General features: G+C 48.2%; 43 protein-coding genes, 1 pseudogene and 1 riboswitch (1 of these 45 running past the window's edge). Of the genes and pseudogenes, 32 read left to right on the top strand and 12 right to left on the bottom strand.

All coding sequences use genetic code 11. The features are described 5' to 3' along the window. Positions 1-169 precede the first annotated feature (169 nt). Positions 170-1,462, bottom strand: a complete 1,293-nt coding sequence (gene pepB / locus SHD_RS08990) for an aminopeptidase PepB (protein WP_023266811.1) — start codon at positions 1,460-1,462, stop codon at positions 170-172. Positions 1,463-1,693: 231 nt separating this feature from the next. Here pepB and sfsA point away from each other — a divergent pair, with 231 nt between their 5' ends. From sfsA to SHD_RS09030, 8 genes are all read left to right on the top strand, one after another. Next, positions 1,694-2,398: a DNA/RNA nuclease SfsA gene (sfsA, locus tag SHD_RS08995; RefSeq protein ID WP_023266812.1), complete on the top strand. Its 705-nt coding sequence runs from the start codon at positions 1,694-1,696 to the stop codon at positions 2,396-2,398. A 162-nt stretch (positions 2,399-2,560) separates the two neighbouring features. After that, positions 2,561-3,004, top strand: coding sequence for an RNA polymerase-binding protein DksA (gene dksA, locus SHD_RS09000; protein ID WP_011718198.1), 444 nt, complete (start codon positions 2,561-2,563; stop codon positions 3,002-3,004). Positions 3,005-3,142: 138 nt separating this feature from the next. After that, entirely contained in the window at positions 3,143-4,039 is an 897-nt protein-coding gene (gene gluQRS, locus SHD_RS09005; RefSeq protein WP_039978007.1) for a tRNA glutamyl-Q(34) synthetase GluQRS, read from the top strand. A gap of 282 nt (positions 4,040-4,321) precedes the next feature. Then, positions 4,322-5,629: a polynucleotide adenylyltransferase PcnB gene (locus SHD_RS09010; protein ID WP_023266814.1), complete on the top strand. Its 1,308-nt coding sequence runs from the start codon at positions 4,322-4,324 to the stop codon at positions 5,627-5,629. Beyond that, positions 5,629-6,117 (top strand): 2-amino-4-hydroxy-6-hydroxymethyldihydropteridine diphosphokinase, encoded by a 489-nt coding sequence (folK, locus tag SHD_RS09015; protein WP_023266815.1) that lies wholly within the window; start codon positions 5,629-5,631, stop codon positions 6,115-6,117. The genes SHD_RS09010 and folK overlap by 1 nt, the downstream gene beginning before the upstream one ends. Before the next feature lie 56 nt (positions 6,118-6,173). Beyond that, positions 6,174-6,968, top strand: coding sequence for a 3-methyl-2-oxobutanoate hydroxymethyltransferase (gene panB / locus SHD_RS09020; RefSeq protein WP_023266816.1), 795 nt, complete (start codon positions 6,174-6,176; stop codon positions 6,966-6,968). Positions 6,969-7,044: 76 nt separating this feature from the next. Then, complete coding sequence (panC, locus tag SHD_RS09025; RefSeq protein WP_023266817.1) at positions 7,045-7,890, top strand: pantoate--beta-alanine ligase; 846 nt, start codon at positions 7,045-7,047, stop codon at positions 7,888-7,890. 294 nt (positions 7,891-8,184) lie between these two features. Next, on the top strand, positions 8,185-8,712 hold the full coding sequence (locus tag SHD_RS09030; protein ID WP_023266818.1) for a hypothetical protein: 528 nt from the start codon (positions 8,185-8,187) through the stop codon (positions 8,710-8,712). A 100-nt stretch (positions 8,713-8,812) separates the two neighbouring features. Here SHD_RS09030 and SHD_RS09035 read toward each other — a convergent pair whose 3' ends face one another. Next, positions 8,813-11,320: a S8 family serine peptidase gene (locus SHD_RS09035; protein ID WP_023266819.1), complete on the bottom strand. Its 2,508-nt coding sequence runs from the start codon at positions 11,318-11,320 to the stop codon at positions 8,813-8,815. A gap of 399 nt (positions 11,321-11,719) precedes the next feature. Between SHD_RS09035 and SHD_RS09040 the strand changes: the two genes are divergently transcribed. Both SHD_RS09040 and SHD_RS09045 read left to right on the top strand, forming a co-directional pair. Continuing rightward, complete coding sequence (locus SHD_RS09040; RefSeq protein WP_023266820.1) at positions 11,720-12,139, top strand: curlin associated repeat-containing protein; 420 nt, start codon at positions 11,720-11,722, stop codon at positions 12,137-12,139. Between the two features lie 14 nt (positions 12,140-12,153). Then, complete coding sequence (locus tag SHD_RS09045) at positions 12,154-13,662, top strand: curlin-associated protein (RefSeq protein WP_023266821.1); 1,509 nt, start codon at positions 12,154-12,156, stop codon at positions 13,660-13,662. Positions 13,663-14,099: 437 nt separating this feature from the next. Here the strand turns inward: SHD_RS09045 and SHD_RS09050 are convergent, their stop codons facing one another. Together SHD_RS09050 and SHD_RS09055 are read right to left on the bottom strand one after the other, a co-directional pair. Continuing rightward, the gene (locus SHD_RS09050) at positions 14,100-14,771 is read right to left on the bottom strand and encodes a helix-turn-helix transcriptional regulator (protein ID WP_023266822.1); all 672 of its coding nucleotides are present in this window, start codon (positions 14,769-14,771) and stop codon (positions 14,100-14,102) included. Positions 14,772-15,135: 364 nt separating this feature from the next. Then, positions 15,136-15,744, bottom strand: a complete 609-nt coding sequence (locus SHD_RS09055) for a DUF2238 domain-containing protein (protein ID WP_039977982.1) — start codon at positions 15,742-15,744, stop codon at positions 15,136-15,138. A 155-nt stretch (positions 15,745-15,899) separates the two neighbouring features. Between SHD_RS09055 and serA the strand changes: the two genes are divergently transcribed. Continuing rightward, positions 15,900-17,129, top strand: a complete 1,230-nt coding sequence (gene serA / locus SHD_RS09060) for a phosphoglycerate dehydrogenase (protein ID WP_023266825.1) — start codon at positions 15,900-15,902, stop codon at positions 17,127-17,129. Between the two features lie 137 nt (positions 17,130-17,266). Next, positions 17,267-18,223, top strand: coding sequence for a tRNA-modifying protein YgfZ (ygfZ, locus tag SHD_RS09065; protein ID WP_023266826.1), 957 nt, complete (start codon positions 17,267-17,269; stop codon positions 18,221-18,223). A 48-nt stretch (positions 18,224-18,271) separates the two neighbouring features. On the opposite strand, the gene SHD_RS09070 is transcribed toward ygfZ, so the two are convergent. The 3 genes from SHD_RS09070 to SHD_RS09080 all read right to left on the bottom strand — a co-directional run bounded on the left by SHD_RS09070 (position 18,272) and on the right by SHD_RS09080 (position 26,142). Next, complete coding sequence (locus SHD_RS09070; protein ID WP_023266827.1) at positions 18,272-19,288, bottom strand: response regulator; 1,017 nt, start codon at positions 19,286-19,288, stop codon at positions 18,272-18,274. A gap of 62 nt (positions 19,289-19,350) precedes the next feature. Next, positions 19,351-24,654, bottom strand: coding sequence for a PAS domain S-box protein (locus SHD_RS09075; RefSeq protein ID WP_023266828.1), 5,304 nt, complete (start codon positions 24,652-24,654; stop codon positions 19,351-19,353). A 129-nt stretch (positions 24,655-24,783) separates the two neighbouring features. Next, positions 24,784-26,142, bottom strand: a complete 1,359-nt coding sequence (locus tag SHD_RS09080) for an alanine/glycine:cation symporter family protein (RefSeq protein WP_023266829.1) — start codon at positions 26,140-26,142, stop codon at positions 24,784-24,786. A gap of 150 nt (positions 26,143-26,292) precedes the next feature. Next, positions 26,293-26,418: riboswitch (glycine riboswitch) on the bottom strand. Positions 26,419-26,786: 368 nt separating this feature from the next. On the opposite strand from SHD_RS09080, the pseudogene SHD_RS09085 reads away from it, so the two are divergent. The 13 genes and pseudogenes from SHD_RS09085 to napB form a co-directional block, all read left to right on the top strand. Beyond that, positions 26,787-27,308 (top strand): annotated as a pseudogene (locus tag SHD_RS09085) (ABC transporter ATP-binding protein); the annotation flags it as partial. 157 nt (positions 27,309-27,465) lie between these two features. Next, positions 27,466-30,132, top strand: coding sequence for an ABC transporter permease (locus SHD_RS09090; RefSeq protein ID WP_052031004.1), 2,667 nt, complete (start codon positions 27,466-27,468; stop codon positions 30,130-30,132). Continuing rightward, a complete protein-coding gene (locus SHD_RS09095; protein ID WP_023266832.1) occupies positions 30,129-31,385 on the top strand; it encodes a lipocalin-like domain-containing protein in 1,257 nt (418 codons plus the stop codon). Before SHD_RS09090 ends, SHD_RS09095 begins: the two co-directional genes overlap by 4 nt. 221 nt (positions 31,386-31,606) lie before the next feature. After that, the gene (locus tag SHD_RS09100; RefSeq protein ID WP_023266833.1) at positions 31,607-31,978 is read left to right on the top strand and encodes a type IV pilin protein; all 372 of its coding nucleotides are present in this window, start codon (positions 31,607-31,609) and stop codon (positions 31,976-31,978) included. A gap of 1 nt (position 31,979) precedes the next feature. Next, on the top strand, positions 31,980-32,411 hold the full coding sequence (locus tag SHD_RS09105; protein WP_023266834.1) for a GspH/FimT family pseudopilin: 432 nt from the start codon (positions 31,980-31,982) through the stop codon (positions 32,409-32,411). Then, positions 32,402-32,809, top strand: coding sequence for a type IV pilus modification PilV family protein (locus SHD_RS09110; protein ID WP_023266835.1), 408 nt, complete (start codon positions 32,402-32,404; stop codon positions 32,807-32,809). Before SHD_RS09105 ends, SHD_RS09110 begins: the two co-directional genes overlap by 10 nt. 17 nt (positions 32,810-32,826) lie before the next feature. Beyond that, a complete protein-coding gene (locus SHD_RS09115; RefSeq protein WP_039978010.1) occupies positions 32,827-33,369 on the top strand; it encodes a PilW family protein in 543 nt (180 codons plus the stop codon). A 15-nt stretch (positions 33,370-33,384) separates the two neighbouring features. Continuing rightward, on the top strand, positions 33,385-35,010 hold the full coding sequence (locus tag SHD_RS09120) for a DUF7305 domain-containing protein (RefSeq protein ID WP_023266837.1): 1,626 nt from the start codon (positions 33,385-33,387) through the stop codon (positions 35,008-35,010). A 242-nt stretch (positions 35,011-35,252) separates the two neighbouring features. Further along, positions 35,253-35,537: a chaperone NapD gene (locus SHD_RS09125; protein ID WP_023266838.1), complete on the top strand. Its 285-nt coding sequence runs from the start codon at positions 35,253-35,255 to the stop codon at positions 35,535-35,537. Beyond that, positions 35,534-38,014: a nitrate reductase catalytic subunit NapA gene (gene napA / locus SHD_RS09130; protein ID WP_023266839.1), complete on the top strand. Its 2,481-nt coding sequence runs from the start codon at positions 35,534-35,536 to the stop codon at positions 38,012-38,014. The genes SHD_RS09125 and napA overlap by 4 nt, the downstream gene beginning before the upstream one ends. 52 nt (positions 38,015-38,066) lie before the next feature. Further along, on the top strand, positions 38,067-38,801 hold the full coding sequence (gene napG / locus SHD_RS09135) for a ferredoxin-type protein NapG (protein WP_023266840.1): 735 nt from the start codon (positions 38,067-38,069) through the stop codon (positions 38,799-38,801). Beyond that, positions 38,798-39,787, top strand: a complete 990-nt coding sequence (gene napH / locus SHD_RS09140) for a quinol dehydrogenase ferredoxin subunit NapH (protein WP_023266841.1) — start codon at positions 38,798-38,800, stop codon at positions 39,785-39,787. Before napG ends, napH begins: the two co-directional genes overlap by 4 nt. After that, entirely contained in the window at positions 39,784-40,215 is a 432-nt protein-coding gene (napB, locus tag SHD_RS09145; RefSeq protein WP_023266842.1) for a nitrate reductase cytochrome c-type subunit NapB, read from the top strand. The genes napH and napB overlap by 4 nt, the downstream gene beginning before the upstream one ends. Positions 40,216-40,469: 254 nt before the next feature. Here napB and SHD_RS22045 read toward each other — a convergent pair whose 3' ends face one another. Beyond that, positions 40,470-40,622 (bottom strand): hypothetical protein, encoded by a 153-nt coding sequence (locus SHD_RS22045; RefSeq protein WP_011621497.1) that lies wholly within the window; start codon positions 40,620-40,622, stop codon positions 40,470-40,472. Between the two features lie 94 nt (positions 40,623-40,716). On the opposite strand from SHD_RS22045, the gene SHD_RS09155 reads away from it, so the two are divergent. After that, entirely contained in the window at positions 40,717-41,598 is an 882-nt protein-coding gene (locus SHD_RS09155) for a LysR family transcriptional regulator (protein WP_023266843.1), read from the top strand. A 262-nt stretch (positions 41,599-41,860) separates the two neighbouring features. Here SHD_RS09155 and fusA read toward each other — a convergent pair whose 3' ends face one another. The 3 genes from fusA to SHD_RS09170 all read right to left on the bottom strand — a co-directional run bounded on the left by fusA (position 41,861) and on the right by SHD_RS09170 (position 50,594). Beyond that, positions 41,861-43,954: an elongation factor G gene (fusA, locus tag SHD_RS09160; RefSeq protein ID WP_023266844.1), complete on the bottom strand. Its 2,094-nt coding sequence runs from the start codon at positions 43,952-43,954 to the stop codon at positions 41,861-41,863. A gap of 450 nt (positions 43,955-44,404) precedes the next feature. Beyond that, the gene (locus tag SHD_RS09165; protein WP_039978001.1) at positions 44,405-45,853 is read right to left on the bottom strand and encodes a diguanylate cyclase; all 1,449 of its coding nucleotides are present in this window, start codon (positions 45,851-45,853) and stop codon (positions 44,405-44,407) included. 187 nt (positions 45,854-46,040) lie between these two features. Continuing rightward, entirely contained in the window at positions 46,041-50,594 is a 4,554-nt protein-coding gene (locus tag SHD_RS09170; RefSeq protein WP_023266847.1) for an ATP-binding protein, read from the bottom strand. Between the two features lie 122 nt (positions 50,595-50,716). Between SHD_RS09170 and SHD_RS09175 the strand changes: the two genes are divergently transcribed. Then, positions 50,717-51,628: a LysR family transcriptional regulator gene (locus SHD_RS09175; RefSeq protein ID WP_023266848.1), complete on the top strand. Its 912-nt coding sequence runs from the start codon at positions 50,717-50,719 to the stop codon at positions 51,626-51,628. 277 nt (positions 51,629-51,905) lie between these two features. Here the strand turns inward: SHD_RS09175 and blaOXA are convergent, their stop codons facing one another. Continuing rightward, positions 51,906-52,703, bottom strand: coding sequence for an OXA-48 family class D beta-lactamase (gene blaOXA / locus SHD_RS09180; protein ID WP_023266849.1), 798 nt, complete (start codon positions 52,701-52,703; stop codon positions 51,906-51,908). Positions 52,704-53,073: 370 nt separating this feature from the next. Between blaOXA and SHD_RS09185 the strand changes: the two genes are divergently transcribed. The 5 genes from SHD_RS09185 to gshB all read left to right on the top strand — a co-directional run. Further along, the gene (locus SHD_RS09185) at positions 53,074-54,231 is read left to right on the top strand and encodes a periplasmic peptidase c15 superfamily (RefSeq protein WP_023266850.1); all 1,158 of its coding nucleotides are present in this window, start codon (positions 53,074-53,076) and stop codon (positions 54,229-54,231) included. A gap of 166 nt (positions 54,232-54,397) precedes the next feature. Next, positions 54,398-55,009, top strand: coding sequence for a SprT family zinc-dependent metalloprotease (locus tag SHD_RS09190; protein WP_023266851.1), 612 nt, complete (start codon positions 54,398-54,400; stop codon positions 55,007-55,009). Between the two features lie 126 nt (positions 55,010-55,135). Beyond that, positions 55,136-55,912 (top strand): endonuclease EndA, encoded by a 777-nt coding sequence (endA, locus tag SHD_RS09195; protein ID WP_084294864.1) that lies wholly within the window; start codon positions 55,136-55,138, stop codon positions 55,910-55,912. A gap of 8 nt (positions 55,913-55,920) precedes the next feature. Beyond that, on the top strand, positions 55,921-56,652 hold the full coding sequence (rsmE, locus tag SHD_RS09200; RefSeq protein WP_023266853.1) for a 16S rRNA (uracil(1498)-N(3))-methyltransferase: 732 nt from the start codon (positions 55,921-55,923) through the stop codon (positions 56,650-56,652). Positions 56,653-56,738: 86 nt separating this feature from the next. Next, on the top strand, positions 56,739-57,671 hold the 5' portion of the coding sequence (gshB, locus tag SHD_RS09205; RefSeq protein WP_023266854.1) for a glutathione synthase. The gene runs 15 nt beyond the window's last position; the window shows 933 of its 948 coding nt (coding positions 1-933); the start codon lies at positions 56,739-56,741; the stop codon falls past the right edge of the window.

A 57,671-nucleotide genomic window follows, 5' to 3' on the forward strand; every position in this document is an offset into this window, starting at 1 on the left:
CATTTAACATGGGTAGGTATACAGGCAAAGCCTCAAATGATGATAACCACCTACTGAAGTAGGTGGTTTTGGGCTAAAAATAAAAAACCGCCCGTAGGCGGTTTTAATACAATAAGAAGCGTAACTCGTAAGCTTAGCCGCAAAGGCAAACTCAGTCGCGAAGGCAAACTTAGCCTTTAATCAGCTCACTGATGGTCAGCACGCCATGGGTGGTCGCGCCAGCGCCCCATAGTGCAGAAGCCGAATCTTCGAAGGCCGCCGCTAAATCCACGTGTAACCACTTGGCTTCAGGTGAAACGAAACGCCACAGGAAGCCAGCCGCATTCGAAGCACCACCTGCACCACCGCCTTTCACTGGACGGCTGTTTGCGGTGTCAGCATAGGCAGATGGACACATGTCTTTGTGCCAAGGATCCAGTGGCAATGGCCATACACGCTCAGCTACAGTCGAGGCCTTTTGCTGCGCCAGTTGTAACACTTCAGTCTGTGGCGAGAAAATCGCGTTGTAGTTAGAGCCTACCGCCATCACAGCTGCGCCAGTTAAGGTTGCCGCATCGATAATAAACGGAGCACCCGTCGCAGAAGCCGCTTGCAGACCATCGGCCAGCACTAAGCGCCCTTCGGCATCGGTGTTGACCACTTCAACTGTCACACCATTTTTGTAGGTGAGGATATCACCCAACTTATAGGCACGGCCGCTGATCAGGTTTTCAGCGCAGCAGAGGAATAACTTAACGCGTTTGTTCAGACCCGATTTAATCGCTAAACCTAAAGCGGCAGTCACAGTGGCGGCGCCGCCCATATCGCACTTCATGCCCAGCATGCCTTCAGAGGCTTTAATGCTATAACCACCTGAGTCGAAGGTAATCCCTTTACCCACTAAGGCAACTGATACTGGGGCATCGGCTGACAGCGGGTTAAAGTCCAGCTCTAACATTGCCGGTGGACGCTCACTACCACGGCCTACGGCATGGATCCCAATCCACTGCTCTTCTAATAACGCTTCACCTTCAATAATACGGTAGCTCACCTTAGCGCCACCGAGTTCGGCTAACCATTTGGCTGCTTGCTGCGCCAATTTCACTGGCGACAGATTTTCAGGGGTGTCGTTGATCAGTTGACGGGCAAATGTCGCCACTTCTAAGCGACGTTGTAATTCGGCTTGTACTGCGTCATCGCCGCACCATTGGATCTTATAGCCGGGTTTAGCGGTAGCAAAACCTTGGGCGAAGACCCATTGGCTATTCAGATCCCAAAGAGATCCCACTAAGGCAACAGTGCTAATCCCTTGATTGCGTAACTTACGCGCCGCCATTTGAATTTGGCGCAGCTCATCACCGCCACCTAAGTGAACTAATGCACCTTCGGCATTGAAGGTCACATCAGCTTTGCCCCAGTGGGCGGCGGGGGTATCTTTGGTTAACTCAACTCTCATCACTTCAGTCACTTTAAGTTCACTCATGAGGGGTCCTTATTTTAATTTGTTCTTGTGCTTATACCCATGCAAGTTGAGGTGAGAAGTCCTGCATCCTCAGGCTTTTGGGGTATACAAAGTACAACGGGGTTGGCGGCAGTTTACTGCTAGCAAGCAAGGACTGAAAGCCGTCGGCCTAAGTTACCAAGGTAAAATCTGTAAACATTTGCGAAATTTGTTAGTCTTAGGCGCCCAAATCACCTCGCTACAGGTTATAGCATGCACTTTAGTCCAGCACTGAAATCGGGAAAGCTACTTAAACGCTACAAACGTTTTCTCGCCGATGTTCAACTCGACGACGGCACTGAAATCACCCTGCATTGCCCCAATACCGGTTCAATGCGTAACTGCCTGTTCCCCGGTGAAACCGTGTGGTTTTCGACTTCTACTAATCCTAAACGTAAATATGCCCATACATGGGAGTTAATGACTACGCCAACGGGTGGCCTTATCGGCATTCATTCGGGCAATGCCAACGCCTTGGTCGAGGAAGCGCTTAATAAAGGTGTCATCACCGAACTCGCAGGCTACGACAACTTAAGCCGCGAAGTGAAGTACGGCGATGAAAACAGCCGCATCGATATCTTGCTTGAGGCTGCTCAAAAACCCGCCTGTTATATTGAAGTCAAAAGTTGTACTTTGCTCGAGGATGGCCAAGGTTATTTCCCCGATGCGGTGAGTCTTCGCGGCCAAAAACACCTGCGAGAATTAATGCATATGGCCAGCCTTGGCCATAGAGCCGTCTTGCTATTTGTGGTGCAACACACGGACATCCACAGCGTGGCTCCCGCGGCACATATCGACCCTGAATATGCTAACTTGTTGAAAAAAGCAGTTTTATCAGGAGTAGAAGTCTTAGCTTATCGCTGTGAGATTTCTGCGAGTGAGATACATCTAGCCCATTCATGTCCAGTCCGAGTATGATGTTAAGATTCAGTAAAATGCATTTTCATTCCAATTAGCGAAGGCAATCAAAAAATTCTGCCAAGGTGAAATGAAAAATTTGCCTCAATGTGAAGATTCTGATATAGATAGCGGCCGTTCTTAAGGACGCCCTACAACGCAAATGATGACAGGAGATGCGTTATGCCTGAAGGCACCAAAAAACTTGGCGTACTCGCTATCGCAGGTGTAAGTCCCTACCAGGAAAAGCCGGGTGAGGAGTATATGAACGCTAAGCAACTGGGTCACTTCAAGATCATTCTTGAAGCTTGGCGCAATCAGTTGCGTGAGGAAGTCGACCGTACTCTGAGTCACATGCAGGACGAAGCAGCAAACTTTCCTGATCCTGTAGACCGTGCAGCGCAAGAAGAAGAGTTCAGTCTCGAACTGCGTGCCCGTGACAGAGAACGTAAACTGATCAAGAAGATCGAGAAAACCCTGCAAAAAATCGAAGAAGACGATTTTGGCTTCTGTGAAACCTGCGGTATCGAAATCGGTATTCGCCGTCTCGAAGCGCGTCCAACGGCCGATCAATGTATCGACTGTAAAACGCTCGCAGAGATCAAAGAGAAGCAAATGGCGGGTTAATCGGCCATCTCGGGCGGGGATTTCCCCGCCTACTTGTTTGTGCGTCTCGCATAAACATCCTTCGTTTCACTTCGCTTTTTTGTTCGTATCCCCCTAAAATACAGCCACTTTGACTGGTTATTCCTACACATTCCTATGATGGCTACTCACTCTTCCAACACTTCCGCTTTACATCCCTATGTTGGCCGTTTTGCCCCTTCGCCCTCCGGCGCACTGCACTTTGGCTCACTGATCGCCGCCCTTGGCAGTTATCTGCGGGCACGCTCATTGGGGGGCAAGTGGTTAATTCGCGTTGAAGATATTGATCCTCCGAGGGAAGTCCCGGGCGCAGCTGATGATATTTTACGTACCTTAGAAGCCTACGGTTTCGAATGGGATGACACTGTGCTGTACCAAAGTGCCCGCACCGAGGCCTATCAAGCCAAGCTCGATGAGTTACTCGCCGAGGATAACGCCTACTTTTGCCAGTGTAGTCGTAAACAGATCCAAGCCATGGGCGGGATTTACGATGGTCGCTGCCATCAGTTAGCCACGCCGTATCAATCGGGCGCAATTCGCATTGTAAATCGACCACAAGTAGCCGAATTTAGCGATAATCTGATGGGAAAAGTCGTAGTGGACCATGCCTTTGCCGCCGAAGATTTTATTATCAAACGCAGCGATGGCCTGTACGCCTATCAACTCGCAGTAGTGCTGGATGATGCCTACCAAGGCATTACCGAAGTAGTGCGCGGTTACGATTTAATCGAAGCCAGTTGTCGCCAATTAAGCCTGTATCAAACCTTTGGCCTAAGCGCGCCGCAGTGGTTGCACTTACCCTTAGCCTGTTTGACGCCAGGATTTAAACTGTCGAAACAAAACCATGCACAGGCTATCGATAAACAGCATCCGCAGGCGAGCCTTAATGCCGCCCTCAGCTTTTTAGGCCAAGCGCCAGTGGAGCCGACAGCGGCGCCGCAAATGCTGGCCCAAGCGGTGGCGCAGTTTCAACTATCGGCCATTCCTAAGCAGCGGGAAATCTTGATAACACCTTAATCCCCTAGGGGCGAGTTGCGGCCAAAAAGCATCGTTTTAGCTGTGCTAAGTCGTGGCATAGCTCAAAAATCGCGATATACCCATCGGTGCGCAATTGGTATATCATAGCCGCCAGATTTTTAATCACATAACAGATACATTCCGAGGTGTCCCATTTTTCGCCGTATCAGCCAATTCTGCAAGCAGCTATTTGAAGACGCGCCTAAAACGACCGCTCCGACTCCAGCTCAGATTGAACCCCAAACGCCAGAACTCACTTCTGGCGGCCTAAGCTTGTCGCTCGTGCCTCGGGATGCGCATTCGATTTCCCGTAAGCAGATCAGCGAAAACGCACTTAAAGTATTATATCGATTGAATAAATCAGGTTTTCAGGCCTATTTAGTCGGTGGGGGCGTACGGGATTTACTCCTCGGACTCGAACCGAAAGACTTCGACGTGGTGACTAATGCGACGCCAGAAGAGATTAAAAAGCTGTTTCGCAATTGCCGCGTAGTCGGACGCCGCTTCCGCCTCGCCCATATTGTGTTTGGCCGCGATGTGATTGAAGTTGCCACCTTCCGTGGCCACCACGGCGACAGCAATGAAAAGATTTCTAAAGCCAATGCCGAAGGGCGTTTGCTCAGGGATAACGTGTATGGCGAAATCGATGAAGACGCAGAGCGCCGCGATTTTACCGTCAACGCCCTTTACTACGATATTAGCGACTACTCTATCCGCAGCTATGGCGGCGGTATGGAAGATCTTAAAGCCGGTACCTTAAGGCTGATTGGCGATCCCGAAACCCGTTACCGTGAAGATCCAGTGCGTATGCTCAGGGCTGTGCGTTTTGCCACTAAGCTCAGCATGACAATCGACGAAGTAACTGCTAAACCAATTAAGCAGTTAGCGCCACTGCTCAAGGACATTCCGGCCGCCCGAATGTATGAAGAAGTGCTCAAACTCTTCTTCGCTGGTAAAGCCATGGCCAACTTTGAAATGATGCAGGAATATAAGCTGTTCGCGCCGCTCTTCCCGCAAGTCGACGCCCAATTAAAAGATGCGCCAAAAGGCCCGGCGATGAAGATGGTGCAAGCCATTATGAAGAGCACGGATGCGCGCGTGAACGAAGATAAGCCTGTCACCCCGTCCTTCTTCTATGCGGCGATCCTCTGGTATCCATTGCGCCAACGCGCCGAAGATATCGCGGTCGAGAGCGGCCTGACTTTATACGATGCGTTTTTTGCCGCCATGGGTGATGTGATTGAGCAGCAATGTCAAACCATCAGCATTCCGCGCCGTTTTAGCACGCCCGCCAAAGACATTTGGCAATTGCAATTACGTTTCGATCGCAGCCAAGGCACTCGCGCCTTTAAACTGTTAGAGCACCCTAAATTCAGGGCGGCCTATGACTTGCTGTTACTACGCGGCGAAGTAGAAGGTGGCAATGTCGCCAAGAGTGCTGCCTGGTGGCAACAATTTGTTGAAGCGGATGAAACCGAGCGTATGAATATCGCCCGCAGTGGTAACAAAGCGGCGGGTAACCGTAACCGCAATTCACCACAGCGCCGTCGCCGTCGCCCGAGTGCCGCTAAAGCCAAAGCAGCCGAATAATGACTCAGGTTTTTGTCGCCCTCGGGGCTAATCTTGAAGATCCTAAAACCCAGTTGGACAATGCCGTTGCGGCCTTGTCCACCTTGGCTGAACATCAGAGTCTCAAGGTATCGCCCTATTACGGCTCAGCCCCCATGGGGAACGTAGTGCAACCCGACTATATCAATGCCGTTGCCAGCTTTGAGACCTCTCTGGCGCCCATCGCCCTGTTAGATGCACTACAAGAGATTGAAAACACTCAGGGCCGTGTTCGTAAAGAACGTTGGGGCCCCAGAACCTTAGATCTCGACTTACTCTTATATGGCGATGCCATTATCGATGAGCCCAGACTTAAAGTGCCACACTACGGCATGAAGGAGCGTAGTTTTGTGCTCGTGCCCTTGGCGGCCATAGCACCGGATCTGGTGTTACCCTGTAAAACGCCGCTACGCAGCCTTATCAGTGAAAAATTCTTGGCCGAGTTACAACTACTGGGCAATGATCATTGAAGTCAGCCCCCAGTTAGCTTATAACACCACTTCTATTTGGTTTGAAGATCACCCATATGTCTAAAGTTACTAGCTCAACCCTGTTGAAATACAAACAGGAAGGTAGAAAATTCACCGCTCTGACAGCCTATGATGCCAGCTTTGCCAGTGCGTTCGACGGCGAAGGCATCGATGTGCTACTGGTCGGCGATTCTTTGGGAATGGTTCTGCAAGGCCACGATGATACTCTGCCCGTCACGACTGCCGACATCGCCTATCACACTCGTTGTGTGCGTCGCGGTATCGAGCGTTCACTGCTGATCGCCGACATGCCATTTATGAGTTACGCCACGCCAGAACAAGCCATGGAAAACGCCACTGCATTGATGCAGGCGGGTGCCAATATGGTCAAGCTGGAAGGCGGTCACTGGTTGCTCGAAACCGTGACTAAACTGACCGAACGCGGTATTCCTGTCTGCGCCCACTTGGGCCTCACCCCGCAATCGGTACACGTTTTTGGTGGCTTTAAAGTACAAGGCCGCGATGCTGAAAATGCCCAGCGCATTCTCGATGAAGCCAAGGCCTTAGAAGCCGCTGGCGCGCAGCTATTGGTAGTTGAATGTATTCCGGCATCACTCGCCACCGCCATCACTCAAGCATTAACTATCCCAGTGATCGGCATTGGCGCTGGCGCCACGACAGATGGCCAGATCCTAGTAATGCACGACGTGCTCGGTATTTCGAGTGGTTATATCCCACGTTTTTCAAAGAACTACCTTAAGCAAACCGGTGAAATCCGCTCGGCGGTACGCGCTTATATTGAAGAAGTGGCCAATGGCAGCTTCCCAAGTGCTGATCACACATTTAACTAAGCGTGCTAGCACTCATTAAGCTAAATAGTGCTAAGCACACAGACGACTATTTCAAGTTTTAGCAAGGTAAGAGTTAATGATCACTAGCGCCCATATCGATGATATTCGCAACCAAGTGCGAGCATGGCGTGCCAAGGGCGAGACCGTCGCCTTTGTGCCTACCATGGGCAATCTCCATCAGGGACATATCACCTTAGTGAAAGAAGCAGCGAAGAAATGCGACCATGTGGTTGTGTCAATCTTTGTTAATCCTATGCAGTTTGGGCAGAACGAAGATCTTGATGCCTACCCGCGCACCCTAGAGGCCGATAGCCAAGCGCTGACGGCCGCGGGCGCCGAGCTGCTGTTTACCCCAACGCCTGCGATTATTTATCCTAAAGGCTTGGCGCAGCAAACCTATGTTGAAGTACCAGGAATTTCCGATGTACTCTGCGGTGCCAGTCGTCCCGGTCATTTCCGTGGTGTTGCGACTGTCGTCTGCAAACTGTTCAACATAGTGCAGCCCGATGTGGCGTTCTTTGGCAACAAGGATTATCAACAACTGTTAGTGATCCGCACTATGGTTGAAGACTTGTCACTGCCGATTGAAATTATCGGTGTGGATACCATTCGTGAAGCCTCGGGCTTAGCCATGAGTTCACGCAATGGCTACCTGACGGCGGAAGAAAAAGCCGCGGCGCCGGCGCTGAAAAAAGCTATCGATGCCATGGCGCAAGGGATCAAGCAAGGCGTGAGCATCGAACAAGTCACTGCAGAAGCTAAAGCTAGCCTTATCGCCGCAGGCTTTACGCCGGATTATTTAGAAGTTCGCCATGCCACCACGCTGGCCCATGCGGAAACTACGGACCAAGCACTGGTGATTTTGGCAGCCGCTTACCTAGGTAAGGCGCGCCTGATCGATAACCTGCGCTTCGACCGCTAAACATTGATTTTCGCGAGAGAGAAAGGAGCTTAGGCTCCTTTTTTGTTTGAATATTCCAGCCCGAATTTACGCCATTCCATCACGCGTCAAAAAAATTCCATCGTCAAAAAACTGGTATTTTTCTTAAAGTTACGCCATAGTAGTCGCGGATGTTAAATTTGAGTAACAAGTATTCCTGCCCCTCAATCTGATAACTGCTAGAGTTAAATAAGACTTAAGTACCAGCCTTAGTCTGACTGTGCATCAATACTGAAGTGTTATTCTTTATCGCGTATACAAAGGATTTGTCACCGAATGGCAAGACTCATAGTGACTCTGATTTGCGTAGCTCTGCCAACAACGGCGCTTGCAAATACCGTCTATAAATGTCGCAAGGACGATAAAGTCGTCTTTAGCCAAACCGCCTGCCCACAGGAATATAGCCAACATAAAATCGAATATCAGTTGGGTATCACCACGGAAATTGATTCGGATAAACGCGAAACCAAGGTCGACCCTCTGCAAGCCTTGCTAAATAGCCAAACCTTATCCAAGGAAAAACTACTGCAATTGCTGGATGGCGAACTTTATCGCTTAAAACAAGAAAATACTTACTTCGAAATACTGAGAGCCAGTGAGTTACAAAAACTCGAGCGCCAAAGGTATTGGCAAAGTAAAGAAAAGAGTGACCCCGATTATTTAAAGCAACTGACTAAGATTAATGATCATTTTGATGAACTCACCACAATCAATCGCCAACTTATACAACAATTATCGGATAGAAAAACCCAAATAAATGCCGATGTAGAACACGAAGCTCCCAAAAAGAATGACACGCATTAGTTAAGCAACAAACGTAAATGTTAACTATCGACTAAACAGATAGTTAGGGGCAGAAAGCAAAAAGGCGACCAAAAGGTCGCCTTCATTTTTGATGACTAAATTAGAATTGTGCTACTACTGGCGCAGAACATAAGGTTCCAGTAGTTTCACATACTTGATAAGTCACACTTGATGCAGATGTAGTGAAGCGATCACGATAGTTGCCATCGTTCTCAGTTGTCACCACTAACTGACCGTCACGGTATAGAGCAACACTTTCGCCTAATGCACTATCCCATTCAATATCCACCATAGCGCTACCACGGCGTGATACTAATGCGCGAGTGACGGATGCGTTGATACTATGCTCATACACTTGAACTTCCATGGTCACAGTATTGCTGTGTTCCATTGAGTCAGTCACAGTGAGGGCCACAGTGTAAGTACCTGCCGCAGCAAATACATGGCTTGGGTTCATTTCAGTTGAAGTTAAACCATCACCAAAATCCCAGCTGTAGCTCACGATATCATCGTTCGCATCGGTACTGGTGTTAGTAAAGGCGACGCTTAAACCTTCAACCGCATACTCGAAGCCCGCTACTGGAGCCGCTGGAGATGCTTCGCCTAAGCCGCTGATCACTAAGCCCCAGTTATTAAGAGTACCAGTGTCTGCCCCAGCATTATCATCTACTGATAATGACCAAGTACCCCGTGCGTTTTCACCATCAAACGCACTTAGGTCCCAACTCTTAACAATGTTGTCAGCACTGCCGCCATCACGGTTATGCAGAACAACTTCAGTACCTGCTGGTGAAGTTAATACAACGCGTAAGTCTCCAATCCAAGTGTGGCTGATATTGACATCGGCAGTCACGCCAAAAATCTGCACATCATCAGCAACTTCAATCGTGCTCACAATACCATTAGCATTGTTATCAGGGATCGCAACAGCATTCTCATTGCCATAGGTAAAGTCATTTAATCCTTGAGGGAACACATTCAGTGAAACGACTTTAGACTTTTCAATAGTGCCATCAGTACCTGTTACTGTAATGCTGTAATCACCCCAAGTAGTTTGCGCCGTTGTCGCAACATCTAAGGTAAATGAACCACCAGCAGAAACAGTTGAGGCTGATAAGGACACACCTTCTAGTGCTGGAGAAACAGAGACAGAAAGCGCCACATCGCCTTCCCATCCAGCAACACTACCAACACTAAAGTTATAGCTTGCATTGCTACCCGCTTCGACAGATTGTGACACTGGCGATACGGTAAACTTGTAGCTAGGAGATGGGTTAGCCTGCTCTAGTGCGTTAGCCACATTGAGGCGAGTACCGGCAACGGTTTTACCCGTTAAATCTGCATTAGCATCACCTGATGCCATCAGCAGTTCTTTCATTGCCACAGGTGATAGGTCTGGATTTAACGACCACACCAGAGCCGCGGCGCCCGTGACATGTGGAGTTGCCATAGAGGTACCAGAATAAGTCGCGTAACCACCACCAGGAACGGTAGAGAGAATCGCGGAGCCTGGTGCTCCCATATCGACACTAGTTAAACCCCATTGTGAGAAATCTGACATACGGTCATTACGATCCGTACTTGCAATCGAGAGGACAACGTCAGAATCGTAACTTGAAGGATAGTGTGGGCTCGCATCATTATCGACCGCGTCATTACCCGCTGCTGCAACGAATAAAATGCCTGCTTCACCACCCGCTTCAATCGCATCTTTTAAGGCTTGGCTAAAGCTGCCGCCGCCCCAAGAGTTGTTGGTAACTTTGATATCCACACCATGGTTAACCTTCAGATCCGTAAAGTAATCTAAACATGCAATAGCGCCAGCTGTAGAACCATAGCCATCGGCATCAAGGAACTGACACGCGGCAATTTTAACGTCCCAGTTCACCCCAACGACACCCACACCATTGTTGCCTTTAGCACCAATAGTGCCAGATACGTGAGTACCGTGACCATTACCATCCATTGGGTTACCGTTATCGTTTACCGCACTGTAACCGTGAATATCATCGATCACGCCGTTGCCATCATCATCAATACCATTGCCTGGAATTTCGCCAGCGTTAACCCACATGTTGGCTTGCAGATCGGGGTGATTGTAATCTACCCCAGTATCGATAACCCCAATCACCACATCTGAGCTACCCGTAGTGATTTCCCAAGCTTCAGGCGCATCGATATCCGCATCGGCGGTACCACCATTTTGGCCAGTGTTGTTCATTCCCCACAGGCTAGCAAAGCTTGGGTCATCGGGTGTGCCTATCGCCTTAAGAATGTAGTTGGGTTCTGCATATTTTACCGCTGGATGACGACTAATCACCTTAATCGCATCTTCAATATTAGCGCCTTTACGCAGGGCTAAACGGGCTAGTTTACCATTGAGTAAATGCTGGAATTTATCGTCTACGCCATCAGCATTTGCATCGGTTAAGGTGCCGCGAATTAAACGCTGTGCCGCTGCACGTTCGGCCTTAGTCACATTATCTTTGTACACCACAAGGATGGCGTCTTTTTCATAGACTGGTGCATCTTTTGCCATTGCAGGTACCGCTGACAACGTCATCGCCCCTGCAATTGCTAACGCCAATGGTGAGAGTTTTATTGACATACTTAAGCTTCCTATAGTCCTTTACGTTGAAATTCTGGAACGGCAATTACGCAGCCACCATTCAAAGTGAAATGGATAAAAACGACGAATTTCCAGCATGTTTGCCTGCAAATTGTTGCCATAATGTTTCAATTTAAAAAAGACGCTGCACGCTAAATACAACTTAACTACTAGACCAACTCGGTGAGGCAAATACCGCTCAAATGCGGGGTTTTATCGACAAAAAACAAGATATTCATGGGATTAACAAAAGTTAATCTGGTTAACATTTAAATTACACCTCAAAAATAAATACCCTTTTGGCCAATTGTCTCTAAGCACTATGGCTCGTACCTTGATGCCTGAGTTGGAAGGAGTCTGTGCTCTGACCAAAACACCAATACATGCAAGGAGTCACTTGTGCCAAATCCATTAACACGCTTTTTGGTACTGCTGCTCTTGTTATGTAGTTGCCTGACATCATCCCATGCGGCAGATGTCAGTGAATTGCCCGTCACACTGCAGGCGCTAATTGAGCGTTCAGGCCGCGATAATCTTATCGACCTAGTGCAGCAAGGCACGGCAAACCAAGGGATAGTGTTTCAATCAGGGAGCGATAACAGCGCCTATGTGACGCAAGCGGGTAACGATAACGTATCCCTTGTGACACAGATTGGAACCAATAATGAAGTCCAACTACTACAAGTCGGCACTCAAAATATGGCTTCGATTACCCAGATTGGTAATAACAACCTGGTGCAATTGAACCAGCTAGGAAGCGGCAATTTTTCGATTCAACAGATTGCGGACGGTGCTGCAATCTCAATAACTCAATATTAAACAGGGAGAGTCACATGAAATCACAAGCAAAAATGTCATTGATTGCATTAGCCATTACAGCGGGATTAAGTGGTCATGCGCTAGCGGCAAGCACTGTCAACGAAATCAGCGTTGAGCAAACAGGCCAAGGTCAAGACACCTTAGTCGCTCAAACTGGTGTCATTAACGCAGCAGCAGTGACCCAAACGGGTAACGACCAAGTTGCCACCGTACTACAAGACGGTGTGTGGCATGAAGCACAAGTCAACTCAACTGGCGATGCTAACAAAGTGACAGTGAGCCAACAAACAGATTGGCACGTAGCCTCTGTTGATGTGGAAGGCAATAATAACGAAGTTGAAGTGACTCAAGACGGCTTCTTCAACCAAAGCAGCAACGATGTCGTAGGCAACGACAACCTCGTTTCAGTTAGCCAATTAGGTGAGCTGAACGAAAGCTATGTAGAAATCACTGGCACAGAAAACAGTGCATTTGTTGAGCAAGAAGGCGATGAAAACCTTGCAGTATTCCGTGTTCAAGGCGACAACAACGACGGTGACATCAAACAATACGGTAACAGCAACCAAGCGGGTCTTATTGCACTCGATCTGACAGCCAACGTAGGTAACAACAACGACGTATCAGTTGAACAAATTGGTAACAATAACTTTGGTGCAGCCAAAGGCATCGCTGGTAACGACAACACTGTTGATATCTACCAAAAAGGTGACAACCACACAGGTTTCGTTTACGCCTTAGCAGGTAGTGAAAACGATATCACAATGAAACAAGAAGGCAGCAATAACATTGCTTACCTCTCTATGACTACGGGTGATGATAACACTATCGACATCGCTCAAGATGGTGATAGCAACACAGTTGGTGATTCTTTAGTTGCTGATATTCAAGGTGATGATAATGATATCGCCATCAAGCAAAAAGGCGATAGCAACGGTGCTGAACTCCAAGTATGGGGTGACAGCAACGACGTTGACTTAAAACAACGTGGTGATGCTAACTTTGCAACCTTTGGCGCTTACGGCACTGACAACGATTTCGATTTATCTTCTAAAGGCGATAATAATGAACTCGTAGCATTTGCAACCGGTGAAGACAACAGCATCGAAATCAGCCAAGAAGGTGATATGAACTTTGCTTATGTTGATGCAGAGGGTAACGACAACGAAGTGGATGTTGAGCAAGATGGCAACCAAAACGAAACCATCATTTCTGTTGCTGGTAATAACAATGCCGATGTGACTGCTCTGCAACACCGTGGCGATTTGAACCTTATCGATTTAATCATCGAAGGTGATGAAAACTCAGCAGAAATCACTCAAGCGGGTAACGGCAACTGGGTCGGTGGTGATAGCGGTAGTTCATTTGCTGCCAACTCATTCGCAGTCAGTGGTGACAATAACAGCCTAATGATTACTCAAACAGGTAATGACAACTTAGTATTAGGCTCACAAGCAGGTAACAACAACAGCATCAGCGTGACTCAAAGCGGTGATATGAACGTTGCGACTGTAGTGCAATACTAATCTTTAAACATGGGTCGCCTTCGAGTTGAAGGCGGCTAAATAAAAACGGGAACATTGATAATGTTCCCGTTTTTATTTGCCTATCACACTCAAAAGTACATTGCTATTTGTCATATCGTTTTGGAACCACACTCCCACTCACTTTCAAACAGTATGCCAATCGACAAAGACTTATATCAATCGTATTAAATATCTGTTCATTCAGCGGGAGTTAGACGGGCTTTAGACAAGGCGAAGGCTTGAAGGCAGAGTGGCGCTCTGTCGAAAGCCTTAAACGCAGTATAAAGCCCGTTCAACCCCGCCCTTCGGGAGCCTCACAGGTATCTCACTCCCGTGTTACATTGACTTAAAAGGGAATAACCATTTCTTCGTCAATGCGCCTTGGATTGAGATGCCTGTGAGGCTCTGAACTGATTAGATATTTAGTGTGATTGGTATTAGCTACAAAACTCAAAATGGGTTTGATAGGTTTGGGCCCATCTTAATAGCTCGACACGATTGCGTGACTGGGTCTTACGGAAAATCGATGAAATATGCGCCTTTACCGTGTGCTCACTGATACAAAGGCGATGGGCAATTTCTTTATTTCTCGCGCCGCTAGAAACAAACTGAATGATGGTTCTTTCCCTTGAGGTAAGCGCTTGCAGCATGGCCACGGTATCGGCAGGCATATCATTTTGTCCATCCAGCTTTTGTACCACACGGCGAAACATCTTACTGAGCAAGGTTCTATCGTACCAAAGCTCATCGGCAACCATTTTACGCAATCCAGTCAACATCAAATCCATACGCTGGTCAGTAAACAGTAGTCCACGTATACCAAGCAGCATAGCTGACTCTTGATCTAAAGAATTGCGCTCAACTTGATACAAAGCCACAGGAATATGGGGAACAAGACGAGATGCCAGCAAAGGGATCCCTTTATTGTCTAAGGCCGCACCTTTCTGGGCGATTAAACAAAAGCTGCGATGCCCTTTGTCTAAATCTAACTCTAACTCAGAGGCATGTTTAACGATCCGTGTTTTCAATCCGATAGATTCAGCAAGTATCGCTAAATGGCAAGGCGCCGCCACTTGATGTAAAAATACTAACTCATTGATAGTACTCAATTTACTCTTCTCCCTGAAAAGTATTTCATTATCTTTTTATCAGGCTTAATGAAATATGCCCAACTCTCAGCATACATCTCATTAACATAGCCCATTTTGACTAGTTACCGTATGAATGCCATCACCCAAATGTACTAATAACCTCTATTTATATGTAGTAAATTCGACTAACTCCCTAAATAGCATTTCATTGCTAGCAATTAATACTAAATGAGATAGAGATCACATTCGTCTTTATACCTTAGTCTATGAAAACATCAATCGAAAGTTTAAACAAAAAATTAACACCGAAAGATGACATTTTTTGGAAAAAAATCCCCTTTGAATGTCATTCAAAGGGGATCGGATACGCTCAAGACTCAGATTAGGCTTGAGTCAGGAGTTTAGTGATTTGCTTATCCTGTACGCGGGATAAACTGAGTAGCGCGACAATGGCCCCTATCAAAGCTAAAAACATATCCGATTGGGTATCCCACACATAGCCTTGAGTACCTAAGAATGCCTCAGCGCCTTCTCCCGTCGCGGCCGCCACCCACCATTCAATCAGTTCATAGAAGGCGCTAAAAGCCAACACAAAACAGGTGACTAAAAAGGCACACCAAGCACCGGGTTTAACGGCTTGATTACGTAGCATAATCTCACGGGCTAACATAGCTGGGATAAAACCTTGCGCAAAGTGCCCAACCTTGTCGTAGTTGTTACGTTCACTGCCCATCCATTGGGCAATGGTGTCGAACAGTGGCACTTCGGCATAGGTATAGTGCGCACCAACAAACAACACACAGCAATGCACCAACACCAAAAAATAGACTAAAGGTGTCAGTGGAAAACGCTTTCGGGTAAACACTAAAAGCGGTACCGCAACTAATGCGGGCAAGGCTTCAAGCCACCAAGTAAATGGATCTGCGGGTTTTATCGCCGACCACACTAAAACTGAGAGGTAAATACCGCACCAAATGATTTTGTTATTCAATGTTCCTTCCTCTTATGCGATATTGTTCTAAATCTAGAATATTAACTTTAGCCATCTAGCCCTCCACACTGAGCAAAAAAAGTGCTACTTTGGAAGGCCAAGGTTGTCAGCATATCACACAGAACTATTTCAATTAATTAGAGGGTACCCATATCATGGCGAAACATTCGCTGGACAAGGATAAGATCAAGATCCTGTTGTTGGAAGGCGTCCACCAATCTGCGGTCGATGTATTTGAACGTGCTGGATATACCAATATCGAGTATCACAAAGCTTCCTTAGGTGATGAAGCCTTGCACGAATCCATCAAAGATGCTCATTTTGTTGGTATTCGTTCCCGTACCCAATTAACTGCCGATGTACTTAAACGCGCCGAAAAACTGATTGCGATTGGTTGTTTCTGTATCGGTACTAACCAAGTGGATTTAGCGACCGCCGAATTACTCGGTATCCCCGTTTTTAACGCACCATTCTCTAATACTCGCAGCGTGGCTGAACTGGTATTAGGCGAAATCATCATGCTGATGCGCGGCATTCCTGAACGTAATGCTATCGCTCACCGTGGTGGCTGGATGAAGACGGCCGCAGGAAGTTACGAAGTCCGTGGCAAAACCTTAGGTGTGATAGGTTATGGCCATATCGGTACACAGCTTGGGATCTTGGCAGAAACCTTAGGCATGCGTGTGGTGTTTTTCGATATCGAAGACAAATTGCCATTGGGTAATGCCCAGCAAATCCATTCAATGGAACAATTACTGGCACAGTCCGATGTAGTCAGCTTACATGTTCCTGAAACGCCGCAAACGAAAGACATGATTGGTACCGCCGAATTTGCGGCAATGCGTAAAGGCAGCATCTTTATCAACGCCTCACGCGGTACTGTGGTTGATATTGACGCCCTGACTGTCGCCCTTAAAGAACGTCACCTTGCGGGTGCGGCCATCGACGTATTCCCCGTCGAGCCACAATCGAATGATGATGAATTTATCAGCCCATTACGTGGCTTAGATAATGTGTTACTGACGCCACACGTTGGCGGCAGTACAGCTGAAGCGCAGGAAAATATCGGTATCGAAGTAGCAGGTAAGTTAGCTAAATACTCAGACAACGGTTCTACCGTATCTGCGGTTAACTTCCCTGAAGTGTCGCTGCCAATGCACAAAGGCACCTCTCGCCTATTGCATATCCACCAAAACCGTCCTGGCGTGCTGATCAAAATCAACAAAGCCTTCTCTGAAAAAGGCATCAACATTGCCGCTCAGTACCTGCAAACCACTGCAGAAATCGGTTATGTGGTGATGGAAGTCGATACTCACCAAGCCGAAGAGGCACTGGTTGAACTTAAGGCCATTGAAGGCACACTGCGCACCCGCGTATTGTTCTAATGCTTTAAGCACTCAGCTTGAGTGAATTTATAAGGCGCACATTTCATTCAAGATATGTGCGCCTTATGCTTTTGAGCGCCGCTTAATTCCGCTACAATCTAGCCTCTTGCATCGTCTTCATTTTCAGGATCTCCGCTATGACTATTGCAGTTTCGACACCCACTTGGGATCTGGACGCCTCCATGCCTCCACTTATGCTAGCCAACCTATCCCACCTCGGCCTTATCAAAGTAGTCGGTGAACAGGGGCGCAGTTTTATCCATGGCCAAGTAACTACGGACATTAGCTCACTCGCAGCCAACCAATGGCGCTGGGGCGCACATTGCGATCCTAAGGGTAAGATGATCGCCAGCTTCCGCACCTTTGCTATCCAAGAGGCGCTGTTAATGCTGCTGCCAAGGGAGACTATCGATGTCGATCTGCCACAACTGCAAAAATATGCGGTGTTTAGCAAGGCAACTCTGACCAATGCCTCTGATGAGTGGACATTACTCGGTGTTGCAGGCGAACAAGCTGTGCAATTTGTGACCCAACACTTTGGTGAGCTGACTGAAGAACTGACGCTGGTTGAACATGGCGCCATCCTAAAGGATGCGGATCGTTTTATTCTGGTGCTGCAGCCGGACGCGGCAACAACCTTAGTGGGCGAGCAAACAGTGTTTGATGCCAGCGCTTGGCAAGCATTAGAAATTGCAGCTGGTTACCCCAACCTAGCACCAAGCCATGCTAATCAGTACGTACCGCAGATGTGTAACCTACAGGCTATTAACGGCATTAGCTTTAACAAAGGCTGCTACATGGGCCAAGAAACTGTGGCGCGGATGAAATACCGTGGCGGTAACAAGCGCGCGCTTTACATTCTTCACGGCAGCACTTCATTAAATATCAATTTAGAAACTAGTATCGAGATAGAATTGGAAGACGGTTATCGCAAGGGTGGACAAATCATTGAATTTGTTCAACGCGGTAATCAAGTTTTACTCACCGCTGTTCTCGCTAACGATACCGAGAACGATGCCAAGCTGCGCTTTGCCGACGATGAGCAATCCAGTTTACGCATTCAAGCATTACCTTACTCACTCGAAGAAGCCTAGCTGCTAAGCGAGTCGTATTGAAAAAGGCGCCAATGGCGCCTTTTGCTTTTAATGCTCGATATAAGTGTCTCGAATCGCCACCACTTCGGGCAAAATTTGCTTAAATTCGGCCACCAGCTTAGGGTCAAAGTGTTGCCCTGCTTGGCTTTCGAGTAACTCGAGCGTGGCCTCTATTGTCCAAGGCTCCTTGTAAGGACGGCGCGAAGTCAAGGCATCGAAAACATCCGCTATCGCCACAATCCGACCTTCGATCGGAATATTTTCCCCCCACAAACCATTAGGATAACCCGAACCATCCCATTTCTCATGGTGGGTTAAGGCAATGCGCCGCGCCATTTGCAGCAGAGGATCGCCATGTTCGCCAATGATCTCGGCACCAATAGCGGCATGTTGCTGCATGATTTTCCACTCTTCTGCATCGAGCTTACCCGGCTTTTTCAGTACCGCATCGGGCGTGCCGATTTTACCAATGTCATGCATAGGCGCCGCATTATACAACAACTCACAGAAGGTACTCGGTAAGCCTAATTTGATTGCGAGTAGCCGCGCATAGTGGCTCATACGCACAACGTGCAGACCCGTTTCGTTGTCTTTGTATTCGGCGGCGCGGCCTAAACGGCGGATAATTTCAAAACGCGTTTCTTCTAACTCTTGAGTGCGCTCTTTGACTTGTTGCTCTAACAGGCGTTTTTGATCGTATAGCGCCAGATGGGTTTTTACTCGCGCCTTCACCACAGGTGCACTGACTGGTTTAGTAATGTAGTCAACCGCACCCAAAGCAAAACCTTGAGCTTCATCGGCAACCTCCGATAATGCGGTTACAAAAATCACCGGAATATGGCAGGTTAAAGGTTCCTGTTTAAGCTGCTTACAGACTTCATAACCATTCATACCGGGCATCATGACATCAAGCAAAATCAGATCCGGCAATGTTTTAGCGACAAGCGATAAAGCTCTCGGTCCATCAATCGCGACTTTAACCTTATAGTCATCACCAAGAATGCCCACCAAAATATCGATATTTTCTGGAGTATCATCGACGACTAAAATTGTTGCCTTTTCCATTAATGCTTTCACCTTTTCCTGTGGCTTTATCTATGGTCAATAGATGTGTAATTGACCCGTTTCTAGGTTAACGCAGTGATGACTTCGTCGATTAAATCCATTGCTTCATCAAACTGGTATTGGTTAATCATAGTCAGCGCAGGACTTAGCTGTTGCCATAACTTGTTACTCACCTGCGGTTTTAACGCATCAATTTGTGTTACCGCATCAGAATCAGCATCATCCAAGCTTTGCCGTAGCCGCTTTAGTGCTTGCAATAGCGCTTCTGGTGACAATGGCTCACTCGTTGGTGTGACTGTTTCTGTAGACTGTGGTGATACTTGTTCAATCGCTTCACAGATTGATGCTACGAGCATTTGAATTTGTTCTAACTCTAACTGAGACTCGCTATGTTCACTTAAATGCTGCTCTAATTGCCGTGCTACCTCCGCTAGCTTGGTTGAGCTTAAATTGCCAGCCAGGCCCTTTAAGGTATGCGCCATTCGTACTGCATCATCACGCTTGTTGTTCGCCAGAGCTTTAGTGATCTGTTCTACTACATTACGTTGGCTGGTCACAAAACGATCGAAAATTCTTTGGTATAGACGGGTAGAGTTTTGCACTAGCTGCAAACCTCTATCGATATCAAGCTCTGGGTGTTCTGGCCATTTCACGACAAGCTCAGCATCTAGGTTGATTGATTTTGGAGAAAGCTCTGAGCTTTCAGTAAGTTCGGTGCCATCGTCCAGTGGCACTTTGCCACCTAAGTATTTCAGCAGCGTTTCATACAGTAGATTTACCTCTATCGGCTTAGCGATATGGTCGTTCATTCCTGCTCTTAAACACATTTCCTTATCGCCTGCCATGGCATTTGCCGTCATGGCAATAACGGGTAAGTTAGCAAGTTCAGGTTTTTGTCTTAGCGCAATGGTTGCTTGATAACCGTCCATCACTGGCATTTGGCAATCCATCAACACAAGATCAAAGCTTTGCTGCGCCAATTTATCCAATGCTATCTGACCGTTAGTAGCAATAGATAAGATAATTCCCACCTGCTCGAGAAACTCGGTCGCTACCTCAAGGTTCATCTCATTGTCTTCAACCAAGAGGATACGTTTACCCTTAAGCGGCAATAACAATTTAGGGTCGATGCGCTCACTATGCCGCCTCACAGGGAGAATACCCGCACGACCAAGGGAGTTCATAATGCCATCCAGTAATCTTGATGCACTGATAGGCTTGCTGATATAACCAGCTAATTCTAATTGTTCGATCTGGGTTAAGAAGTCTTGGTTGGCGTGGGCTGAGACCATTAAAATCCGCGGGGTCTTCTGTGCCAATTGTTTGATCTGTTTTGCAGTTTCAATCCCATCAAGGTTTGGCATTTTCCAGTCAATTAATGCCACGGCATATTCTTGCTGGGTACAACGTGTTATCGCTTCTTCGCCTGAGCGCACTGTATCCACCTTAAAGCCCATACTCTCCAAGGTCGTCCGCATAATGTCACGGGCAGTGGCATTATCATCGGCAACTAACACAGACATGCCCTCAAGCTCCTGACCAACAACTAATTTTTGATCGCTGGAGGTCTGCAATTTCACGGTAAAAAAGAAAGTACTGCCATGGCCTAACTGGCTTTCGACGCCGATAGTGCCGCCCATCAGCTCGACAAGTTGCTTACAAATCGCGAGCCCCAGGCCGGTGCCGCCATATTTGCGGGTTGTGGAAGTATCGGCTTGGGTAAAAGATTTAAACAGTTTGGCTTGTTGCTCTTTAGTGAGGCCAATTCCGCTATCGCGTACACTAAAACGCAGAACAACATCGTCATTTTGCTGCTCGACTAAGTTGAGTGATAGTAATACTTCCCCTCGCTCGGTAAATTTTATTGCATTATTCATTAGGTTAATCAGCACTTGCCCCAATCTCAGCGGATCACCAAGCAAATGACGCGGAACATTGGGTGCAACAGCAAATAGCAATTCAATCTGCTTTTGCGCCGCCCTTTCGGAGAACATATCGCTCAAATCTTCAAGCATGGTATCGAGTTGGAAAGGCACATTTTCGATATCGAGTTTGCCTGCTTCAATCTTAGAAAAATCAAGGATATCGTTAATGATTGATAATAAAGATTGGGACGCCCGCTCAATTTTTTCGAGATAATTTTTCTGTTTTTTGTCTAGATCTGTCTGTAAGCAAAGTTGCGACATACCGATAATGGCATTCATTGGCGTGCGGATTTCGTGGGACATATTCGCCAAGAAATCCCCTTTGGCTTTACTAGCCGCATCGGCCTCTTCTTTAGCGACCAGCAACTCATCCGAAAGTAGTTTTAGCTCAGTCATATCAACCATGCTGACGACGGCAGACTCAAACTGTTTTTGGCTGTCTAATAAGGCTGAAACGTTTACCGTCATCCATAACGGTTCTCCAGAGGGACGAACAAAACTTCTCTCTCCTCGGTAATGGTCAATTTTGCCTTCGACTAAGTCTTTAAATTGTGCTTTAGCAACTTCTTTGTCCTGCTGGCAGAGCACTTCGAAGATTGGCGTGTTACGGAGTGCCTCACGGCTTAACCCCATATCTTCACAGAATTGGTCGTTACAATCGAGGATAAGCCCTTTACTATCGACATTGACGATACCAATCGTTGCGCCATCAAATAATGCCTTAAAATGAGCCTCACTGACTGCGAGTTCTTCTTCAATGGACTTACGTTGAGTAACATCCATGACATAACCGTTCCAGATAATGGCGCCATCATCAGCACTGTGGCCACTGGCACCGGCTTCCATCCAACGAATACTGCCATTAGGGTGGCGATAACGGAACTCGCGTATCCATTGAAGCTGGTCATCACTCTTACCTGCTAAGGCGCGCACCACCTCTGGGCGCTCTTCATCAAAAATTCGCTCAGCAATAATATTAAAGTCTTTCAGTAAATCATCCCGATGCAGGCCAAGCATGTGATACGCCGCGCCAGAAAGGAACGTAAAGGCTCGCTCTGTTGGCGAAACCCAACGCAATTGATACACAGTACAAGGAATAGACTCGGTGATATTGGTTAATTGCAGCCTTGAGGCTTCAAGCTCGACGATGGCTAATTTACTCTTGGTGATATCGTCAATACTGCCGTCAAACCACAGGGGAAATCCCTCTTCGGTGTAACTTGCCTTGCCCTTTTCATGCACCCAACGAATGCTACCGTCACGGTGACGAATGCGATATTCCACCTCAAAGGTTTCCTGCTGTGCGAGTGCTCTATCGATATGCTGATGACATAACTCGCGATCTTCTTCCAAAATCAGTGAAGCAAAGGTGCGTTGACGATTCTCAATAAACTGGTTCGCCGCATAACCGGTAATATCGGCAATGTTGTCACTGACATATTCCATCACCCAAACTTCACCGATGCGTGTCCGATAGACTGCACCGGGAATATTAGTCACTAGACCTCGGAACCTCAGTTCACTATCACGGATTTTTTGCTCGACCGCTAATTTATGGGTCATGTCTCGTATTGAAGCCGCCACTTGGCGACGGCCGTCAAAATCACTCGGTAAAATACTTAAAGCGATTTCGGCCACAAACTCATCACCATCAGATTTTAATGCGCGAACATGGCGCGCATTTGCCATAGGTCTGTCACGTCCTTCACGTAGAAACTGCAGCCTATCCCTTGCATGCGGATTTCTTAAATCTTCCGGAAGTAAGGACTCAATCTGCAGCCCCAGCATGGCTTTCGCATCATAACCAAAGAGCTGTTGGCAACGGCTATTACTAAACACGATTTGACCACTCTGATCGACAATCAGCATGGCCTCAGGTGCGGCTTCAAGCACTGCGCTTGACCATGCCGCAGCAGAAAACTGCTCAGTCACATCGGTAAATAGCATCTCCACAGACATAAGCTCGCCCGTATCCGACACCAAGGGCTGCATAAAAACATCGAGTCGCCTCGTCTGGCCTTTAACGTCGACTAATTCAACTTGGTGTGGAGGAACATTCTGTCCCTTAAGTGCCAGAACTGTGTATTCCCAGTTTTGCTCATTTAGGGGATTGGCCGAAAATAGCCTTTGATATTTACGTTTGAGCAGTTCAGGGGGAATACCCAATACTTTGGTCACCCCTTCACTGACTTGGGCGAGTTGGCCGTCAGGGTCAAGGGAACAATAGAAGGATTTGTCACTCATACCATCGATTAAACGCGCAAAGCGATTACCGCGTGAGTCTAAAATCGCCTGCTCCCTCTGGGCGAGAAGATCCGCCATTTGGTTAAAGGTTTCACTTAAGGTCACAATCTCACTCACGGCGCCTTGGGGAATGGCCAGCTGTTGGGTCTGCCCCTGACCAAAAGCCAAAATACCGGATTCAAGGACTTCTAAAGGTCGTGTTAAGCGTTTAGCCGCAATATAGCAAGTCAGTAACAGGAGTAAGGTTAATAAACTTAAGTTGAGAATAACCGAAGCAATATCATCGAGTAGTGAAGTGAACAATTCTTGCTGAGGTACCATAACGACAACGCGCCATTTCAGCTTAGTCACCTCTGCTATGCTGGCAAGATAAGCTGTCCCCTTAGCATCAATAAAACTGGCTTGTCCGGTCTTACCATCATCTAACAACGACCAAAAAGCATTATTTTTGCTATTGCGCTGATCCACCCATCCAGAGGAGGAAGCTGCTAAGACCTTGTCCTTATCACTGTGGAAGATAAGTCTACCGTGGTCATCCAAAACCACTAACCTATTGGGTGAAATACCGAGCTGTTCGGGTAATTTATCTAATGCTAAATCGACAGTTGCCACCCCAAAGTAATCGGGCTGCTCACCAAAGGGAACAGAGTAAGTGATCATCAGGGCATTACCCGCCCCCTCATCAAAATAGGCTTTTGACCAGTAGCCCCCCGCTTGAGTAATGGCTTGTGACCACCAATCCCACGTCCCATCGGTGTAGTCATACCCCTCGGTACCAATATCTAAGTAATGGAAACTATTTCCGCTGCGATAAACATAGGGGGAATAAAGCTTTTTGTCGGGGAAAGTATTAGGTTTAAAAGCAACCGCCGAGCCATAAAAGTCGGGATTACGTTCGAGGCGATTTGTAAGCACCTTTTGCAGTTTATCTGAATTATTTACATCATCTTTATCGGATAAAAAACCAATAAAATCAGCAAGCCCTTGAGTATTTGCCTGTGCATGCTCAAGCAATAGTTGTAATCGAGAGGCAGAATGAGTCGACTCCTGAGTTAAATTATCATAGAGGCGTTTTTCTAGGGAAAGGTAGTTAAACCAAGAAGTAATCCCATAGACAGCTGTCATGATTAAAATCAATGGCAGCGCAATATGGGATAGGATCCTGCTGCGAAAAGTACGGAGTTTACTTCTGTCCATGGCGTCGCCTCAAAGTTCTCGTTTTTAAAGTGCTATTTTTTGAACAGCACCTATTAAAGTAAACGAAGAACCTTGCGGCGACAATGTCAAAGTTAAAATAATGTGAACTAATATATTGTTTTCACAACATTAATAAATTGGGTCTAATGTACGGTTTGAGAGTGTCCGAACAAAATAGCTTTGGGTTTCGGCAATGATGACGTGCCTTAACCCAATAATCGCAATCAAATTCGGGATCGCCATTAAGCCGTTGACCGTGTCGGCCAATAACCAGATCACATCCAGCTTGATAAAGGCGCCGACCGCAATCAGGCCTAAAAACAGCATTTGATAGGCCCGCAGCCCGCGCTCGCCCACTAAATAGTACCAGCAACGTTCACCATAGTAGTGCCAGCCTAAAATGGTCGTAAACGCAAAGCAAACTAAGGCGATGGTCACTAAATACTGACCGATGGCCGCCGAGCCGCCTAAGCTAAAGGCCGCGCTAGTCATGGCTGCGCCTGCAGTATCGCCGCTCCAGACTCCGGTGATAATCAGCACCAGTCCCGTCATAGTGCAGATGATAATAGTGTCGAAAAAGGTGCCCGTCATACTGACTAAACCCTGTTCGACGGGCTCATTGGTTTTCGCCGCCGCGGCGGCAATTGGCGCGCTACCGAGGCCTGATTCGTTCGAAAACACCCCGCGGGCAATCCCCATTTGAATCGCCTGCGTCACGGTCGCGCCTAAGAATCCGCCCGCCGCCGAGACTGGCGTAAAGGCCGACTCCACCACTAACTGCAATGCGGGTAAAATCGATTCGGCAAAACTCACTAAAATCCATATACAAGCCAGCACATAACCAATCGACATCGCTGGTACTAACTTTTGCGCCACGTTGGAAATACGCTTCACCCCACCTAAGGTCACCGCCGCGACTAACAGGGTGAGCACCAGTGCCGTCGCCCAAGTGGGCACCTCAAAGGCAATGGTCAGGGCATCGCTAATTGCATTCACTTGGGCAAAAGTCCCAATCCCGAAAAACGCTACCCCTACGCCAAACAGGGCAAACAACTTCGCCATCCAATGTATGCCCAGACCCCGCTCGATGTAATACATGGGGCCGCCTGCAATTTGCCCGCGCGCATCGGTAGTGCGATATTTCACCGCCAACATACATTCGGCATACTTGGTCGCCATGCCAAAGAAGGCCGCCAGCCACATCCAAAATAATGCCCCTGGGCCGCCCATCTTAATCGCGGTTGCTACCCCAACAATATTGCCCGTACCAATAGTGGCGGACAGCGCCGTGCATAAGGCGGCAAAGGAAGAGAGATCCCCATGCCCTTTGGCGGGTTTAAACAATAAACCGAGGGCCATTGGCAGACGAAACACTTGGATAAGCCGCAAACGCAAGGTGAGATAGATGCCCGTGCCCACAAGTAAACACAGGGTAACGGGTCCCCAAACGATACCGTTCAGGCTGCTGAGTAAAGCTTGAAAACTCATGATATTCCTCAATTATTAAACAACTAAATTAATAAAGGAGGAGGAAAAGAAATGGCTGTGACACACCGCTGTCAGCCTAAACAAAGACGATCACCCAGCCAATAAAGGCAGGGCAAAGTCCAAAAGACAAACGACAGGGACCGTGCAGTCATCCTCTCCTCTGTCCTTTTGCCTGAGCGTTTCGCAGAATGCATTCATCGATGCACCTACTTTCGCCTTCGGCGCCACCTATTATCGCGATTTAACGCAATCGGTAGTCTCTCCAGAGGCTCGTCCAGTAACAGTCCACGCCTTGCGGCACCTGAAAGAGTGCTTTGTATCGGGAAAGATCCCAAAACAAAGTTGCCTCGTCGGTGTGGGGTTAATTCCCCACTCTCCTGCTACCTTCATCCGAACGGATTGTTAAATCGATAGTCCGCTATCGATTTAACAGGGCGCACAGCATGCAACAAACACAAAAATAGCTCAAGCCCATTCGCTCACAGAATGCGAGCTAAACGCCACAATTGCAGAAAATTTAAACAGCATAAAACCTAAGTTTGAATCGATGCAAAGTGAACCTTAAGGGCCAAATAGCAGTATCTATCAGAAGATAAAATGTTTTATCTTTAGTCGAGCTAAATGTTGCCAGAGTGGAAGGATAAATGTCAGAAGTAGCCAAACTTATCCAAGTGAGTAAAAGCTTTCGCGATGGTGAGCAGCGTCATACCGTACTGCAAGCCATCGATTTAACCTTGCATCGCGGCGAAACCATCGCACTCACGGGCCCCAGCGGCAGCGGTAAAAGCACACTGCTAAATTTGATCGCAGGCTTTGAAACGCCAGACAGCGGCCAGATAGTGTTGAATCATCAATCCACCCAAGATTGGCAAGACAAACACTGGAGCGAGTTCCGGCGCAGCCATTTAGGCGTCGTGTTTCAACAATTTAATCTACTGACGCCACTCAATGTGAGAAACAACATAGGTTTTTCACTCAATCTCAATGGCGCCAGTTGGAATCCTTGGTGCGATTATCTCGTCGACAAATTGGGGCTAGCTTCGCTGCTCAATCGGCAGGTCGAAGCACTTTCTGGCGGGCAACAGCAAAGGGTCGCTATCGCCAGAGCCTTAGCCCACAACCCGAGTTTACTGCTGGCCGACGAACCCACGGGCAACCTTGATGATGAATCGGGTAAACAGGTGATGTCACTGCTGTGCGAACTGGCCAATGAAAGCCAAACCAGCATACTCATGGTCACCCACAGTGAAGAATGCGCTGCCTTTATGCAAATACGTTGGCATCTTTCCCACGCCGCAGTGTCTATCTCCGGTTAAGTCGATGATGAGTCCAGCATTAACCCCTAAGGCAAATTACAGCCAAACCCCAAACAGAAACTGCCCATGGCTGCGGATCTATTGGGTATTAAAGATCTTTCTCGCCCATTATCGCCACGCGCCATTGCAAGCGGGCGCGATTTTACTCGGGCTTGCCCTCGCCGTGACTTTGCTTATCGGGGTTAAAGCCACCAATGATAATGCTATTCGTAGCTACAGTGAGGCCACGGAGCTGTTGAGCCAGCGGGCCGATGTACTCCTCAGCGCGCCCATTGGCCAAGAAACCCTCGACGAATCAGTGTATTTCAGCCTACGCCAAGCGGGCATCAGCCAAAGCCTTGCGGTTGTCAGTGGCAGAGTGGCGGGGCTGAACGGTCAGTTTTGGCAAATTGAAGGCAGCGATATCGTCGCCGCGCTGACGGCGAGCCTAAGCCCAAAAGAGGGACAAAAGCACGACACCAGCACAAAGCAAGAAGCCAATCCAAGGATGTCGATGGGAGCGCTGCCGCTCGCCGATTTAATGAGTGGTGAGCCGATAGTGGTCATGAGTCAGAGCCTTGCCAATAAAATTGCACCCAATGGTCAACTCGCCCTCGCGCCCGCGTCTTTTGCGCCGGATAAACTTAAAGTCATCAGTATCGATGATAGCTGGGGGCTGGGCAGTGCGATTCTGACCGATATTTCCCTCGCCCAAAGCTTACTCGGGATGCAAGGCAAACTCAGCTATATCGCCCTATTCAGTGACAGGGATAAGCTCCCTGCCTTAAAGCAGCGGCTCGATACCCTAGGGATTACGCCGCTTCGCGCCAGTTACAGTCAACAGGATCAAGGCCAAGCCTTGATGGCGCTTACCCGCAGTTTTCATTTAAACCTCAATGCGATGAGCATGTTAGCCTTTGTGGTCGGGCTGTTTATTGCCTATAACGGCGTGCGTTACAGCCTGATGAAACGCCAACGTCTATTAATCCAATTGCTGCAACAGGGCCTAGCGCGGCGCGAAGTCATGCTTGCCCTACTTGGCGAATTACTGCTATTGGTAGTGTTGGGCTCACTAATGGGATTTATCCTAGGATTACAGCTGAGTCACTGGTTGCAACCTATGGTCGCTATGACCTTAGAGCAGCTCTACGGCGCCCACTTGTTGCCGGGGATTTGGCAATGGCGTTGGTTGGCCGAAGCGATAACCCTCACCTTAGTCGCCGCCCTAGCCGCCTGTTTACCCTTGTATTTTGATTTAACCCGCCAATCCCTCGCCCAAGGCGCGAATCGTTATCAACAAACGCAGGCCCACAACAAAACCCATGGCAGGCAGTTTATCTTTGCCTGCGGCCTGCTCACGCTCGCCGCAATACTCATGCCCTTCAGCCAAAGCTATAACACCAGTTTGGTATTGTTGGGTATGGTCGCCGTCGCGATTCCATTGCTATTACCGCAAGTATTACACTGGGGCGTGAGCTTGCTGCTGCCATTGACTCGCCCCGGGCTTAAACAATATCTCCTCGCTGAAACCCGCGAGCTTATTGCGCCATTGTCCCTCGCCATGATGGCAATACTGCTGGCACTGAGCGCCAATGTGTCGATGAACACCTTAGTCGGTAGCTTCGAGCAAACCTTAAGAAGCTGGTTAGAAACCCGCCTGCATGCCGATTTATACCTGCGCCCCAGCGCCAACCATATGGCCGAAGTGCGCGATAAGTTGCGCCAAGATCCTCGCCTGAGTGGCCTGTATCAGCAATGGCAAGTGGAGGCGGAAGTATCACTCCAAGGGACGGCGCAAACCATACCCGTCAACCTGATTAGCCGCGATGATGCATCGATTCAACACACCAGCACGCTCAAACAAAGCTTGCCGGATCTCTGGCAAACCTACTTTGACGGACATTACGTGTTAGTCAGCGAACCTATGGCCATTAAGTATCAGCTGCAACTCGGGGATACTGTGGCGCTAAACGTGTTGGACAAAACCGCCAATAATCCCGTTGTGATCGCGGGGATTTATTACGACCATGGCAATACCCGCAATGAGCTCATCATCAGCCATAAGCTATGGCAACAGGCGCAGCTACCCGTGTTACCCATTAGCCTTGCGGCCAGTTTCCACTCTGTCGAGCCGGGAGTTCAAACAACAGCGACTCCGCGCAAACTCAGCGAGGCAGAGCTAGATGAACTGCAAGGGCAATTGGCCGTTACATTGGGCTTAGCGCAGGCGCAAATTTACAGCCAAGCCAAGATTAAGGCTCAGGCCATTGCCATGTTTAAACGCACCTTCTCAATCACCTTAGTGCTCAATAGCTTAACTTTGCTGGTGGCTGCCATAGGGCTATTTAGCGCCTGCTTGATGTTAACTCAAGCTCGACAAGCGCCATTGGCAAGACTGTATTCCCTCGGGGTGAGTCGCAGTAAGCTACGAACTATGGTGTTCAGCCAAATGCTGCTGGTCGTGGTCATCACCTGCCTGATGGCCATGCCTACGGGCGCACTGCTCGGCTATTTATTAATTGATAAAATCACCCTGCAGGCCTTCGGCTGGACAATCAAGATGATCTGGGATTGGTTTGCCTATGGAAAAGCCATCCTCATTGCCTTAGTGACCTGCACCTTAGCCGTACTCTTACCGCTTTACTGGCAAACCCGCAGGCCCTTAATCGCCAGTTTGCAGCAGGAAACCCTATGAGCGCATACGTATATCAAACCAAGGCTTGGCGCGTTAATGCATTAGCGTCTGCAACGCGATTTAGGATCAGCACAAGCGCTGGCTTTATCTTGAAGAGTGTCATAGGTGGCTTACTGCTTGCGACAATAAGCGGCTGCGATCACGCGCCTGCAACGACCGAGCCTCAATCCATGGGTTCTATGCTTGGGCAAGCAAGCGCAGATAGCCAAAGTTTTGCTAAGGTGACGCCAGGAAACCACTTTCAATTTCCTCAAGATCACCTCGCCCATCAGGATTTTCGTCAAGAATGGTGGTATCTCACCGCCAATTTAACCACAGAGAATGGTGAGCAACTTGGTGCCCAATGGACGCAATTTAGGGTAGCGCTAAAACCTAAGCACACTGAATCGCAAAACGTGGAACCTAATCCTAAGTCCACTTGGGCGACTGAACAGCTCTATTTTGCCCATAGCGCACTCACCTCCAGCACTTCTCACCTCGCCCATGAGAAATGGTCGCGGGCGCATCCATCACTTGCTGGAGTGAGCGCAGATCCCTACCAAATTCGCCTCGATAATTGGCAATGGCATAGTCAGTCAAATGAGTTATTCCCTGCAACTTTGAGCGTTGCAACCGACGACTTTAGTTATCAACTCGAGCTTAACAGCCAAGCGCCACTGCAATATCAAGGGGATAAGGGTTACAGCATTAAGAGTCGCGACGGCAAAGTCGCCTCTTACTACTACAGCCAACCCTTTATCACGATTCATGGCGAAATCACCCGCTATATCAAGATCAATGGCCGAATGGACAACCGCGTCGAGAAAGTCACAGGCCAAGGCTGGCTAGATAGAGAATGGAGCTCGCAGTTTTTAACCAAGAGCCAGCAGGGCTGGGATTGGTTTGCCCTTAGGTTAGATGATGGTTCGGCGCTGATGCTATTTCAGCTCAGGGAACAATCCTCCGATAAAGTGCAAACACAGTCAGCCTTTTACAGCGCCAGGCGAATGTTTGCCGATGGCACCGGACGCAACATCAATTCCGGCGATACCCCCGATGGAATAAAAATGACCCCACTCGAGTGGCAAACCACCAGCACGGGTAAATACCCGATCCGCTGGCTAGTGCAAATCCCAAGCGAGCAAATCGACATCCGCATTTCCCCTTTAAATCCCAATAGTGCCATGGCGTTATCCACCCAGTATTGGGAAGGCCCGATTGAGCTTAAAGGTAGCCATAGCGGCACAGGTTATATGGAGCTGACGGGGTATTAATCTCCAGCTGAAATGTGATCTCCATATCAAATACAGCGACTTAACACGCATTATTCTCATACTATCGATTGCAAATGCTGTTGAATTTTCACTCAGTGATTGCATTTCGATGAAAATCTCAATAAATTAATGTGACAACGCTGTCAAAACAATTAAAACAACAAGATAGTCATCATAATCACGGACGATTCTATTCAGTTCAATAACACAGGGAGGGGTGGATGAGCGCTTTACGTAAAGGGTTTACCCTGATTGAACTGATGATCGCCCTCGCCATTATCGGCATTCTTGCCGCCATTGCGATTCCTTCATTTAATGAGTACTTAAAACAAGGTCGACGCTTCGATGCACAGCAATATCTCGTCAGTAGTGCCCAAACGCTAGAGCGCCATTATTCCCGCAACGGTCTGTATCCCGCTTCGCAGAGTTTAACCAACAGTGCCTATTACAGTTTCAGCTACAGTCCCACGGCGGATAAATTAGGTTTTAGCCTCAAGGCCGTGCCCACAAGCCGTCAGTCTGACTCCTGCGGCACCTTAAGCCTCGACCACAAAGGCGTACGCACCCCCGCAACCCATTGCTGGACCCACTAAGATGACACGCACTACTGCTGGGTTCACCTTAGTTGAATTGCTGGTCACTATCGCCATCATAGGTATCTTGGCGAGCCTCGCCCTACCTTCCTATCGGGATCTGATCGCCAGAGAAAGCCTCACCACCACCGCAAATGAATTGATTTCCTGTTACAAATTCGCCCGCGGCGAAGCCATCAAGCGCAATCAGGCGGTGATGCTCGAAGCGACTGAAGATGGGCGCTGGCTGGTCATCAGCAATCAGGAACAACTCAAGGTCTTTAGCCCATCGAACCGCGGCGTCAGTATCGATGGCTTTAACACCCTCAATATCAATGCTACAGGCAACACCACTAAAACCCAGATGAGCCTTGAAAACACCCAAGGTGAAACGCTCAATCTGTGCATCTTGCCAAGCGGGCAAAGTTATCTACAGGAGGCGGCATGCGCATAGTGGCACTGAGTAATAAACAACAAGGCTTTACCATGACCGAAGTGCTGATTTCGTTAGTGGTGTCGGTCACTTCGCTACTGGCGCTAGGCAAAGCGCAGCTATCTTCATTGCAGCATGCGACCAACAGCTTCCAGTATACGGTCGCCACCATTCAAGCACAGAATGCCATTGAAAGGATCTGGCCGAGGATCTGCGATATTCAGCGCCAACCCGCACGCTTTGAGGATGTCAATTTTAGGGCCAGCCTCAGCCAAGATATGCCCAGCGGCTACACCTTAGTGCTACCGAACACTTATCAAGACACTATGCCCATCACTGTCACTTGGCAGGACGGCCGCATTGAGGACAATAACAGTGTGAGCCTCAACGCCAGCTTTCCGCACTTATGCCAGGTGTAGTTATGTCAGGTGTAGCTATGTCCTTAAGCGCCAAGCAACGGCAAGCAGGCTTTAGCTTATCAGAGCTGATGATCGCTATGGTGCTTGGGCTCATCATTATGCTGGCCGTGGTCAATTTTTTTGCCCCGCTCAAGGCCACAGTGGAAGAAAGTAAACGCCTAGAAGACGCCGCCGATGCGCTGAGGTACGCCACCCTTAGCCTCAGCAAGAGCGTCAAACGTACCTCAAATATCGTATCCCTCAGCGCGAATGAGTTAGTGCTGGCAGTTGCTGCATCCCCAGCCCAACCGAGTTTAACTTGCCTAGGAACCAGCAAAACCAGCGATTACAACGAAACCTACCGTTTTGACGCCCCCAATCTGAGCTGCGACGACGGCGATGGCGCTCAGGTGTTACTCACAGGGCTAGAATCGACCCGTTTTGCACTGAATGGCGAACTGGTGACTGTAGTACTTAAGCCCGAAAAACTCCCCGCGCAATATGGCCAAGGGATCCAGCTCGATATCGCCCTGCGTAAGCCTCTATGGCAGCAAGCCCTCAACAGCCAACAAATCCAATAAAGCAAGGAAGCCATAATGGATAATCTAAGACCAGCTCTAGGCAATAAGGAACATGGCGCGGTACTGCTTATTGTCTTAGTCTTCAGCCTGTTAGCGAGTCTGCTGGTGGTCACTTCCCTCAGGGATAACCTCGTGCAAGAGCGGCTGAGTGGTAACTTTCAAAAACAGGTCAATGCGCAGCTACTCGCCGAACAGGGAATGCACGAGAGCTACAACCAACTTAAGGCTCAACTGCAGCGTGCGCCTAATCAAGGTCTGCAAACCCTGTATGAGCAACTCCCCGCCGAGGCCGATGGCAGCCTCGAAGGCAGCAGCTATGCCCTCGAAAACGGCCAAATCGCCGGGGCCGATCTTAGCCTCGACAGTCGTGGCAATCATCTAGAGGGTGAGGCTAAACTTAACGCCCAATTCACACTGCAAGGTGGTCAGGGGAATAGCATATTCAATGATGCGATTGTGTCCTGCGAGAGCTTAAATTTAACTGGCAGCAGTAGCATCGATGGCTATGACTCCCGCAAGGGCGCCTATGGCGACAGCATCAGTAATGGCCAAGGTGGCAGTGAGCTTAATCAACACGGCAAAGGCAATGTCACGACCATTGAGCCCAATGCCAATATTACGCTCACGGGCAACGCACCAATTTACGGCAATGTCAGCGCCACTGGCAGCGTCACCCTTACCGGCTCGTCGGATATCCACGGCAGCATTCAAGCCAATAATGATGTCACCCTTGGCACAGGCACCATCGGTGGCAATGTCGCGGCGGGCAATAACTTTAACTTGGCCAACAGTGGCACGGTCGAAGGTTCGGTCAAAGCCAATAATAATGCCGCCACGGCACCCAGTGCCCAAGTCAATGGCACACTGCAATATGGCGGCGACGGTAACTTTCATCGGGACAGCCAGATTGGCAACTTAGTCAACGCCCGCCCCAATGTACCGCCCGTGCCGACAAAATCCTGCGATCCATTGGATATTGGCGCTGTGATGGACGGCTTTAAGATGCCCAATAATGGTGCCCGTATTATTGATTCCAACGCCAATGTTACTATCACGCCATCGGGGTCGAGTAAGACCGAACTCGGCTGGAAAGGTGATTATTTCCCGAACCTTACCCCCACATCGGAAAATATTTTCGGTAATGACACCCCGGTATTTAACCTCGACAGCTTAGTCATGAGTGCCGATGGCGTGCTCAATATCAGTGGCGGCGATGTCACCCTGATAATCAAAGGTGACTTTAAGATGAGTGGCTCGAATCAGCTGAATATTGCCCCAGGTTCCAGCCTTACGCTGTTTGTGGGCGGTGAAGTCGCCTTTACGGCGGGGACAAACAACGGTAACAATATTAAGGGACAAACCCTAACCGACAGTAACAAGCCACCACTGTCTATTTTTTCTGGCTCGGATAAGGATGTCACCGTCAGCGGTAATGTGCCAATTTATGCCGCGCTCTACGCCCCCAAATCTAAGGTCCATCTCCCTGGCGGCCCTGAGATTTTCGGCTCGGTGAGGGGCAAATCCATCACAGCAACGGGTAATGGAAAAATCCACTATGACAACGCATTAGGTGCCGCCGACTTAGGTGAGGACAATGCTAAACCCGCGGTCATAGTGCTCAAACAATGGCAATATTTATAGGCTAAATCCCCCCGCAGGACTCACTTGCAGCCTCCCTCTCCAAAGGGATAGGAATTGTGTAAATTTCAAACTGAGAGTTAGATCACGCGCAAAACTTTGATCCCGATCGACTATCCCCTCCAATACCTCTTGTGAGGTATACCCACATTTTTTATCAGGTCTAGACTCGCAGTTATCCACATTTAGTTGTAGCGATTTGTTGCTGGAACAACTGAGTGAATCTCAAGATAAAGGTTACCGCTATGAGTCAGGAATACCATGTCACCAGCCTCGTGGTACATGCCGCCCCTAATGCCTTGCAACAGGTTGAGACCGATATTGCTGCGTTAAAAGGCTGCGATATCCACGCCATTTCACCCGAGGGCAAGTTTGTTATTACCCTCGAAGGGAATAGCCAAAAAGCCATTCTAGACAATGTTGAAGCCATCAATGCCCTGTCCGGCGTGTTATCCGCCAGTTTGATTTACCACCAAGTAGAACCCCTAGAACAAGAACTGTTAGAAAAAAAGAGTGAGGAAACACTATGAGCATTAGCCGCCGCGAGTTTCTCAAGGCTAACGCAGCGGTTGCCGCTGCCACGGCCGTTGGCGTCACGCTTCCCGTGAAAATGGTCGAAGCCGCCGAGTCAGATAACATTAAGTGGGATAAAGCCCCCTGCCGTTTTTGCGGTGTGGGTTGTAGCGTATTAGTCGGAACCAAAGCGGGTAAAGTCGTCGCCACTAAAGGCGACCCTGAAAGCCCAGTTAACCGCGGTTTGAACTGTATTAAAGGTTACTTCCTGTCGAAAATCATGTACGGCAAGGACAGATTAACCACGCCATTACTACGCATGAAAGATGGTAAATACCACAAAGAAGGCGAGTTTACCCCTGTAAGTTGGGATGTTGCCTTCGATACTATGGCCGCTAAGTGGAAACACAGCATCGCCACTAAGGGACCAACATCAGTCGGTATGTTCGGCTCGGGCCAATGGACCATCTGGGAAGGTTATGCCGCCTCAAAATTACATAAGGCCGGATTCTTAACCAATAATATCGACCCTAACGCCCGTCACTGTATGGCATCGGCCGTGGGTGGCTTTATGCGTACCTTCGGTATCGACGAGCCGATGGGCTGTTACGATGACTTAGAAGCTGCCGACCAATTTGTGCTCTGGGGCGCTAACATGGCTGAGATGCACCCGATCCTCTGGGCACGCTTATCCGACCGCCGCTTAAGCCACAAAGACTGCCGCGTACATGTGCTATCGACCTTCGAGAACCGCAGCTTCGACTTAGCGGACAACCCTATGGTGTTCCGCCCACAGTCAGATCTGGTGATCCTCAACTTTATTGCTAACTACATCATCCAACACAAAGCCGTGAATACCGACTTTGTGACTAAACATACTAAGTTTGCCCTTGGTGTGGATGATATCGGTTATGGTCTACGCCCAGATCATCCGTTAGAGAAGAAAGCCAAAAACCCAGGCAATGGTAAATCTAGCCCTATCAGCTTCGATGAATACGCTAAGTTCGTCAGCACTTACACGCTGGAATATGCGGCGAAAATGAGTGGTGTAGAGCCTGAAAAATTAGAAACCTTAGCTAAGGCCTATGCCGATCCTAATGTCAAAGTCATGAGTCTGTGGACCATGGGGATCAACCAACACGTACGTGGCGTGTGGGCAAACAACATGCTCTACAACATCCACTTACTCACAGGTAAAATCGCCACCCCAGGCAACAGCCCATTCTCATTAACGGGTCAACCTTCGGCCTGTGGTACCGCCCGTGAAGTCGGCACTTTTGCCCACCGCTTACCTGCGGATATGGAAGTGGCCAACGATAAACACCGCGCCATTACAGAAAAACTGTGGCAGGTACCAGAAGGCACGATTCCGCCAAAACCAGGCTTCCATGCCGTGCTGCAAAGCCGCATGCTCAAAGACGGTAAGCTCAACTGCTATTGGACCATGTGTACCAACAATATGCAGGCGGGTCCGAATATCAACGATGAAATTTACCCCGGTTTCCGTAACCCAGAAAACTTTATCGTGGTATCAGACCCATACCCAACCGTCACCGCCATGGCTGCCGACTTAATTCTGCCCACTGCCATGTGGGTTGAGAAAGAAGGTGCCTACGGTAACGCCGAGCGCCGCACCCATATGTGGCATCAACAGGTCAAAGCGCCTGAAGGTGCTAAGTCGGATCTATGGCAATTAGTCGAGTTTTCAAAACGCTTTAAAGTGTCTGAAGTGTGGCCTGCTGAGCTTATCGCCAAACAGCCTGAATACGCTGACAAAACACTTTATGAAGTGCTGTTTGCCAACGGTGTCATCAACAAGTTCCCAACCACAGATTGTAAGGGCGACTTGAACGATGAAAGCGCGCACTTTGGCTTCTATCTACAAAAAGGCATTTTCGAAGAATACGCCGCCTTCGGTCGCGGCCACGGCCATGACTTAGCCGACTTTGACCGTTACCACGAAACCCGCGGCCTACGCTGGCCAGTGGTTGAGGGCAAAGAAACCCTGCGCCGCTTCGTTGAAGGTAGCGATCCTTATGTTAAGGCAGGTGAAGGCTACAAGTTCTACGGTAAACCCGATGGCAAAGCGGTGATTTTCGCCCTGCCCTACGAACCTGCGGCAGAAGAGCCAAATGAAGAATACGATCTGTGGATGTCTACCGGCCGTGTACTCGAACACTGGCATACAGGTTCGATGACCGCCCGTGTACCTGAGCTGTACCGCGCTTACCCCGATGCACAAATCTTTATGCATCCTGAAGACGCTAAGGCCCGTGGTCTGCAACGTGGTGATGAAGTGCTAGTCGCATCCCCCCGTGGTGAGGTCAAAACCCGTGTCGAAACCAAAGGCCGTAACAAACCGCCACGCGGCGTGGTGTTTATGCCCTTCTTCGATGCGCGTCAGTTAGTTAACAAGTTGATTCTGGATGCGACCGATCCACTGTCAAAAGAAACTGACTTTAAGAAGTGTCCCGTAAAAGTGATGAAGGCCTAAGCCCTCATTTGATAGCGATAAGCGTATTTGAAAGCGATTAAGGAGTGCTAAGGTGAGTCAGCAAGTGAAGAGTCCATTCACAGTCAAGCAAGTCAACCGTCGCCAATTTTTGGCAGCGACGGCTAAGGCCGGCTGCGTGATGGGGCTCGTGGGATTAGGCTTGACGGCCACGGCAAAAAGCCAAGGCCAACTCGCCCCCCAAGCTTGCAGACCGCCGGGAGCCCTTGAAGAAAGTGATTTTCTCTCCGCCTGCGTGCGTTGCGGTTTGTGTGTCGAGGCTTGCCCCTACGACACGCTATCGCTAGCACGCTGGTTCGATGGCGCCGCCACTGGCACACCATTCTTTACCGCAAGACGCATTCCCTGCGAAATGTGTGAGGACATTCCCTGCATCAAAGCCTGCCCTTCGGGCGCGCTTGATCCTCAACTTGAGCAAATTAGCGATGCTAAGATGGGTGTTGCGGTACTGATAGATGAGAAAAACTGCCTAAACTTTAAGGGATTACGTTGTGACGTCTGTTATCGGGTTTGTCCGTTAATCGACAACGCCATCACCTTAGAACGCCAACGCAATCAACATAGCGATCACCACGCGATGTTTTTACCCACAGTCAACAGCGATACCTGCACGGGTTGCGGTAAATGCGAGCATGCCTGCGTGCTCGACACGGCCGCGATTAAGGTGTTACCGACCGCTCTTGCACTCGGTAAAGCGGCGGCGCATGACACTTATATCAACACTGAGGAAACCACCTTAGAGATGTTGAATAAGGGGCTGACGTTATGAGCAACAAGTCTATGAATAACCAGACGGTGAACTCAAAAGCTAAGGCTCACATGCAAGGCGAACATGCCGCAGCCATAGCAGAACTCGGATGGTTTGGCGCACACAAATATTTGCTGCTACGCCGCGCAGTGCAATTTGGCTTATTAGGCCTATTTGCACTGGGGCCACTTTTGGGAATTTGGCTATTTAAGGGAAATTTATCGGCCAGTTTACTGCTCGATACTATTCCCTTTGCCGATCCACTAGTGAGCTTACAAATGCTCATTAGCGGGCATATTCCCGAGCTTAGCCTACTGATAGGCGCAGCTTTGATCATACTGTTTTATGCCCTCGCTGGTGGCCGGGTGTTTTGCAGTTGGGTGTGTCCAGTCAATCTGGTTACCGATGCCGCAAGCTGGCTCAGACGTAAATTGAACCTTCCTCGCAGCAGCGAGTTACCGCGCAATTTACGTTATTACCTGCTGGCACTCGTGCTGTTATTGCCACTGCTCACGGGCAACTTGATTTGGGAATGGATTAACCCTGTCCCCTTAGTCTATCGCGCCGTGTTATTTGGCAGTCTCAGTGGTGTATGGATCTTAGCGGCGATATTTCTGCTGGATCTGTTTATCACCGAGCGCGCTTGGTGTGGTCACCTGTGTCCAACAGGCGCCCTGTTTGGCTTAATCGGCAAATGGAGCCCCATCAAAATCGTCGCCAGCAAAGCCAGTGCCTGTGATAACTGCATGGACTGTTTTAGCGTTTGCCCCGAGCGCCAGGTATTAAAGCCGGCGTTAAAAGGGCAAAACCCGGTGATCACTAGCCCAGACTGCACCCAATGCGGCCGCTGTATCGATGTCTGCGCACAACGCGTATTTCGCTATCAAACACGCTTTACGGCCACTCAGGCTCAACTTAGTACAGGCGATTCGACCGATTGTCAGTCGCCATCAACCACTTCACCAATTCGTCAACACATTGCCCCCAAGGCGGAGAATGACCAATGAAAAAAATACTCACCTTAGCTGCGATTGTATTAGCCATCGGCGGCTGCTCAGGCCAACAGGCAGACACGCAAGCCACCCCCGTAAACATTAAATCCCTCGCCGGCGATAGCGCGGTAACGGATATTCGCCCCGCTGATGCCATGCCCATCTACCCAAGCCGTGGCAAGGCGTTAGAGCGCAGCTTTACCGATCAACCGCCACTCATTCCCCATAAGGATGATTACAAAATCACTATGGATAAGAATGGCTGTTTAACCTGCCACAGCTGGGATAAAGCCCCACGGATGAAGGCTACGCCAGTGGCGAAATCCCACGTTATCGACGATAAAGGCACGCTCAATGGCCATAACTATTTCTGCACCCAGTGCCACGTGGCACAGGCAGAAAACAAGGCGCCTTTAGTCGAGAATAAGTTCTCAAATCAATAACACAGCACTTCCCAGCCCACCAAAGCCACTGCTAACCCAGTGGCTTTTTATTCTCCGTAATAAAACCTCAGCACTAAGCTTGGCCCGTTCAGTGTTTAAAGCATAGTGTTAAGAGCGCAGCTAAAACTGAAGAGTTAGGCGAAGAAAGTGAAATGCAGAGACAAAACAACTGTGCAATAAGATAGGAAATCAGGGAAAGAAAACTGGCTTGAAGATGACGCGAATATGAAACGACCTAAAAGTAAAAACCCAGCCTAGGCTGGGTTTACTTGTTGTTTTGCTTTATGCAAATCACCCGCTGGAGCCGTTAATCTGGTTTGCGCCGCTTTAGCTGTTTGCACATTCTTTGCTTCAGGCATCGCTGCCTGCCACAAAGCACCTACCCATAAACTCGATGTGGATTTCATTGGTTATTCCCCTTTTCTGTTAACAAGCTCAAAGTAATACTTAGTCCATCATCAGTAAAATGAATTAACGCCATACAATGGATTCCATTTAAGCATGAACATTCCAATCAAGACCTTGCAATGTTTTCTGACCTTAGTCGAAACGGAAAACTTCACCCGAGCCGCGGAAAAATGCTTTATCACCCAGCCGACGCTCAGCAAGATCATCCAAAGGCTCGAAGAGAGCTTAGGAGAAACGCTGCTTATCCGAAACAATCAAAAGGTCGAGTTGACCCAAGCTGGTCAAATCTTTGAGCACAGCGCGCGGGAGATCCTCGGTCAATGGCATAGATTGCAGGAGGATATGAGTAACTTAAGCGGACTAAAAACGGGACGATTAAGATTAGGCGTCTGCCCTATGATGAGCAGTTTAATTATCGGACTACTGACCAGTTACCGGAAACGCTATCCCGGGGTTGAGCTGCAAATGTATGAATACGGCGGCTTTGGTTGTGAACAAGCGCTGCTGAATAACAGCTTAGACATCGCCTTTACCGCGCTGCCAACCACCCATGAGACTGAGTTGGTTAACCAACCACTGACTAAATACCCGCTCTTAGCTTGCTTACCTGAAGGACATCCGCTTGCTGCTAAATCTCACCTCAGCTGGCAGGATTTTGAAGCCTATCCCTTTATTCTCTATAACGAAGATTTCTCCTTGGCTAAGCTAATCAGTCGCCTGAGTCGTAAGGCTGGAGTGCAATTAAATATCGCATTTCGCAGTGGTCAATGGGATTTTCTGGCGACCATGGTCGAAGCCGATATGGGGCTTGCCATATTACCCGAACCCATTTGCCAAAAACTCAGCACCAGTAAGTTGCTGTTTAGACCCATGCAACCCGCATTAACCTGGGATTTGGCACTGATTTGGCGGCAAAATCTGCCTTTAACCCCTGCGGCCAATGCGTTACTGGAATTAAGCAAACAGAAAGCCTGAATGCTGAATGCTGAATGCTGAATGCTGAATGCTGAATGCTGAATGCTGAATGCTGAATGCTGAATGCTGAATGCTGAATGCTGAATGCTGAATGCTGAATGCTGAATGCTGAATGCTGAATGCTGAATGCTGAATCTTTGACCGTCAACCGTCAACCGTCAACCGTCAACCGTCAACCGTCAACCGTCAACAAGCATCGTCCATAAAAAAACCGCTGTAAGCCTTGGCTTAACAGCGGTTTCTAATTAGAGGAAGTTAAGAATTACTTCTTAGCTTCAGCAGCTTTACGCTCTTTAACTTGCTCAACAACTTTGTCCGCAACGCTGTTTGGACATGGGCTGTAGTGAGAGAACTCCATAGAGAACTGACCACGGCCTGAAGTCATTGTACGTAGAGAACCGATGTAACCGAACATTTCTGATAACGGAACGTCAGCCTTAACGCGAACACCAGTTACACCAGCAACTTGGTCTTTGATCATGCCACGACGACGGTTTAAGTCACCGATTACGTCACCAACGTTGTCTTCTGGGCTGAACACGTCAACTTTCATGATTGGCTCAAGCAGTTGTGGTTTAGCTTTAGCAATAGACTGACGGAATGCCGCTTTAGCAGCGATTTCGAACGCGATTGCTGAAGAGTCAACTGCGTGGTAAGCACCGTCAGTCAGTTCGAACTCAACGTCTAACACTGGGAAGCCAGCGATAGTACCAGTGTTCATCATGCTCGCGAAGCCTTTCTCAACTGCTGGCCAGTATTCCTTAGGAACGTTACCACCAACAACTGAAGACTTGAACACGAAGCCAGAGTTTGGCTCACCTGGGCGGATGATGTATTCGATCTTACCGAATTGACCAGAACCACCAGATTGTTTCTTGTGGGTGTATTGGTCTTCAACCATTTGAGTAATGGTTTCACGGTATGCTACTTGTGGTTCACCCACGATCAGCTCAACACCGTAAGTACGCTTCAGGATGTCCACTTTAATGTCTAAGTGCAGTTCACCCATACCTTTAAGGATGGTTTCACCTGAATCTTCGTCAGTTTCTACGCGGAATGATGGATCTTCAGCGATCATCTTACCGATAGCGATAGCCATCTTCTCGCTGCCGCCTTTATCTTTTGGCGCTACTGCGATAGAGATAACTGGCTCTGGGAACACCATGGCTTCCAGAGTACATGGGTGCTTAACATCACACAGAGTGTGACCAGTTTGAACGTTCTTCATACCCACGATAGCGATAATGTCACCAGCTTCAGCTGATTCAATTTCGATACGATCGTTTGCATACATTTCGCACATACGGCCGATACGCTCAGTCTTACCAGTTGCACTGTTAAGAATGGTGTCACCTTTCTTCAGGCGGCCAGAGTAAATACGTACGAAGGTCAGGGCACCGAAACGGTCGTCCATGATCTTGAACGCTAATGCTTTTAATGACTCGTCAGCAGAAACGATAGCGTATTCGCCAGTTTCGTTACCTTCTTCGTCAGTTAAAGGTTGTGGATCAACTTCGTTTGGCGCTGGCAGATAGTCAACAACCGCGTCAAGAACCAGTTGCATACCTTTGTTCTTGAATGCAGAGCCGCAGAATGTTGGGAAGAATGCCATAGTACGAGTACCCTTACGGATACAACGCTTCAGATCTTCAATAGATGGCTCTTCGCCTTCCATGTATGCTTCTAACAGCTCGTCATCCTGCTCAACAGCAGTTTCGATCAGCATTTCACGGTATTCTTCAACTAAGTCAACCATGTCCGCAGGAACATCTTTCACTTCGAAGTTTTCTGGAATACCAGAATCATCCCATACGTAAGCTTTGCGAGTTAACAGGTCGACTACACCGCAGAACTCGTCTTCAATACCGATTGGCAGAACCATAACCAGTGGGTTAGCAGCTAAAACGTCTTTAGTTTGCTTAACAACACGTAAGAAGTCAGCACCCATACGGTCTAACTTGTTTACGAAAATGATACGAGCAACTTCAGATTCGTTAGCATAGCGCCAGTTAGTTTCTGATTGCGGCTCAACACCACCAGAACCACAGAATACAGCGATACCGCCGTCAAGAACCTTCAGAGAACGGTAAACTTCAACAGTGAAGTCAACGTGCCCAGGGGTGTCAATAACGTTGAAACGGTGTTCTTTCCAGAAGCAGCTTACTGCAGCTGATTGAATGGTAATACCGCGCTCAGCTTCCTGAACCATGAAGTCAGTTGTTGATTCACCATCGTGAACTTCACCGATCTTATGGATTTTACCGGTTAGCTTAAGAATACGCTCGGTGGTCGTGGTTTTACCCGCGTCAACGTGAGCGAAGATACCAATGTTTCTGTATTTGGATAATTCGGTCATGATTCAACTTTAATGATTAGTTTAAGAAGTAGACGGAGTATGCGACAAACCACCGACACACCGCACATCAGATTATTTTAGGCGCATATTGTAAATTGGAACCCCGCTGCGCGCAAATGGCTCTTGCAATTTTTCACGATAAAGTCGCGGAAAAAATTAAAAAAAAATCAGAAAAATATGTGAAAACAATTAAATAAAAAAATTTAGCTCATTTATCAATCAATTACTAAAAACCTTAAAAATAAGTGTGTTTTTGCTGATATTGATGTTTTTCCATGCTTTAACTGTTCATTAATCGCAAAAAACTAGCCCTCAGACGATGCGCCTATTGGCTATATTCCCGTGAAAATAGGTTAGATGAGCAGGGTTTGTAGGATAAAAACCTCGATTTCCGAATGAAATTCACCATGATCATTAAAAATCCGGTTTATTCATCACGCTCAGCACCTGCTAGAGATGGGTCTCATCAACGCAAACCTGATTTCGCCCCAGAGCTTTAGCCTGATACAAGGCTTTATCTGCCCGTTCAAAACACGACTGCATAGGTTCATTTGCGGCTAATTTGGCAATACCAAAACTACAGGTAAGCTGCACATCACCACTAAATTGATATTCTTTGATAGCAAAGGCTATTCGCTGACACAATGATTTAACGGCATCGACAGATGTTTGGTGACAGAGGATCACAAACTCTTCCCCGCCCCAGCGTGCAACCACATCACTTTCGCGCACGCAGTGCTGTAAGACTTCTGATAATTCCTTTAAAATACTATCGCCAATCGAATGCCCTAAAGTGTCATTGATCTCTTTGAAAAAATCGATATCTATCATCACTAAGCAAATGGAACTTTCAGGGGAAAGAGTTAACCGATTGTCGTGCACAAACTGGCGGTTAAAATAATGTCGATTATAAAGTTTAGTCAGCGGATCATGGGTGGATAAAAACTCAAGCTCGGCATTACTCTGCTCTAATTGCAAACGTAAAACCTCAAGTTGCTGGTTTTTATCGGTTAAACGGCGGTTGTAACGACTGATAGTATAAGTACGGATTGCAAGTAAGAAGATCACCAACAAGGTTGCAGCAATCACTTGATAAATAAGTAAATAATTCGTCTCATCTATGATCGCAATATTATTCCATTTTTGATAAATCCTAATCCGCTCAAGCTCGTCAACATTATCTAGGACTTGATTAATAATCGGCAGCAGCCCCTCATGACCTAAGCCCACCCCCGCACGCAGTTCATCTTCTGGCCCGCCCCATCCCGCAATTTTAAGATGGTTAAATCCCGTTTGCTGAATATAGGCGTTTACCGAAAACATTGACCCAACAAAAAGATCGACTCTTTTATCTAAAACGGCTTCAAGTCCTGCAGGCTCACTCGCAACCGTTATGGTGCGGACGCTGGGGTAGTAATGCTGAATATATTCTGCCAAACGATACCCCTTAGGCACAGCGAGTGTGCGCGAGCCTATATTTTCAAATCCTTGTAAAAAGGGTTGATCCTTAAGGGAAACGAGTACATTGGGAGAGCGAAAATATACATGACTAAAATGCAGGAACTGCTCCCGGGAAACCGTTTTATTCAGTAATGGAGTTAAATCACAACGCCCTGATTGCAAAAAACTTAGGGTTTCGGTCCATGAGGAGGTAGGAACCAAACTGAATTTTAGTGATGAATGTGATTCAAGATAACGAATATAGTCCGATGAAATCCCAACATGCTTCCCTTCACGGATGGCTTCATAGGGTAGCCAATTGGGATCGACGCAATAGCGAACTAATTGAGTACTATTAAGTGAATCATCGGCTTTTAAATTACTTGCAGCCAAACGATTTGCACTCACAGATAAAGGTGAGCATATACAGAGGAAAATAATCCAGAATCTGTAACCCATGTAACGTCTCAAAGACCCGCAGTCATTTGCCTAGTTAAGGTAAAAAAATTGTATACGTGATATTAAGATAATACCAATACACCAAACTTATGCGTGTAAATAATCCAAGACTCGAACTTTGGCTCTAGGGCGCAAAAAAATACCCGCCAATTGGCGGGTATTTCGTTTAAGCAGACTGCTTGACAGATTAGTCTTCTACGGGTGATACCACGAAGAGTAAGTCACCTTGCGATACTTGCTGACCATTGCTGTTCAGAATACGCTCGATACGATACTTCTTATCTTCTGGATACAGCACAGCGCCTTGACGGTTGAAGCCGGCTAAGTTCACTTGTGAGAACATCTTCATCGCTTCAGTTAACGCAAGCGTCTGATCTGCAGTCACAATATCACCTTCTTTCACGAAATCAGGTTCGCCTGGAGCAGGAGAGGTATAGAAGATACCTGCGCCTTGGGCTAAAACTTTCAGCTCGTTACTTTCACCAACACGCAGTGACTCAGTGTCTACACCCACGGTTTCGGCAGCGGCCTCCATTTCAGCGATCAGCGCTGGAATGTCTAACTCAGCCATAAAGCGTGGCAGGTAGTTAGTGTCGTATACGCCTTCTTTGAAGGTGCCATCGCTTAGGATTAGTTTCAGCAATGGAATGTTAGTCGCGATACCTTTGAGTACTACGCTATCTAAGTAAGCGTGCAGTTTCGCGATAACGTCTTCACGGTTTTCACCGCGCATAATCACCTGAGCGATTAAGCTGTCGTAGTATGGCGATACTTCTTTACCCGCTGCGGCAATCGAAATGATTTCCACATCTGGATGGTCTGGGAATACACACTCAGTGATCTTGCCAGGATTTGGGATCAGTTGGAGTACACCATGGCTGTCCAGTGCTGCTTTTTCTGCAGTCACACGCACTTCCATCGCATAACCGATTTCTTTCGGCTCGAGGTTCTCGATTGAACGTCCCGCAGCGATATCAAACTGCGCGCTCACGATATCGATACCAGAAGTCGCTTCCGTTACTGGATGCTCTACCTGCAGACGGGTGTTCATTTCCATGAAGTACACTTCGTTCGCATCTAAGTTATAGATGAACTCAACTGTACCTGCGCCCATGTAATCGGTCGCATCACCTAAAGCACGGGTGTAATCCAGCACTTGTTTCTTCAGTTCTTCTGGCAGCATAGTTGAGCCAGATTCTTCGACTACTTTCTGGTTGTTACGTTGTACTGAACAGTCACGTAAACCCAGCACCTTAGCGTTGCCGAACTTGTCACGCAGTAACTGCACTTCGATATGACGCAGTGAGGTTACATATTTCTCTAAGTACAGGTCACCGTTACCAAAGGCCGCAGCCGCTTCGGTAGAGGTTTTTTGGAATAAACCAATCATATCCTCAGGACGTTTAACGACCTGGATACCTTTACCGCCACCGCCTTGTACCGCTTTAAGCAGCACAGGGTAACCAATTTCATTGGCCACGTTCACCGCTTGCTCAGCGTTTGTCAGAATACCGTGTGAACCAGGTACTACTGGTACGTTTTGGCTTTGTGAAGTCTTGATCGCGTTCGACTTGTTACCCATAGTCGTCATTGAATGCACGCTAGGACCAACGAAGTTAACCCCATTGTTCACACACAATGCCGCAAATTGTGGGCTTTCAGACAGGAAGCCGATACCAGGGTGCAGTGCATCAACTTGCTCGTATTCGGCAACTTTCAACACTGAGTATGCGTTTAGGTAACTTTCGTCAGAGGTGTTACCCCCTAAGCACACTAACTTGTCTGAGTCCTTCAGCATATCCGCAGGTACGGCGGTCATGTCAGGATCTGACGCCACTAATACCACGTTGATATCGTTATCGTGAGCCTTACGGATCAACTTAACAGCGGTACAACCACGGGCATGAACCAATACTTTGTTAATTGGTTTCATTAACTTACGTGGGTCGTTTTGAACAATCACTTCTTCCTCAACAGGCGCTTCAACAACCAGTGTTGATAGGGCGTTGATGATCACGTCATTGATCTTCGCCGTCGGCATTGGCATCAGAGGATCGATGCTCGCCAATTGGTTATCTAAGGTCTCGCTAAATGGGTTATGGACTAAGCCCGCCATTGCACCTGGCACTTTCGACAAGTAGTTAGACAGTGTCGAAGTCGAAGGTAAGTAAGCAGGAACCACCATTTGACCCGCGAATGGCATGTTAGTACCAGACAGGTAATAGGTTTGCACTAATGGGTGAGTCACGAAACTCGCCTGTGCACCACCGGTACAGTCACCAAAACCAAACATCAGTACTGGCAATTCGTTGTCACGGATAAAACGAGTGATACGGTCGTTCACAACAGCCATTGAGAACAGTGCCGCCGCACCTTCTTTAGTCTGCATACCGCCTGAGCTGATAAAGCAAACAACAGGTAGCTTACGCTTAGCACACTCGATCAGCAGCGCAGAGAATTTCTCAGCACTCGCCATGTCGAAGGCTCCCGCTTGGAATGCGGTGTTAGACACAGCCACACCCACACGGACTTTTTGACCTTTCTCTTTAAAGTCAGCAATACCGGTGATCAGACCGCAAGGACGAATACCTTTATCTAACGCATCTTCGATTGAGAGACGGAAACCAGGGAAGTTGAGCAAGTTGGCTGACATTTTGTCGCCATTGATCTCGTCGAAATTTGTGAAGAATTGCTTAATCACATTTTCCCAGGTCATCTTGCCGGTACGTTTTTCGTCACGTAATACTTTTTGGATCAGTAAGTCCTGATAACCCATGGTCAAGCGGTTCCAGAAGTCCTTACGGCGACCAATGCGCACAGGGTTAATCGCGCCAGTGTATTTGCTGGTATCGCTTTCACTGTCGAAGTATTCAGGCAGTAAACGCTCGAAGAAGTAAGTCAAGATAACGAATAAACTGTCGTTCAGTTGTGGGAAGCCCACACTCTTCCATTGCTCTACACGCACTAATAAATCGGCACGGTTAGATTGGCTCATAAAATATTTAAGCCACTTGTAGAATTTCGCCTTGTCGTTAGCGGTATCCTGAGTCGACAACGCATGGTCAATTGACTTGTGCAGCAGGTTGTTCACTGAATTGCGCGACAAGCTCTTAGACATCATGGCTTCTTTCGCGATAGACGCTAAGCTGCCCACAACGTTGTCGTACAGTGAGTTAAAGATCAGGATGTTATGACATTGCCAAATGAAGTCTTCACGCAGTTCGTCGTTCACAACCACATCGAGCACAGTCAGTTGATTCAGTTCAGGCCACTTGGCTTGGGTCACTGACTTTGGCAGATTTTCAAGGTGCTGGATTAAGCCCTTGAAGTTGTTTGCCGCATTGCTCTTCCAGCGGTGATATAAAGACCAACCGATGTTAAATAACAGCGCCTTACGTGCTTTTTTGTAGTTCTCTTTTGGTTCACCCAAAATCAAACGCGTCAGCATGTTACGCTCGGTAGACACTTCATCGCGCTTAGCAATAAAGTTCGCCCACAGTTTGTTTAGATCTTCATCGTAAACCAGCTTATCAGGGCTTGATAACCAAGCTTGGAATACACGGTCTTGCTCTTGCTGGATACGAGCTAACAAGTCACCTTCAGGCACGCTAACACGTGACAAACGTCCGTATTGCTCCTGAGAGATTGAATGAATACGGCTACGCAGCGTTAAATAACGCAGGTAACGGTAAGCACTACCAAACAGGTTGTGATGGTTAGTTGGGCTAGTTGCCACAGCCAACTCTGCGTTTAACTCTAACGCCATCAGGTTTTTAGATGGGTTAAGGAAACGCGCTAAACTGCGGTCATAATGCTCACGTAAATCTTTAGATTCACGCACAAAGTTGATGGCAGCACGTTCAACCGCTTCGATACTGCTGATGATAGCGCGGCGTAAATTGTGCTGACGCTCGTCACGGTCACCTGGCGAGAAATCGATGATGCCATCGATACAACCCGCAGTGTAAAGCTCTTCTGGAGACACGCCCACAGACTTAGCACATTCCTGCCATGACAGGTTGTACTTACGTGCAATACTTTGCAGACCTTGTGGCTGAATGGTGTTGAAAATACCATCGCGTAGCGATAACAGAATGTTGGCCGCCGCTAATGGAATCGCGCCGCCCGAGTAACCCGCACCGATAACGATACCGACTGTTGGCACGTCAACGTTGGCACTCTCAGCGATCGCCTTAGAAATAGAATGGGCTTGGTTTTGGCTGTTGGCCACTTCGCCCGCATCGGCCCCTGGGGTGTCGATGAGGTAAACGATAGGCATAGACAATTCGGCAAAGTGACGAATTGCTTTACAGGCCGCGTAGTGATGCTCAGGCATCCAAGCGCCGTTAGCCGTGGTACGCTCTTGGGCAATAAAACCGATACGACGAGTACGTGAACCGAAATTCAGCTCGACCTCAGCGCTGTAGAAAGAGCCCAAGTGAGTTTCGGTAACCAAGCGACCTTTCAGGTCAGCAATGATACGTTTCGCACCAGGACGACCTTTATCTTGGGTCGGCTGGATCACTTTTGCGACGTAACCATCGACATCTAACGATGCCAAGTCTTTTAAATTTGCCTGAATGGCATCATCGTTTAAAAGACCTTTAATTTCTTCTGATAAGCTCTGTTTACTGTGTTTAGGAAACAGAGAAAAATCTTTTGCCAAATGCTCGGCTTGTAAAAAAAGCGGATCGGGCGTTTGGGCTTGAGTCATGTGTGTGGGCTGATTATTGCTGGTCATCAAAAGATCCTCTGCTTTAGCCTCTGAAAATTTTTAGCCAATAAATATAACTTTGTTATCCCGCCAAATGCCATTAAACTGCATAAGACGCTATGTTCCAAATATGAGACAGTGGGAAAAACATGCCAGATTTAAACGGTATGATGCTATTTGCAGCCGTAGTTAGAGCGAAGGGATTCTCCCAAGCTGCACGTGAAACAGGCCACCCAAAATCCACCATAAGTCGCAAAATCGCGCAGCTCGAAGAAGAACTTGGCGTGCGATTATTACAACGCGACACCCGCAACTTAAGCCTGACTCAAGTCGGGGCCCTCTTTTATCAACACTGTGATTCCATTCGCAATGAGGTGGAAGCGGCCAAGGCGGTTATCGAGAGTACCCATGATGATGTGTCAGGATCATTACGGATAGCTATTCCAGTCTCTTTTAGCCAAGAATTAATCGCTAACCTCTGTAGCGGATTCATGCGTTTATATCCCAATGTGGAATTGGATGTCCAGTTTACCGACAACGATATCGGTTTAGTGGGTGAAGGATATGACATAGCTATCAAATATGGACCACTGCAATCCTCTGATCTTGTTGCAAGATTACTGTTCGAGCGCCAACCGATTCTCGTGGCAAGCCCTGGCTATTTAAAAATGCGTGGCACGCCTGCAACGCCAAAAGAACTCAGTGAGCACAGTGGCATTTTACTGGGTACGTCACGCTCAGCGCCCATTTGGCCCCTAGGTAAAGGGGCGCGTAAGACCATGGTAAATTTTCAACGTAAGGTTAGGGTTAATAGCCCGATAATGGTCAAGCAGTTAGCCCTCGATGACTTTGGTATTGCCATGCTATCCAACTCCGCCTGTAAGACGGAATTGGCGAATGGTCAACTGGTGCCCATACTGCAAGAATGGCCGATTGAGCCCTTTAAGGTCTACGGGGTGTATTCCAGCCGCCGCCAATTAGCCACCAATATCAGTGCTTTTTTGGACTTTTTCGTTAAACGCTTTAGTAGCCAAGAAAGCCTGCAATCCTTGATGGGCTAAACGCTTTATCACAGCTGTATCTCTTTATTCACACCGCCATTGTGAACACCTATTTTTCTGGGATTACAAAAGCCTAGCGAATTTGCTAGGCTTTTTGCGTTTAGGAATGTGATGCTAATGCTCAGGCTGAAAGTTAACGCGGGGAGCTTAAGTCGATTGTGCCTGACCGAATGAAATATGATCCATTAGGTATAAGTGCATCGAGCATGAGCATTTTGTCCATATAACTTTACAGCTTATATGACGGCTATTTCACTCAAATATGCAATAACCACTTCTAGGGAATAATTTTTTCCTGCTTCAGCACTTCTTTAGTGATGGTTTGACGCAGTCCTAAACCATCTGAAGTTGGCATATCCATGTTAGTCGCGAAGAACCATACATTATCATCGAGTTCGACCCAACCCACCCACCAACCGATTTTCGGCTCAATTCTGACCGAATAACCGGTTTTAGCCCGAATAATATAATCGGCATTCGCCTCGGTCAGCATGGCTTGTTTAACGATACGCTGACTACGCTCCGAGACATGCAACTTATTGTGGTACAGCTTGCGCAAAAATTCGATTTGCTGGATGGCCGAAATCCGAATGCCACCATCGAGCCAAAAGCTGTCTAAATTGCCCGAAATATCCTCATTGCCGTAATCGAAGGCCTGCAGCATTTTACTCATACGCGCCTCGCCAATTTGGCGGGCAAATTCTTGATACACAGGCACAACCGAATATTTCATCGCGGTAATTAAGTCATGGTCGCGGTTCCAGGCGGCGATATCACGCGTCTGTCCATCCCATCTAAAGACTTGGTGCTCATCCTTAACCACACCTAAATCGAGTGCAATCAGGCTATTGGGAATTTTAAAGGTCGATGCGGGTAAAAATGCTTGGTTCGCCCGTTTAAGATCGTTGGTATATCCCTGCTGTTTATTCTCGTTCCAGAGTACAACCACGCCTTGGGTTTTATGTTCTGTAAAGTGAGTATTCCAACTCTGAGTTTCTTGCCACTCTTTTGCTTCCGCAGGCATTCCGATAATCGATGCCACTAACAACACAGCCGATAAGGCTAATGCACGCATAACGTCCCCTTGCTCAAGGCAATAAATCCATAAAAATAAGGCGTTAAGGTTATCACTGTCTCTGCCCGCTTTCCCTAGCAAACTGCTGACCAATTGTGGCAGAAAAAAGGCACGCGGCTAAAGCGAGAGATTGCCAATGCTCGCAGTCAACGAAACGAACTCACAACCTAAAAACGCCACTTAGATAACATCTATATACAAAACAGGAATAAGATCCTCGAATCACTTTAGGTAAACTCTTATACTCAAAGCAATCATTGTGACTTTTTGGCATAAGTTACATCCGCTCTAGGATGAAGCAAACCAGTACGCCTTAGGAACATAGCCCTTTTCCAGCAAAATAAGTGATTAAAATAAAAAGGAAACGCCAATGTTAAAGCCCAGTCTCGCTTTTATCCTCGCCAGCACAGTGGTGCAAACCGCAGCTGCCGTACAACTCCTAGGAGATGTGGAAGTTTCCCGCATTCCCACCGCTGAAAAAGCCATGGCAGAGGTGGTCAATCGCTATCAAGCCTTGGATGAAGGCTTGGCTAATCAATTATCTGCACAGAAGAATGAGCGCGATGCAACCCAACTTGCCGCGCGCCAGGGACACAGACTGTGGCAACAGGCGGTGCGTGATGTGCAGTCAGGGCACTTTGACGACAGATCCCTCTATTGGGCACGACTTGCAATGTTAAATAGCCTGAAAAACAACAGTGCTAGTTTCAAAATGGCCGATTGGCAACAGCAGATTTTAGCCAGCGCCGTCGAAAAGGCATCTCGCGGTTTTAGCGATATCCAATACGATGACGATGTGCAGATAAAAATCTTCCTAACGGGATTCGACCCTTTCTTCCTCGATAAAGACATCAGCCAGAGTAATCCTTCGGGTTTGGTTGCTCTCGCCCTCGATGGTTTTAGGTTTGATATCAACGGCAAAAAAGCCCAAATCGAAACCGCGATGATCCCGGTACGCTTCGAGGATTTTGACCAAGGCATTATCGAGTCGCTACTCAGCCCGATTTATCGCGATCCTAAAACCCAGTTTGTCTTTACCGTTAGCATGGGCCGAAGTGACTTTGATATTGAACGCTTCCCCGGCCGTAACCGTAGCGCCGCCGCACCGGATAACCAAAATCTGTATACAGGTGGGAGCAAAACCGCACCTGTCGCCCCCAAACTCAACGGTAAAGACTTTATCGGCCCTGAGTTTGTTGAATTTTCACTGCCCGTCGCCGCCATGCAGGTCAAAGACGGTCAATGGAAAGTCAATGACAACCATACAGTGACGACCCTAGCGCGCGGCGAATTTAATGCCAGCTCCCTAAGCGAGCTGCAAAATGAAACCTCGGTCGAAGGTTCTGGCGGTGGTTATCTCTCTAATGAGATTTCCTACCGCGCCATTGTGTTACAGCAAAAGTTCAACAGCCCTGCCAAGGTTGGCCATATCCACACCCCGAGGGTGAAGGGCTACGACAACGCCACCGAACAAGCGATTGTCGAGCAAGTACGCATTATGGTGATGCAGGCCGCAGCGAGCCTGTAACAAGCGCAATACTGGCATTGTCGGCAAGCGTTAGTTATGATGCAAACGCTTGTCGAGCCATCTAGAATAAGGGCTTTGGACTCGTGAAATCCGAATAGATGCCTTGAAATAGCGAGAGATATTGTTTACTTGATGCTTTGCAGAATAAGAGTTAACGCCTAAGTCTATGTTTAACCCGAGATCCCTACTCAGTAACCTGCGCCGTAAAGCCATCTCACCCGCGAGTATCACACCGACTGTGGCCAATACAGCGAAAGCCAACACGCCCCAACGCCAGCCAAAGCCACTGACACCGCTGCAGCAACAAATCCTGGTACGCATCGAAGACTGTTACCAGCAGGCGGAAATCTACTTTAAGCGCACATTTGCGCGGCCGCAGACCCAATTTACCCTACGTGGACGTAGTGCTGGCACGGCGCATTTGCAGCAGAATCGACTGCGCTTTAACCCCGTATTACTCAGGGAAAACAGCGAAGCCTTTTTAGCCGAAGTGGTACCCCACGAAATCAGCCACTTACTCTGCTTTCAACTCTTTGGCAAAACCAAGCCCCATGGCCGCGAGTGGCAATCCATCATGCTCAAGCTGTTTAAAGTGAGCCCCAATACCACCCACAGTTTCGATACTCAGTCGGTTAAAGGGAAAGACTTTGAGTACCGCTGCGCCTGCGGCCCGGTTCGGTTGAGTATCCGTCGTCATAATAAAGTGCTGCGTGGCGAAACCCGTTATCTGTGTAAACGCTGCCATACCCACCTCACCTTTACCCAAGCAGCCGAATAATCCGCAATACACAAAATCCTCCGCCAAAAGTACGAGCGATTTGCATAAGGCGCGGTATTTCCCTTACCATTCAGTCATAAAAGACGAGCCACAGGCTCGCGTAGTACAGATCACTTTTTGGGATAAATATTGAACAACTCCAAGATAGCCTTAAGGTCTCGGCAAGCCTTGCTGTGCCTATTCAGTTGGCTGGCGGTTTCGGCCTCGGTCCATGCCTCTCCTTCGCACCCCAATAGTTTTAGTCAAGCCAAGGTATTGTCCCAATCCTTATATCAAGGCAGCCGTCAGGGCACGTTACCCGCGGTCAGTTTTTATTGTGGCTGTGATATCCAAATAAAGGGCAAATCCTGGAAGCCCGATCTCAACAGCTGCGGCTATCAAGTGCGTAAACAAGAGACCCGCGCCAACCGTATCGAGTGGGAGCATATAGTCCCAGCATGGGAGTTTGGTCACCAATTACAATGCTGGCAAAAGGGCGGCCGTAAAAACTGCGCCGATAACAGTAAGGAATTCAATAAAATGGAAGCGGACATGCACAATCTGGTGCCCGCAATTGGTGAAGTGAACGGCGATCGCAGCAACTTCCGTTTTAGCCAATGGAACGGTAAGGCCGACCAATATGGCCAATGCACTATGGTCATCGACTTTAAGAATCGCCAAGCCCAGCCGCCCGCCAATGCCCGAGGCAAAATAGCCCGCACTTACCTGTATATGCAGCAAACCTATGGCCTTAAAATCGCCTCGCAGCAATTAAAATTGTTCAAAGCATGGGATAAAAGCTATCCAGTTGATACTATTGAATGCAAACGCGATAACGCCATAGCGCAGATCCAAGGTAATCATAATCCCTTTGTGCAGAATGCCTGTAATGCGCCGCCACTGCGCCAACAATTAGCCGAATAAGGTCGACAATGAGAGTTCCAAGAATTTATCAACCTCAACCATTAGCCGTAAATCAACAGCTGAATTTAGATGAGGATGGCGCAGCCCATATTGGCAAAGTGCTACGCATGGGCAGTGGCGAACACATTAGCCTGTTTAATGGCGATGGTCATGATTATCTTGCCGAAATTGTCGATTCGGGTAAAAAGTCGGTCACGGTAAAAGTGCTGTCCTGCGAGGCCAATCCCTCGGAGTCGCCCCTCAACCTGCATTTAGGCCAAGTGATTTCCCGCGGCGATCGGATGGAGTTCACCATTCAAAAATCCGTTGAGCTAGGGGTGAATACTATTACGCCACTGTTTTCTGACCGCTGCGGCGTCAAGCTCACAGGTGAGCGTCTCGAAAAGAAAATTCAGCAATGGCAAAAGATTGTGATCAGCGCCTGTGAGCAATCTGGTCGTAGCCAAGTGCCTATCGTTCGTCCCGCCATGGAATTACAGGAATGGTGTAGCGAACCGACCAGCGCACTCAAACTCAACTTGCACCCAAGGGCGGCGCACGGTATCAATGGCTTAGACTTATCCCATACCCGTGTACGCCTGCTGATCGGCCCCGAAGGGGGATTATCGGCGGAAGAAATCGCCATGACGGAAACCTACCAGTTTACCGATGTGTTACTCGGCCCCCGAGTGCTGCGCACCGAAACCGCCTCACTCACGGCGATTACCGCGCTGCAACTTAGATTTGGTGACTTAGGGTAAAGGTTAACCGCTAACTAGCGAATCGATGACTGGCTAATCCATAAATGCTTTTTTGCCTGCAACGGCAATCAATAAGGAACAGATTAATGATAAAACTCGGCATAGTGATGGACCCCATCAGTGAGATCAACATTAAGAAAGACTCCAGTTTTGCCATGCTAATGGCGGCGCAAGAAAGGGGTTACCAACTGTTTTATATGGAAATGGCCGACCTCGCCATGGTCAACGGCGTTGCCATGGGCAATATGCGTCCATTAAAGGTCATCAATGATGCCAATAAATGGTTTGAACTGGGAGACGCCCAAGATACGCCGCTGAGCGAGCTTAACGTGGTGTTAATGCGTAAAGACCCGCCGTTCGATACCGAATTTATCTACGCCACTTACATGCTCGAGCGCGCTGAGGAGCAAGGCGTTCTGATTGTGAATAAGCCGCAAAGCCTACGCGATGCCAACGAGAAGCTATTCACCGCATGGTTTAGCGAATTTACGCCTGAGACCATAGTGACCCGCGATGCCAATCGCATTCGCGCGTTCCACCAAGCCAAGGGCGACATTATCCTCAAGCCATTAGACGGCATGGGCGGCACCTCGATTTTCCGCGTGAAGCAGGACGACCCTAACCTTGGGGTGATCATCGAAACCTTGACCCAATACGGCAACCAATACGCCATGGCGCAGGCCTTTATTCCTGAAATAACCAAGGGCGACAAGCGCATTCTGGTGGTGGACGGTGAGCCCGTGCCCTACGCCTTGGCCCGTATTCCGAAAAAAGGCGAAACCCGCGGTAACTTGGCCGCAGGCGGTAGCGGTGTTGCCCAGCCGTTATCTGACTCTGATTGGAAAATCGCCCGCGCCATTGGCCCAGAGCTGAAAAAACGCGGCCTAATTTTTGTGGGTCTGGATGTGATTGGCGACAAGCTGACCGAGATTAACGTCACTAGCCCAACCTGTATCCGTGAAATCCAAGCAGCATTCGATGTGGACATTACTGGCATGCTGTTCGATGCCATCGAAGCC

Origin of the sequence: Shewanella decolorationis S12 (assembly GCF_000485795.1) — a bacterium.
GTDB lineage: Bacteria > Pseudomonadota > Gammaproteobacteria > Enterobacterales > Shewanellaceae > Shewanella > Shewanella decolorationis.

What these genes read in the sequence shown, in the direction of transcription:
- SHD_RS09035 (WP_023266819.1), bottom strand. Translation starts at nt 11,320, where the DNA reads ATGTCAATAAAACTCTCACCATTGGCGTTAGCAATTGCAGGGGCGATG.
- SHD_RS09105 (WP_023266834.1), top strand. Translation starts at nt 31,980, where the DNA reads ATGACACGCACTACTGCTGGGTTCACCTTAGTTGAATTGCTGGTCACT.
- SHD_RS09155 (WP_023266843.1), top strand. Translation starts at nt 40,717, where the DNA reads ATGAACATTCCAATCAAGACCTTGCAATGTTTTCTGACCTTAGTCGAA.
- SHD_RS09090 (WP_052031004.1), top strand. Translation starts at nt 27,466, where the DNA reads ATGAGTCCAGCATTAACCCCTAAGGCAAATTACAGCCAAACCCCAAAC.
- SHD_RS09190 (WP_023266851.1), top strand. Translation starts at nt 54,398, where the DNA reads ATGTTTAACCCGAGATCCCTACTCAGTAACCTGCGCCGTAAAGCCATC.
- SHD_RS09120 (WP_023266837.1), top strand. Translation starts at nt 33,385, where the DNA reads ATGGATAATCTAAGACCAGCTCTAGGCAATAAGGAACATGGCGCGGTA.
- SHD_RS09175 (WP_023266848.1), top strand. Translation starts at nt 50,717, where the DNA reads ATGCCAGATTTAAACGGTATGATGCTATTTGCAGCCGTAGTTAGAGCG.
- SHD_RS09115 (WP_039978010.1), top strand. Translation starts at nt 32,827, where the DNA reads ATGTCCTTAAGCGCCAAGCAACGGCAAGCAGGCTTTAGCTTATCAGAG.
- SHD_RS09185 (WP_023266850.1), top strand. Translation starts at nt 53,074, where the DNA reads ATGTTAAAGCCCAGTCTCGCTTTTATCCTCGCCAGCACAGTGGTGCAA.
- SHD_RS09170 (WP_023266847.1), bottom strand. Translation starts at nt 50,594, where the DNA reads ATGACCAGCAATAATCAGCCCACACACATGACTCAAGCCCAAACGCCC.
- blaOXA (WP_023266849.1), bottom strand. Translation starts at nt 52,703, where the DNA reads ATGCGTGCATTAGCCTTATCGGCTGTGTTGTTAGTGGCATCGATTATC.
- SHD_RS09030 (WP_023266818.1), top strand. Translation starts at nt 8,185, where the DNA reads ATGGCAAGACTCATAGTGACTCTGATTTGCGTAGCTCTGCCAACAACG.
- panC (WP_023266817.1), top strand. Translation starts at nt 7,045, where the DNA reads ATGATCACTAGCGCCCATATCGATGATATTCGCAACCAAGTGCGAGCA.
- ygfZ (WP_023266826.1), top strand. Translation starts at nt 17,267, where the DNA reads ATGACTATTGCAGTTTCGACACCCACTTGGGATCTGGACGCCTCCATG.
- SHD_RS09080 (WP_023266829.1), bottom strand. Translation starts at nt 26,142, where the DNA reads ATGAGTTTTCAAGCTTTACTCAGCAGCCTGAACGGTATCGTTTGGGGA.
- SHD_RS09095 (WP_023266832.1), top strand. Translation starts at nt 30,129, where the DNA reads ATGAGCGCATACGTATATCAAACCAAGGCTTGGCGCGTTAATGCATTA.
- SHD_RS09165 (WP_039978001.1), bottom strand. Translation starts at nt 45,853, where the DNA reads ATGGGTTACAGATTCTGGATTATTTTCCTCTGTATATGCTCACCTTTA.
- SHD_RS22045 (WP_011621497.1), bottom strand. Translation starts at nt 40,622, where the DNA reads ATGAAATCCACATCGAGTTTATGGGTAGGTGCTTTGTGGCAGGCAGCG.
- gluQRS (WP_039978007.1), top strand. Translation starts at nt 3,143, where the DNA reads ATGGCTACTCACTCTTCCAACACTTCCGCTTTACATCCCTATGTTGGC.
- SHD_RS09075 (WP_023266828.1), bottom strand. Translation starts at nt 24,654, where the DNA reads ATGGACAGAAGTAAACTCCGTACTTTTCGCAGCAGGATCCTATCCCAT.
- SHD_RS09070 (WP_023266827.1), bottom strand. Translation starts at nt 19,288, where the DNA reads ATGGAAAAGGCAACAATTTTAGTCGTCGATGATACTCCAGAAAATATC.
- serA (WP_023266825.1), top strand. Translation starts at nt 15,900, where the DNA reads ATGGCGAAACATTCGCTGGACAAGGATAAGATCAAGATCCTGTTGTTG.
- dksA (WP_011718198.1), top strand. Translation starts at nt 2,561, where the DNA reads ATGCCTGAAGGCACCAAAAAACTTGGCGTACTCGCTATCGCAGGTGTA.
- sfsA (WP_023266812.1), top strand. Translation starts at nt 1,694, where the DNA reads ATGCACTTTAGTCCAGCACTGAAATCGGGAAAGCTACTTAAACGCTAC.
- rsmE (WP_023266853.1), top strand. Translation starts at nt 55,921, where the DNA reads ATGAGAGTTCCAAGAATTTATCAACCTCAACCATTAGCCGTAAATCAA.
- folK (WP_023266815.1), top strand. Translation starts at nt 5,629, where the DNA reads ATGACTCAGGTTTTTGTCGCCCTCGGGGCTAATCTTGAAGATCCTAAA.
- SHD_RS09045 (WP_023266821.1), top strand. Translation starts at nt 12,154, where the DNA reads ATGAAATCACAAGCAAAAATGTCATTGATTGCATTAGCCATTACAGCG.
- napH (WP_023266841.1), top strand. Translation starts at nt 38,798, where the DNA reads ATGAGCAACAAGTCTATGAATAACCAGACGGTGAACTCAAAAGCTAAG.
- panB (WP_023266816.1), top strand. Translation starts at nt 6,174, where the DNA reads ATGTCTAAAGTTACTAGCTCAACCCTGTTGAAATACAAACAGGAAGGT.
- napB (WP_023266842.1), top strand. Translation starts at nt 39,784, where the DNA reads ATGAAAAAAATACTCACCTTAGCTGCGATTGTATTAGCCATCGGCGGC.
- SHD_RS09125 (WP_023266838.1), top strand. Translation starts at nt 35,253, where the DNA reads ATGAGTCAGGAATACCATGTCACCAGCCTCGTGGTACATGCCGCCCCT.
- SHD_RS09110 (WP_023266835.1), top strand. Translation starts at nt 32,402, where the DNA reads ATGCGCATAGTGGCACTGAGTAATAAACAACAAGGCTTTACCATGACC.
- SHD_RS09100 (WP_023266833.1), top strand. Translation starts at nt 31,607, where the DNA reads ATGAGCGCTTTACGTAAAGGGTTTACCCTGATTGAACTGATGATCGCC.
- napA (WP_023266839.1), top strand. Translation starts at nt 35,534, where the DNA reads ATGAGCATTAGCCGCCGCGAGTTTCTCAAGGCTAACGCAGCGGTTGCC.
- fusA (WP_023266844.1), bottom strand. Translation starts at nt 43,954, where the DNA reads ATGACCGAATTATCCAAATACAGAAACATTGGTATCTTCGCTCACGTT.
- pepB (WP_023266811.1), bottom strand. Translation starts at nt 1,462, where the DNA reads ATGAGTGAACTTAAAGTGACTGAAGTGATGAGAGTTGAGTTAACCAAA.